This window comes from Chryseobacterium oryctis, from assembly GCF_025971925.1.
GTDB lineage: Bacteria > Bacteroidota > Bacteroidia > Flavobacteriales > Weeksellaceae > Chryseobacterium > Chryseobacterium oryctis.
Genome location: NZ_JAPDHV010000002.1, coordinates 182003 through 239673, shown reverse-complemented (window position 1 = coordinate 239673; position 57671 = coordinate 182003). Strand labels below are relative to the sequence as shown.

The window sequence follows — 57671 nt, the reverse complement described above, 5'->3', positions numbered from 1 at the left end:
AAAAACTTTCTCCACATCCGCATGTTCTCGATGCGTTAGGATTGTTGAAAACAAATCCCTTTCCGTTTATACCTCCTGAATATTCAAGAGTTGTTCCTGCTAAATAGAGGATTGATTTTTTATCTACAACAATTTTTATACTATTGTCTTCAAAAATTTGGTCAGCATCAGTTTTTTCGTTGTCAAACTTCAAAACATACTCTAAACCAGAGCAACCTCCACTTTTTACCCCTACTCGAATATAATCTTCAGCGGGGTTGAAACCATCCTCTGTCATCAATTGGATGGCTTTTTCCTTTGCTTGGTCTGATACTTTTATCATTGTATTTATTTAGAATGATTTAATGGAGCAAAAATACAAACTAATTTCCGCAATCTCAAATTGATGATGTCTATTTTAATGATTTTACATATTGTTAACGAATGAAAGCTTTAGAAATATTATAAATTTTCGTCTATAAGAGGGAATTTTTGTGTCTTGCAATTTAACTTTTTATATAATTTTTCATCTATAAAAACAAAAATACAAACTATTTAATTTGATATTAAATTAAGAAATCAATGAAAATAGAGAAGAGTATTAAATAAAATTCAATAGAATAAAGATAAAATCAAAAAATGAAAAAAATAGGTATTATTATTTTAGCCTTGTTTATGCAACAGGTTTCTGCACAAGCCAACAGGTTTGTGTATCAGGTTACAATGAAGCCAGATGCCACAAATAAAAATGAGATTAAAACAGAAAATGCATATCTGGATATATCAGCGGAAAAATCACTTTTTTATTCTGAAAATAGATATAAAAGAGATTCTATTATGCAGAAAAACTTTCAAAGTAGTGGAGCACGAGGTTTTAACAGAGATCAAATGGAAAGCTTAAGATCGATAATTAATTATTCGGTTGAAAAGGATAAAATGAACCAAAAAACCTTATTCAAAGATAGGTTAGGAAGAGATATTTATTCTTATGAAGAAGATAGACCATTGAACTGGAAAATTTCTTCTGAAACTATGAAAATTGGTGATTACAAAGTTCAGAAAGCAGAAACAGATTTTGCAGGAAGACTTTGGACAGCCTGGTTTACTACAGATTTACCTTATCAGGACGGTCCGTATAAATTCGGAGGACTTCCGGGGCTTGTTATAAAAGTGGAAGATGATAAAGGTGACTATTCTTTCGATTTAATGAAAAATTATAAAATTGATGAAGTTGCCTCTTTGAGTCAGTTTGGAAATGTAATCAAAGTGAAAAGACCTGATTTTTTGAAACAACAAGAAAAGTATAAGTCTGATCCTATTGCATTTATGAGTCAAGGAGGAGGTTTTGGAGGTTCAGGAAGAGGAGGTAGAGCCGGAGGAGGAATAGCTCCACCAAGAGGAGCGGGAAATCAGTCTCCTGTAGATATGAGAAAGAGAATGGAGGAAAGAATAAAAGAAGAAACAAAAAACAATAGCAACCCTATTGAATTGAAATAAAAATAAAGCCCCTGAAAATTTTTCAGGGGCTTTATTTTTTATGACTTCAGATTATTTTAAAAGTTGATTAAACGTATCACCTTGTCTTATATCTCCGCTATTATAGCCTTTCATAAACCATTCTTTACGCTGTGCTGATGAGCCATGGGTGAAACTTTCCTGATTCACATATCCCTGAGATCTTTTCTGGATATTATCATCTCCAACAGCTTCAGCGGCTTCAATTGCAGACTGAATGTCTCCAGGTTCTAGAATGTGTTCTCTGTTATCTGTCTGTTTAGCCCAAACTCCTGCATAAAAATCTGCTTGTAATTCAGTTGCTACAGAAACTCTGTTCATATCTGCTTCAGAATATCTTCCGCTTCTTCTTAATGCATCTACCTTTTGGGTTGTTCCTAAAAGAGTTTGAACGTGATGACCAATTTCGTGAGCCATTACGTAAGCAATTGTAAATTCTGTAACCTGTGCACCGAATCTTGATTGAAGCTCATTGAAGAATCTCATATCCATGTACACACTTTGGTCTGCTGGACAATAAAAAGGTCCCATTGCAGATTCCGCAGTTCCGCAGCCAGATTGTGTTCTATTTTCAAATAAAATTACTCTTGCAGGACGATATTGCATTCCGTTGTCTGCGAAAATTTTGGTCCATGTTTGTTCATTCTCAGCAGTAACCATCTGCACAAATTCACGAACTTTGAGTTCGTTAGAATTTAATTGTCTTTGTTCTGTGGGGGCAGAGCTACCACCTCCTGACGAAAGAATCGCTGACGGATCTCCTCCTAAAAAAAATATAATTGCAGCAATAATAATAGTTCCTAAACCACCACCCACAATAGCTCCTCCAGAGCCACCGGAACCACGTCTGTCTTCAACATTACCGCTTCTGTCTTCAGTCCATTTCATAGAAATAATTTTTTGTTGTAAATTTAAAATTAATATTGAACCTAATTAATTATTTTTTGAAAAAAATTAAAATTAATTAAACGATTTATTATCGATTAAGTTTGTTTTTTTCTATCCAATATGATGTTGATTGATATACAGATATTGTTTGTTCTACAAGGTTCTGTTGTGGTGTTTTTACAGGATTTTCATTATAATAAATATTAAAATTTGGAGCTAAACTGCTTTCTTTTTGTTGTAAAGAATATTGTTTTACCTTTCTCAAAGGAGAAATTATGGTAAGATGATTATCTTTCACAAAACCTAAATCCTGATAGGTTGCAATATAAGCTTTTGGCTGGAAATAATCCTTGAATACATCCTGACCTAAAAATTTAGATTGGTAATTAAAGTTTAGCAATCCGAAAAGGGTAGGCATCACATCTATCTGCGACATTAGTTTGTCAAATTTTTGTGGTTGAATAAAACCTTCAGAGAAAATCATGGCCGGAATTCTATATTTATCCATTGGTAATTCTGTACTTCCTGCACTTGATGCACAATGGTCTGCTACAATTACGAAAACAGTATTTTTATACCAATCTTGTTTTTTTGCCAATTCAAAAAACTTCTTGATAGAATAGTCGGTATATTTTACACCTCCTTCACGCGATTTTGAGTCTCCAGGAATATCAATTCTTCCATCAGGATAAGTGAAAGGTCTATGATTTGAAACCGTCATCCAATGATTAAAAAATGGCTTTCCTGATTTTGCTTCCTGATTCATTACCTGAATTGCTTTTTTTGCCATATCTTCATCGGCAACGCCCCAAACATTTGCGAAAGAAATTTCATTGGGTTGAAAATTATTTCTGTCAATAATATCATAGCCATTTCCTCCAAAAAAATCCTGCATATTGTCAAAATAACTGTAACCTCCATACAGAAACTTCACATCATAACCTTTGGATTTAAAAACACTTCCCGTTGTGAATTTATTTTTATTATTTTCCCTTTTAACGATACTTTCTCCCGCAGTTGGAGGAATACAAAGAGTTAAAGCTTCCAAACCACGAACGGTTCTGTTTCCTGTAGCATAAACATTAGTGAACATTAAAGATTTAGTTGCTAAACTATCTAAAAAAGGAGTGATTTTTTGAGTATTTCCGTAATGTTCCAAAAATTCTGCGGATAAACTTTCGATAGAGATTAAAACAACGTTTTTTCTTTGTTCAGGTTGTTCAGAAACAATGTTTCTTACCAGAGAATGTTCCGGATATTGATTTAAAAAGTTTTTTTCAGCCTGATTTTGGTCGATTTTAGAATAAAACTGAAAATAATCAAGCTCACTATGAGTAAATGCCCAGTAGAATTTTGGAATTCCGTTGGCTTCAATTTCATCAGCAAAAACATTTGAAGATTTTCTTTCCATCATTGCCGGAATTATCCATAAACTTATTCCAACTAATACAATGAATGTTCCCAATAAAATCAACTTCTGTTTAAAATTAGGTAATGTTAAAAGTTCTTCTTTTGTCTTTTTAAATATAAACCATGTAATGCTAAAGGTTATAATGAAAATAGCGAGAAATAGAGGAATTACAGGATAGCTTTCCATGATATTCCCAATAACTTCGTTGGTGTAAATAAGGTAATCTACGGCAATAAAATTATATCTAAGTCCAAATTCATTATAAAAGAAATACTCACTTACAGCATTGAAAACGATTAGTAAGACATACAAAAACAATGTAATAAAGTAAAGTATGTTTCTGATTTTGATTCTTTTTGAAGGTAAGAAAAGCAATAATCCGAAAAGGAGGGTTTTTAAACCAACAAAAATTAAAGCAATTTTAGTTACAGAACCTCCGTATTGTTTGAAAATGTTGTTTGGGATTACTAAAATATATAAGAAAAATAATAACAGAGCCCCAAAAATGATATACCCGTAAGGCTTTTTGTATTTTGAATTAGACAAAAATAAAAAATAAAGAGCCAAGAATGAACTTGCTAAAATGAAAACAAAAATATCATTGACAAGCCCTATTGATAAAACCTTTATTATTTCCAAAAAACCAAAACTGTCATTGGTAATAGGATGAAAAAAGAAAACTACTCTTAATAATAATGAAATTATAAGGTAAAAAACTCCTAAATATAGAAAAGGCTTAATTTTTTGCGTAAACATTGACTAATTATATGTTGATTTTTGCAAAGATAACTTTTATTTAATATCAGTCTTAAATGTTAATCAACAAAAAAAGGACTATCTGAAAATAGTCCTTTATGCTGTTTTTATGGAGTAACAATTATTACTTTCCAAAACCGATATTTCCTTTTTTACCAGATAAATTCTTTTTAAAATCTATCATTCTCAAAGCTGTTACAGCTGCTTCTACACCTTTATTTCCTAAATCACCACCGCTTCTTGCAATAGATTGTTCTTTGTTGTCATCTGTTAAAACACAGAAAATAGTTGGTGTATCAGTAAGAATATTGCAATCTTTGATACCTTGTGCTACAGCTGAGCAAACATAATCAAAATGAGGTGTTTCTCCACGAATTACACATCCTATTGCAATTACCGCATCATATTTTCTTTCTTTGCAAAGTTGCATACTTGCATAGCTTAGCTCAAATGCTCCAGGAACAGGAAATAGTTTAATATTTTCAGCTTTTACACCTTCTTTTTCAAGAATTTCCAAGGCTGCATCACGAAGGTTGTATGTTACAAAATCATTCCACTCAGAAAAAACAATGCCGATAGAAAAATCTTCGGCATTAGTTATATTCAGTGGCTTGTAATCTGATAGATTAACTGTTGCCATTTTTTAATAATATTTAGTCATTTCAATATAAGAATCAGACATTCCGTTGTCGTAATCTTGATATTTCTCATTAATAGTTGAGAAGTATTTTTTAGCATCTGCATTTTTCTTCAGTCCTAAAGCCAAAATACCTGCTTTTCTTGTAAAATAATAAGAAGTATATGGATCGTCTGAAGCAGAAGCTGCTTTATCTAATAATTGTAAAGCTTCATCATTTTTGTTAAGACCAGATTTAGCATCTGCCATCGCTCCGTATTTCATAGCCATTACAGTCTTATTATCAGAAGAAACTTTGTCTAAAAGGTCGTATGCTTCCTGGAATTTTCCTTCCTTGAATTTTAATAAACCTGCATTATAAGCAGAAAGTTTACCTACAGATGTTGAAGAATATTCGTTTGCTGTACCAATGAATCCTGGGTTTGCAGCAGAGTTTCCTCCTAAAGCTTCTTTATCTTTTCCATTGGTAAGATTTTTTTGTGCAGCAAGGAAGCTTTTCATGGCTTCAGCATTTTGAGGAGCGACAATGAATTGCTTGTAAGCAAAAAAGCCTAAAACTCCCAATACTAAAACACCAAAAACAATTCCTAGTTGTTTTGAATATTTTTCAAGGAATCTTTCTGTGTTTAAAGCTTCTCTGTCAAGGTCTTTAAAAAATTCCACTGTTTCTTTACCTTCTTGCTCATTGTGAGCATTCTTTGTAAGTTTTGCCATAAATTCTTAAAAATTGAATTGCAAATTTAATTGTTTCTGAATGATTTACAAAATACTTTGTTGTTATTATTGATAAAAGTGAATCAAAGATTAGAAAATAGTTTGTATTTTTTGTTGCAAACAAAAAAAATGCTTCGTTTTATCGAAGCATTTTGATATTTTATATTAAAAATTAAAATTCTAGAATGTGATAAATTTCTGCATTGAACTTTTTAAGTTTTTCATCTCCATTTAGTCCTTTTAAAGCTGTAAGAAAACTAAATTGTGCAACTTTTGCGCCTTGTTTTTCTACCAATTTTGCAGCGGCTTCTGTTGTTCCACCTGTTGCTAATAAATCGTCATGAATAAGAACTCTTTGTCCGGGTTTTATTTGTCCTTCGCGAGTTTCGATGATTGCGCTTCCGTATTCCAGGTCATATTTTTCGGAAATAACAGGAGGAGGAAGTTTACCTGATTTTCTTATTAAGATAAATGGAACTTCCAAAGCGACAGCAATTGCAATTCCGAAAAGATATCCTCTACTTTCTATTCCGCAAACTACATCTACTTTTTCTTTACTGAAAGCTGTTAAATCTTCAATAACCTCTTCATACAGTTTTGGATTAAGAAAAATTGGTGAGATGTCTTTGAACTGAATTCCCGGAATTGGAAAGTCAGGAATGTTCTCAATTGTTTCTTGTAGTTTTTTTATAAGTTCTTGTGATGCCATTAAGGATTTATTTTATAGCTAGAAATTTTCCAATCACCATTTACATTTTTAAGTCCGAAAGTTACTTTTAATGAAGTTGTTTTTCCGTTTTTATCTGTAACATCGTAAGTAGCATTTACACTTGAGCTATTGGTGTTTGTTGCATTTGTTGTAATGTTTTTTACACTTACATTTTTCACAGAACCAAATCCTGAAGTTGGGTTTGAGAAAGATTCATAACTTCCCCAACTAGGGTTGTTTGATGCATCAAATGCAGCTTTTAAGTTTTGTGAACTTACATTATTTAAAAATTTTGTAACGGTAGCTTTTGGGTCTGCCGCAGGTTGTTTTGGTGTTGTTGGAGTTGTAGTGTTAGGATCTGTAGATGGATTTGTCTGATTAACCGGACTATTCGGGTCTACTGCAGTTGGTTCTTGTGGAGCTGTTGTAGAATCAACTTTTGGCGGAGCAGGAACTTTTAATGCTGAAGGATTTACATCTAATCCTATTTTAGACATTTTGAAAGTTTTTGTTGTTGTTTTTACCGAAACAGTAATGTCAATTTTATTATCAACAACTTTTCCAGCAGGGATTGAAGAAAATTTTAAATTAAATCCTTTAAAATTATTATCAATCATCAGGTTTTTAGCAGTTGAAAGTTTTACTCCATTACTGAAAACTTCTAATATTGTTTCTAAACCAGCTCCTGTAAATGAAACAGGATTACCTGCATTGTCGACAAGTTTAGGAACAATCTGAATTGCCGTAGCTCCGTTTCCATTGTCTCCGGTTGGAGTTGTGATTATTGATAATGAACTTGCCTTTACATCATTCGGGTCGCTTTCTTGTGCTTTTTCATCCCCGAAGATATTCATTTCTCCTAATGATGGAGGTGCGGTACTTGCCCATTCTATGCCATTTTTCTGTGCGACCTGATCGGCCATTGCTAATATCTCAGGAACTTTTTTTCCATTGATAAGATGCCCAAGTGCTTTTAATTCGGCTACGTCTCCGTCTGCTTCTACTCCAAAAGTTTTTAGGATATAAAGAGCTTCATTAAATTTAATTTGTTTAATGGTTGAAAGACTAGAGGTCATATCGTTGATACTTGACTGTAGAGTTTGTGTACTTGTTGCATCTACAGAATCTTTTTTACAAGCTGTAAAAAGCAACAAGCTGAAAACTAGAAGAAAAGATAACTTTTTCATTTTTTTTGGTTTGCTACAAATTTAGTAAAACCTTTATTAAAAGATGTTTTTATTTTTTATTTTGTTGTTCCTTTAAGTCTTTTTTGAAAAATGAACTAAAAATTGTCTGCATGTTCGGAAAAGAAGAATTTTCCCAATATTTTGTTTGGTATTGGCTATAGTCTGTCTTGAATTTTACTTTTTCAATCTCGTCATTGTCTTTAAAATCTAATTCTGTAGGATAGAAATTATTGTAAAGGATAATTTGATTGAATTCTGATTCAGATTTGTGTTTAAGTTTAAGGAAATTAACTTGATTGAACTCTAAAAGATCTCGTAATGTTTTTTTTGAATCTTTTTCATAAGTAACATTTAGAATACTTTTATGATCAAAGAAACGATATCCAAATAAAGAAAATTCCTTTTTTTGTAGTGCTTCACCTGTTATTTCAATTTGGTCTTTTTGAACGCCTTTCAATTCTTTTATTACTGATTTTTTTGATTTGTATTCTAAAATATTTCCAACATTTTTTAGGTTTGGAAGTTCTAATGTAGAATCATAATCCCAAGTTGAAGTCTGTTTTTTTTCAAGCTTCGGATCTTCTAGTCTATAAACTCTATATTGTTCAACGTTTGTGCTTTTCAGTTTTTTAGTTTGGTTGTCAAAAATGTATGTTATGATTCCGTCTGTATAGCAATTGAGTTTACCATTTACCGTTACATATGAATTAAAGTTTCCTTTTACGAAAATATATTTTGCTGGTTTATTATTTTTTATAATTACGGGCTCAATATCTTTTACTCGATCATTGATTTTAATAATGTCTTTTTCAAAGTCTGAATATGAAAGAGTTGCAACCTGAAAATTATCGTAGATCACTTGGAATTTTTCCTGTTCAGGTTTTAATGACTGTTTTTCAATTTTACCATCAATATCTGAATAAGCTAAAATATTTCCATCCTTTCCAAATACGGAAACTTGTGGTAATGGTTTATTAGTTTTTTCAGAAACGAATGTTATGGTTTGAGCATTATTACAAGTAATAATTAGTAGAAACAGGAATGATAGGATGGTTTTTATTTTCATGGTTAAAAATTTATAGTTCTAATAAACGGCCTTGATGTATTTGTATGGTACAAAAAAAGACCGATCATATGATCAGTCTTTTTTTGTTTTATTTTGTTACAAGTCCTTAGAAAGGATACTCATAAATTTCAGATTCGTGTAAGTATGGGTTACCTGTAGGAATAAGTTTAAGTTTAGATAATGCAGAAAGCACAGTAAACATAAATAATCCAGCTACGAATAGTATAGCTCCTACTACTAATAAGAATACTTCAGGTGTTTTCCAATATGGACCTACTGTTCCAGGCATTACCATATTGAAGTAATCTAAGATGTGTCCCAAAAGAACGACTACAGCCATTGTTGTAACAACTTTGTAGTTTCTCTTAATGCTACTACTTACTAAAACTAATAATGGTAACAAGAAGTTTACGATTAGCATTGGTAAGAATGTAGGAGAGTAGTGCTGGAATCTACCAAAGAAGTAGTTAACCTCTTCCGGAACGTTTGCATACCAATAAAGCATGAACTGAGCGAACCATGTATATGTCCAAAGCATACTTGTAGCGAAAAGGAAAACTCCTAAATCATGTAAGTGATTGTCGTTGAACTGAGGTAAGAATCCGTTTTTCTTTAAGTAAACACTTAAAAGGATGATTACTGCAATACCACTTGAAAGGCAGCTAACCATTGAATACCAGATATACATTGTAGAATACCAGTGAGGGTCAATAGACATCAACCAGTCCCAAGCCCAAGCAGCAGAAGCAAATCCGAAGAATGCAATATATCCTACTGCCCATCTGTAAAGCATTTGATAATCTACTTTAGATTTAGTTTCATCTACTTTTTTAGATTGAGCTTTCAATTTCCATGCGAAGAAAGAAGCACCTAATACATAGATGAAAGTTCTAATAGCATAGAAAGGTATGTTTAAGAAAATTCTTTTTTCAAATAAGATAACATCAAAGTGAGCAGATTCAGGGTCTGTTAACTCAGGATCCATCCAATGGAATAAATGACCATAATGGAAGATGTTTAATAGCATGATGATAATCAAAATAGCCCCTCCCCAAGGTATATAAGAAGCTATAGCTTCCATCACTCTCGTGATTATAATAGGCCATCCTGCATGTGCAGCGTGCTGAATAGAATAGAAAAATAATACACAGCAGCTAACTCCAAAGAAAAATACAGCTACAAAATGTATTGACGCTAAAGGCTGATTGTGAACCTGCATTTCCGCATGCTCTAAATGAGCAGCATGATCTTGAGGCCCAACCATTTCACTTGAATGCGTAGGTGCATTATGACCAGAAGCATGAACAGCCTCCATCATATGTTCTATTTTTTCAGTAGAAATTCCTTTGTTCATAAAGAAACCAATACCAAATAGAACTAAACCTACAACAAGAAGTATTATAGAAGTTGATTTTAATTTTGGTGAAAAACTATACATTTCTTTTCTTATTTTTTAGTTTCGGTAGTAGTTTCAGTTGTTGCTTCAGCTGTAGCTGCCGGTGCTGCTGCTTTTTTGAAAGCACTCATCACATACATTGCTACTCTCCATCTATCTCCTGGGTTCAATTGTCCAGCATAAGATCCCATTGAGTTTCTACCGTTTGTTAATACATAATGAACAGATCCTACAGTAATTTCTCTGTCAGCATAATTAGGAACCCCAGAATATGCTCCACTTTGTACGATAGATCCTTGTCCATCACCTCCTGTTCCGTGACATGCTGCACAAGTACGATCAAACAGCATTTTTCCTCTTTCAATGTCTTTAGCTGTGTTAGCTGGATTTAAAGGAGATACCGTTACTGTTTTTGAAGCATCGTATCCTGCATTGTACTCATCTACATTTTTAGGAAGTAAACTTTCTTCAAAAACACCATCTTTATTCTGTGAAACAGTACCTTCTACAGGAGAAAGACCTGTCGCTCCGTTATTTTTTACAAAAGCAGGGATTTCATTTTCATGATCTGAATATGCATCTTCAGCTTTCATCAAAGGATCGTAAGCTACAGGAAAGTACATATCAGGAAAATATACTAATGGTGTATTCTCTTTTGGTCCGCAAGAATTAAGTAAAACTGTTGTTAAACCTAAAATTGCTGTAATTTTTAATACATTCTTCTTCATTTTAAGCGTCTTTAACAGTTATTTCTTCAACTCCAGTTTCAATTAGCAACTGTTTTACAGATTCAACATCTTCAGTTACAAATTCCATCATGAATTTATCATCTGTAGTTCTTGGATCTGGGTTTTGCGCTGGAGCTCCGGGATACATCTTATTTCTTACCAAGAAAGTCAATGACATCATGTGAGCAGCACAGAATACCATTAATTCAAACATTGGAACTACGAATGCGGGCATGTTGTGTGCCCAATCAAAAGCTGGTTTACCACCAATATTTTGAGGCCAGTCATGATTCATCACATACCAAGTTAAAGTTGCTCCGATAGTAACACCATAACAAGCATAGATGAAAGCAGCATCAGAAATTCTAGTTTTCTTTAAACCTAAAGCTTTATCTAGTCCGTGAACCGGAAACGGAGTATAGACTTCGTTTATTTTGATTCCTTTATCGTTGAATGCCTTAACGCCGTTCATTAAATCGTCGTCATCAGCATAAAGTCCGTATACAATTTTAGTGGTGCTCATCTCCTTCTTTTGCTTTATAAGTTTCACCTGAGATTTTCAAAATCGATTTTAATTCAGCCTGTGCAATTACAGGGAATGTTCTTGCATATAATAAGAATAATACAGAGAAAAATCCGATAGTTCCTAAATATACACCCACATCAATAATGGTTGGTTTGAACATTGTCCAAGATCCTGGTAAGTAGTCTCTAGAAAGGTTGATAACGATGATATCAAAACGCTCAAACCACATACCAATGTTGATAATTAATGCAACGATGAATGTCCAGATAATGTTCGTTCTAAGTTTTTTGAACCAGAAAGAAGCAGGAACAACAAGGTTACAGATAATTAGTGACCAGAAAGCCCACCAGTAAGGTCCAACAGCAGCACCTGGAGAAAGATATGTGAAATCTTCGAATCTAGATCCTGAGTACCATCCGATGAAATATTCAGTTGCGTAAGCTACAGTTACCATACCACCAGTAAGGATGATTACGATGTTCATAATTTCGATATGATACATGGTAATGTAATCCTCAAGGTGACAAACTTTTCTTGCTACTAACAATAGTGTTTGTACCATTGCAAATCCTGAGAAGATCGCACCGGCAACAAAGTAAGGAGGGTAGATTGTAGAGTGCCATCCTTTAATAACCGAAGTTGCGAAGTCAAAAGATACGGTAGTGTGTACTGAGAATACAAGTGGAGTTGCCAAACCTGCAAGAACCAAAGAAAGTTCTTCGAATCTTTGCCAATGTTTTGCTTTACCACCCCAACCGAATGCTAGGAATGTATAAATTTTCTTAGTCCAAGGTGTTTTTGCTCTATCTCTGATCATTGCAAAGTCAGGAATCAATCCCATGAACCAGAATACTGTTGATACTGAGAAATACGTTGAGATTGCGAATACGTCCCAAAGTAGAGGAGAGTTGAAGTTGCCCCAAAGAGAACCGAATTGGTTTGGTAAAGGGAATACCCAATATCCTACCCAAACTCTACCCATGTGAATTACAGGGAAGATTGCTGCCTGTACAACGGCGAAGATTGTCATTGCTTCCGCAGAACGGTTTACAGACATTCTCCATCTTTGTCTAAATAATAATAATACTGCTGAGATTAGTGTTCCGGCGTGACCGATACCTACCCACCATACGAAGTTGGTAATATCCCAACCCCAGTTAATAGTTCTGTTAAGTCCCCATGCTCCAATACCTGTTCCGATAGTATAAGCAATACAGCCGAATCCGTAGATGAATAGAACTAGGGCAGCATATAATGAGATCCACCATAATTTACCTGCTCTTTCTTCGATAGGTCGTGCAATATCTTCTGTGATATCGTGATAAGTTTTGTGACCAATAATTAGAGGTTCCCTTATCGGAGCTTCGTAATGTCCTGACATTTTTTACCTATTTATTATTTAAACTTTATTTTTCTACTCTGTTTCTTACTTTAGCGTGATAGAACACATTTGGTTTGGTTCCGATCTCTTCAAGTAAATAATATCTTCTGTTGCTAGAGAATAACTCTCTTACTTCAGATTCTTTGTCATTCATGTCTCCAAACGTCATTGCTCCTGTAGAACAAGCAGCAGCACAAGCAGCAGATTTTTTGAATTCATCATCTGTTACTTTTCTGTTCTCTCTTTTAGCAGCTAAGATTGTAGCTTGAGTTTCTTGGATACACATTGAACATTTTTCCATAACCCCTCTAGTTCTTACAACTACATCTGGGTTTAGTACCATTCTTCCTAAATCATTGTTCATGTTGAAGTCGAACTTGTCATTTAGGTTATATGTAAACCAGTTGAAACGTCTTACTTTATAAGGACAGTTGTTTGCACAATATCTTGTACCAATACATCTGTTATAAGCCATGTGGTTTTGACCTTGCTTACCGTGTGATGTAGCCGCTACCGGACAAACAGTTTCACAAGGAGCGTGGTTACAATGTTGACACATTACCGGTTGGAAGATTACATCCGGGTTATCTGCAGGGTGATTTAATGCTCCTCCTTCTTCATTGAAGGCAGTACCATATAATTCAGGAACAGCCATTCCTTCTTTTAACCCTTCGTATACAGTCAGTTTTTGTCTGGCAGAATAGTAACGGTCAATTCTTAACCAATACATATCTCTTGACATTCTGATTTCTTCCTTACCTACTACAGGAACATTGTTTTCAGCCTGACAAGCAATGATACATGCTCCACAACCTGTACAAGAGTTCAAGTCAACAGATAGGTTGAAGTGAGGTCCATCAGTGTCATCAAATGCATCCCATAGGTCAATTTTTCTTGCAGGAAGAGCTCCACTGATTGTATGGTATTCTAAAGGCTTATTCCACCCTTTGTGTTCGTCATCGAATGCTACATTTAAGAAATCCGCTAAAGGTACTTCTTTTGCGATTTCGTAACGACCCATTAGAGTATTTTGAAGCTGGATACCAGCAAACTGATGATCTTCTCCTGTTTTTTCGATTTTAACACCAGAAATAACTAGGTTAGAACCGTCAAATAATGGATAAGCATTTACTCCTGTATCAGCTGTAGCTCCAGAGTTTTTCTTACCATAACCAAGCGCAAGACCTACTGATCCTTCTGCTTGTCCTGGTTGAATGAATACAGGAACATCTTTTATTGTTACTCCGTTTACAGTAAGGTTAACGATAGAACCATCTAATTGCATTCTTGCATTAAGATCGTTTTCAATACCGAATTTTTCTGCATCTTTTGGAGAAATTGTCAAATAGTTATCCCAAGACATTCTTGTAATTGGGTCTGGCAACTCTTGTAACCATGGATTATTTGCTTGAGTTCCATCTCCAATTGATGTTTTAGTATAAAGAACTAATTCTAAATCAGAAGCCTTGAAGTTTCCTAATTCAGCAACAGCTTGTGCTGCATTTCCACCTACATAAGATAATGTAGTCCCGTTAGATGTAGTAACGATACCATTATACAAAGCTTTGTTGAAAGAAGTTCCTCCTAAGATAGAAGTTGCATTAGCTTTTAAATAGTCGTAGTAATTATTTGCAGCGTTATTTTTTCCGTTTTTCCAAACCAATAAAGACTCTTCAATCTGTCTTGATTTGTAAATTTTCTGGATAGTAGGCTGCATTAATGAATATACTCCTGTTTGAGGCTCAATATCTCCCCAAGATTCTAGCCAGTTAGCTACAGGAATTACAGCTTTCGCTGCTTTATACATTTCATTTTTCTTATCAGCAACAGCAATTACATAAGGAACTTTTGCGATAGACTTTTTGAAGTCTTCTCCTTTAGGATTAGAATAAATTGGGTCTACATTGTTTGTAATTAGTACTCCAACTTGCCCTGCGTTTAACCATCCTAAGAATTCATTATATCTTGCTTTGTCAAATTCTTTTAAGAAGTTAGCTTTACCAGTGAAAGCAACAGAGCCTAATTTTTGGTTGATTAAGTGTGCTAAAACCTGAGCGCCTTTAGAACCATCAGCAAATACAACAGCTTTGCTTCCTTTTGCCTGAATTTCTTTTACGATTTCAGTAGCAGATTTATCTGAAGGAGTAGCACCTGTTACAATAGCATTATAAACTTCAACTAATGTTTTATTTACTTGGCTTGGTTTTAATCTATATCTTGAATCTGCATTAGCACCAGTAAGAGACATATTTGATTCAACTTGAATATGTCTTAACATATTTTCTCCTGGTTTTCTAGCAGCTGCGTAAGATGATTCTAAGCTAGAAGCGTTATAATCTCCTAAGAAATCAGCTTGGAAAGAAACTACTAGTTCAGTCCCTTTAAGGTCGTAAACAGGTAATGTTCTTTGACCGAATACTTCCTGTGCAGCATCTAGAGAAGCTGTATATGGGAAAGCATCATATGTTACTAATTCTGCTGTAGGATATTTTGCTTTAAATTCAGAAAATAATTTTTTGAAAGTTGGTGATGCAAAAGAATGTGATAATAATACGATTCTTTTGTTTGCAGCTTTAGCTTCATCTAACCCTTTAATAACAAAACTATCTACTTTATCGAAAGTTTCGTCTTTACCGTCTAGCTTAGGTTGTTTTACTTTATCATTGTCATAAAGAGAAAGTACACTTGCCTGAGCTCTGGCATTAGTTTTACCTAAATCACCAGCAGACGGGTTCGGGTCTATTTTAATTGGTCTACCTTCTCTTGTTTTTACTAAAACACTAGCAAAGTCAAACCCATCAAAATATGTGGAAGCGTAATAATTAGGAACGCCCGGAATAATATCATGTGGTTTTACCACATAAGGAATTGTTTTAATTACCGGAGCTTCACAAGCAGCTAAAGTAACTGCCGCAGTAGAGAATCCTAATAATTTTAAGAAATCTCTTCTTGAAGTACTAGAACCATTCTGCTCAGCATCTCCAAGGAAATCTTCTACCGGAATTTCTTCCTGAAACTCTTTTTGAGCCAGCTTGTTATTTAAAGCTGGGTCTTTAAGTTCATGAATACTTCTAAATTGTATTTTGTTTGAAGCCATTTATACTTCTAATTTTTTAGTTATTAATAATGACATTTACCACACTCAAGACCTCCAATTGCATCTACAGTAATCTTACCACCATCTTTAGGGTATTGTTTTTTCAACTTGTCATGTAGATTCTTGAAGTACTCTTTATTATAACCGTTGTTCATATCAACCTCAGTAGTTCTGTGGCACTCAATACACCATCCCATTGTGAAATCATTCGCCATCTGAACAACATTCATTGTGTCAATTTTTCCGTGACAAGCTTTACAAACAACATCAATTTTGTTGTTAGGATTCTTTTTGTTGAAAGAATTAATAATTGCTTGCTCACCTGCAACAACGTGCTGAGAGTGATTGAAATACACGAAGTCTGGCATATTGTGAATTCTAGTCCATTCTACTGGTTGTGTTTTTCCTGTGTATTGTTGTTTAGCAGGATCCCAACCTGTAGCGGCATATATTTTCTGAATTTCAGCATCATAAAATGCTTTGTCTTTTCCTGGTTCCATGTAGTGATCTGCATTGTATTCAGAAATACTTCTGTGACAGTTCATACATACATTCATAGATGGAATTTCAGATACTTTTCCATATTTAGCACTAGAGTGACAAAGTTGACAGTCAATTTTTTGTTCTCCAGCGTGAATTTTGTGTGAGAAATAGATAGGTTGTTCCGGCTTATATCCTTTGTAAACCCCGATCCACATGATCCAGTTCCAAATTCCATATGTTGCTAAAAGCGCAAGAATTGCAATTAATCCTTTTCCTACATAATGGTATTTCTGATAGATTTCACTGAAAGAACGAACCCTAGTTTCATTAAGACCAGCTAAATCTTCAGATTGCCCCAATTTTACTAATTGTCTTAGTTTGATTAGAATCCATACTAATAGAGCTGCAATTGCCAAAAGCGAAATAATTACAACATTTGAAGTAGTTTTATCCGCTGCTGGTGCAGTAGAAGCTGTTCCTTCTTCAGTAGTTGTTTCTTTTTTAGGTTCCGGAGCCGGCGGATTAGTTGTGAATTCTAAGATGTCATCAATATCCTTATCCGAAAGGTTCGGAAACTGTTGCATCTCTGTTTTATTGAATTTTTCGAAAATTTCGTTGGCGTATTTGTCCCCAGAAGCTCTTAGAGCTTTATTGTCTTTAATCCACTTATGAAGCCAATCTTTGTCGACGCCACCTTCAGTCTTAACTCGCTCTACAACCCCCTTCAAAGGTGGTCCTACAAGTTGTTTGTCTAAATCGTGACATGCCGTACAATTTGCCTTGAAAAGTTTCTCTCCGTTCTTAGGATCGCCGTCTTGCCCGTAAATTGAAGCACTGGTTGATAGCAATAAGCCTATTGTGATCAACGTTTGTCTATAATGCTTTCTCCAACTAATCATTTAAATTATCTTATGTTAGTAAAATATTGAACCAATCAATTCCGCAAAAATAATATTTTTAACAGGAATTTAACGGTATATAGAAAAGGGAAAATGTCATTTGTGTTTAATTTGTATTGATTCTAAATAACCTTGTTTGGTATAATTTTTATTTTTATATAAATTTGCTGAAACAAGTTTAAATGAGAAATTTAATTAAAATATTTTCTGTTTTATCTTTATTGGGATTTTATAATATTGATGCACAGCAGGTTGTAAAGAAGGATACTTTAGGAGGAACAGAGCTTATCATGTCTATGGATCCTAAAATTGATGCAGCTTTGGGTAGTTTAGAAGACAAATGTTCAAGAGTTGCGAGTAACAATAATACTAAAGATAATGATGAGGATACTTATACTAAACCGACAAAAATATATGTTCCGAATAGGGAATTGACGAACGCTGAAATATGTAGAAAAAATCCTAGAATTTTAGGATATAAAATACAGATTACAACAGTGAAAAGTAATGAAGAGGCTAATGAAGTGAAGGCTTATTTCAGAAGAAGATTTCCTAATCTTAAGGTTGAGACAGATGCTTCTTTAAGACCTAATTATAAAATTTTGGCAGGAAGTTACTTTACTAAACAAAGTGCTGCAGGAGATTTGTCTAAAATTAGAGAATATTTTAAATCTGCCATCGCTGTTCAGTACAGAGTTTTTTGTGCAGAGGCTAAATAAGAGAGGATTGTAAAAAAAATAAATTGAAAGCTGAGAAATTTCTCAGCTTTTTTATTGATAATATTGGTTTAAAAACCAAAAAAAATCGTTCATTCTTGTGTAGTTATTTGTGGCAAGATAAGTGAATAATATACTAAATGTTGCTATTAAAAAAGACTGTGCTTTTGGTGAAAATCTATATACATGAAATAGCCATCCTATTAATAGTGGATATACAAAAACAAAGTGTCCGCCGTAAATAAAAGAGGTGTGAAGTCCAAATTTCATTACGCAATGTATGATGATGTCTAAGAAGAACGAAATCATGACTATTTGAACTAATTTGTTTTTAAAATTCTTAAAATAACTCCAACAAATAAGTGTTATTAAGATTGTAATAAAAAAATAAGGAATCCATGAAGAGTAAACATCCATAAGTAAAGCCTTAAAATGGAAGCCTTTCATGTTGTGTTTGTTTCTGATAATGAAATCTGAAAAAAGAATGTTCCCTCCAAAAAAATATGAAAAAATCATATCCCAAGTAGAAGTGTTTTTTACATTTGAGAACTTTTCGTACTGTTCATTGGTTTTGTTGAGTATATTTTCATATTTAAAATTAATCCTGTTTAAGTATAATAAAATAAAGCAGACGCAAGTTAAAGTAACTCTTAGGACTGCATTTCCGATTTTTTTCCAATTTTTAAACAGGTCTTTTTCAAAAGCAACAGGAATAAATACTTTTGCAATATTTGTAATGGTAAGTCCTCCAATTGTAATGCCTGCCAAAGCAAGAGATATCGTAGGGATTTTCTTGTTATTCTTTATTTTTATGGCGGCATAATGATTAAATAATGTCAGTAAAAATAAAGTATAAGTAAAATTTTCAGGGGTGAAAGAAAGTAAAATGTTTGTTGAAAATACTCCGAAAAATAAAATTATAAGTACACTGATGTAATTTGGAAGTTTAATAATATTCTTTAAATATTTGAAAACCTGAAGTATACTTAGGCTTACAGCTAAGTTACTAAACCAAGCTAGCGTTAATCTAAAAACGGCATTCATTTTTCCATCCGAAATATACAGTGCGATTTCTCTTATCCAATTGAAAAAGTAGTAGGATAGTGGATGTCTTTCAAAACTCCCTCCAGTCATTACGATAGCCTTGTTATCAAAGCTAAAATATGCATCCCAAGGAATTCTACTATCAAAAATAATTCGGTAGTCAAGAGCAATATACCAGCCTAAAATACCGTAAGAAAGGATGAAAAAAGTAAATACACCTAACTCTGAATAGGAAGAGGGGAGAATTAATTTGAAAAAATTATAAAGCTTTGATTTAATAGTAGAAAACACTTTTAAAAGTTTTTACAAAAGTAAAATAAAAAAGCTCACCAAATTTGGTGAGCTTGAAAGTTTATAATAAATATAATTATTGTTTAATTACTTTTTCTGAGACTTTACTTCCGTCGGTGAATTCAATATCCATAATATAAATTCCAGTCGGAAGAATTGATAAATCTGCACTTGTTGATTCTGCTTTTAATGCCAATTTGCCATTTGCGTCAATAAGTGTATATGATTTTATTTTTTTATCAGTTTTAATATTTATTTCTGATTTTGTAGGGTTAGGGTAAATAGAAACTGGAGATTTTACCTTCGAAGTTTCATTTGTTGAAAGGGTCGTGGCTGTTATCTTTACATCATCTACCATAAACATGTAGTTGTCATTTGAAAGGCAATTTATACCTACTCTAATAGTCTGTCCTGCATAAGTGTCAAGGTTATACGACTTCTGCTCCCAGTTTGGATATGGAGCTAATAATGATGAAGCCCCAGAGATAATAGTGAAATTAGCTGATGAAGTCGGAGTTCCTGAACCAATATATATTCCTATTTTATATTTTTCTAATCCATAGGAGTTTGATAAAGACTTTACCCATAAAGTTAGTGTATTATTACTTGTGCCAAGTGTAACAGGAGGGCTTACGAGCCAATCATTATTACCTACACCACCTGAAGGAACAGAATTCCACGCAGCAGCATATTTTTGTCCTCCATGAGGGTCAAAGTTCCTTACTTCGTCGTCGTCTATGGTAGGAGTCGCTTGGTTTGTTACTCCTGCCGTAGTCGGGTTGAAAATCATAAACGCTTGTGGGTCGTTAGCGTTATCCCAAGAGCCCCCACCTCCTGTGTATGTAGGGAGTTGGTCTAAATCAAGTGTCAGCCAATTTCCAAAACCGGAAATTGAGAAATCTGTATAAGACTCAAAGCCTTCATCTAGTAAAGTAGTTTGGGATTGTACAAAATTCCCTGTAAGTAATAAACTCAAAGACAGTAAAAATTTCTTCATGATATAATTTTTATTGTAAATATAATAAAAATCATTAAAATATGTAAAAAAAAACAAATTAAATTAAAATATAATGATTATTTCGCAAGTTATGAACTGCAAGAAAGGGTTGAACATCCTATAATATTATCATATTTTGCAGGACGTTTTTTAGAAAATTCAGGGAAGGTTTCCTGATATGGATTTTTTAATGCTAAAATTAATTTATCAAGTAAATCGGTTTTGCCAATATTAATTTCTTCAATACATTCAAATAGTAGATAGTTTCTCAAAATGAACTTTGGATTTGCTTTTTGCATTAGCTCAATTGAATCTTTTTTCGAAATAGAATTTTCTTCTAATCGTTTTGAATAATTTTTAATGAAGAGTTCAAGTTTTAAAATTCTTTCATTATCTAGAATGGTATATGAAACCTCATCAAAAAGAGCTTTTAAATCAGTTTTTTCGTTAATTTTTTCAAGTTGATTAAAAAATAAAGTATAATCTAGCTGAAGTTCCTGCATCAAGCCTTGCCAATTGGTGAAAAACTCTTCATCATTTTTTAAAAGCTTATCAAAACCAAATTTTTGACAAAGCATATTGTCGTGAGCATTCCAAAAATAGTCTCCAAATTCGTTCAATGTTTTTTCTAAAAATTTTTCATCCTGAATAATTGGGTGTAAAGCATTTGCCAATTGCCAAAGATTCCATTGAGCAATTTGCCCTTGTTTTCCGAAAGCATATCTTCTTCCAGGTAAATCTGTGGTGTTTGGTGTAAAGTTTAAATCATATTCATCCATCATTGAAAAGGGACCGTAATCAATGGTTAACCCTAAAATTGACATGTTGTCTGTATTCATAACTCCATGTACAAAACCAACTCTAAACCATTCAACGATTAAATCTGCTGTTTTTTTACAGATGATTTCAAAAAAATCTTTGTACTTATGATTTCCATCTGTTGTTATCTCTAGGTAGTAATTTTTAATGGTAAAATCAGCTAATTCTTGTAACGTTTTATATTCTCTTTGGGCTGACATTAGTTCAAAATGACCAAAACGGAGGAAACTTTCTGCTGTTCGAATGACCACAGCTCCTTTTTCTTCTTTGGGGTTGCCATTGTACATAATATCTCTTACAACGTCTTCTCCTGTTAAGGCTAAACTTAGTGCTCGGGTTGTAGGAATTCCTAAATGAAACATGGCTTCACTCATTAAATATTCCCTTACAGAAGATCTTAATACGGCTCTTCCGTCTGCATGTCTTGAATATGGAGTTGCTCCGGCTCCTTTCCATTGGATTTCTGTCTTTTTTCCGAATTGATTGGTTATTTCACCTGCGAAAATTGCTCTTCCGTCTCCAAGTTGTCCTGCCCAGTTTCCGAATTGATGTCCTGCATAAGCTGTGGAATAAGGCTGAATATTTTTAGGAAGATTATTCCCACCTAAAAAATCGAGGTCTTGTTCTTTAAATTTACCTAAGCCGATTTCCTCGGATAGTTCATTGTTAAAAGCGATAAGTTTCGGATTGGGAAATCCAACTGGAGAAACTGTAGAAAATAAAACTTTTGGAGTATTTCTTTGCATTGGGTTGCTTGAAAGGTCTCCAGGAAATATTTTTATAAATGGTTGTTCTATGTTTTCAATATTCATAATATCAAATATACTATAATAAAAAAAGACCTTCCAAATTGTTTGAAAGGTCTGATGTATTTATAAAAGAGAATTTATTTATTGAAATCTATATTTTCGGAAGTATTAAGATTTTCATTTACATTCTCCTCTTTTTTACCTGTATTTTTAGGTGTGGTTGGTTCTACAGGTTTCGGATTTTTGATTTCGTCGATTGTCTGAAGACCTCCATCATCTCCGTAGCCTCCACCCAAACCTTTTAGATCTGAACATCCATCTTTCCATTCTGATGGTTTTACGAATTTGTCATCAGGAGAAATGCCCAAGCTTTTGTCTGCCCAAACTTTTTTCATGAAGATAGCCCAAATTGGGAGTGCCATTTTGGCTCCTTGTCCTTCACCTGTTCCATAGAAGTGGGTTGCTCTATCTTCCCATCCAACCCAAGCTCCTGTTGCAAGTTTCGGCGTAATTCCCATAAACCAACCATCTGAGTTGTTTTGGGTTGTACCTGTTTTACCTGCAATTTCCACAGCTTTAGAAATACCTTTTCTACCAAGTTCTCCGGAAGCGGTACCAAATTGTGCAACACCTTTCATTAGCTCGATCATTGTGTATGCATAAAGAGGATTCATTACTTCTTTTGGCTCTACGTTTACTTCTTTGATTACTCTACCATTGGCGTCTTCAATTCTCCAAATCATCTCTGGTTTATTGTAATTTCCGTAGTTGGCAAATGTACTATATGCTCCAAGCATTTCGTAAATTGTAATGTCAGAAGAACCCAATGCAATCGTATTGTTTCTCGGAATATCTTCAGTTACTCCCAAATCTCTTGTGGTCTGAATTACGGCATCAACACCTGTCATTTCGATAAGTCTTGCTGCAACGGGGTTTTGAGAATGTGCTAACGCGTCTTTTAAAGTCAACATTCCGCCTCTTCCCGGAACGTGCCAACCTTTGTGGTCGTATGTACCGTTCGATACAGTTGAGCAAGGTGTCATTCCTAATTTCATGATTGCTGTTGCATATACAAAAGGTTTGAATGTTGATCCTACCTGTCTTTTACCTTGTTTGATATGGTCATATTGGAAGTGTTGCCAATCAATACCTCCAACCCAAGCTTTGATTTCTCCTGTTCCAGGAACCATAGACATTAAACCTGCCTGAGCGATTTGTTTGTGATATCTGATAGAATCCCATGGAGACATTTCTACCTCTTCTTCACCGTTCCACGTAAAACGAGAAGTCTTGATTGGTTTATGGAATTCTAATAATATTGAATCTTCTGAAACTCCAGCAGCTTTTAATTGTTTATAACGTCCTGTTCTTTTCATTGCCTGAACCATAACACTATTGATTTGTTTGTCGTTCAGATAATAGAAAGGTCTTTGTTTTCTACCTCTTTGTTCCGCATCAAATCTTCTTTGAAGATCTGTTAAATGCTCTTTGATTGCTTCTTCAGCATATTTTTGCATTTTAGAGTCAAGAGTTACATATATTTTTAAACCATCTTTGTAAAGGTTTAATTTTTTACCGTTTTGCTTTTCATAATCCTTAAGGTAGGAATCAATTTCTTTCTTTAAATAAAACTTATAATAAGCAGAATAATCATCATTAATATTTTTAATTGGATGATAATCTAATGTAATAGGAGTTGAAATTCCTTTGTCAAAAGTCGCCTGGTCGATATAACCTGTCTTTAACATTTGTTCCAAAACAACGTCTCTTCTTGATTTTGCCCTTTCCGGGTTTCTCATAGGGTTGTTTTTTACCGGGTTTTCGAGCATGGCAACAAACATTGCTGCTTCAGGTAATGTGAGTTCTGAAGTCTTCTTGTTGAAGTATATTTTTGAAGCCATTTCAATTCCGTTTGCATTGTATAAAAAGTCAAACTTGTTGAAATATAAGGTTACAATTTCTTCTTTAGTATATCTTTTTTCAAGACTTACGGCAACTACCCATTCTTTTAGCTTTTGGAAAGCTCTTTGTACTTTGTTTTGAGAGGCTCCTCCTGTAAAAAGTAATTTTGCTAACTGTTGAGTGATTGTAGAACCTCCTCCTCGTCCCCCACCATAAACCACTGCTCTTACCACAGATTGTAAGTCAATTCCTGAGTGTTCTTTGAAACGTTCGTCTTCTTTAGCTTGTAAGGCATATACTAAAAATGGAGGAAGTTCTTTATAGGTAATTGGTTGAGTTTTTTCTTTTTCAAACTTACCTAATAAAACCCCGTCGGAAGAATAAATTTCAGATGCTACATAGATGTCTGGGTTTTCAAGTTCTTTCACATCAGGCATTTCCCCAAGAAATCCTTGAGAAACAGCAAAGAAAAGTCCTGAAATACCTAAAACTACTGCAATAAGCCCAATCCAGATAAATTTAACCCATCTTTTCCAGGCATTATTCTTTTTTTTGGGAGGAAGGGGGAATGTTCTTCCCTTGTTTCCTGTTTTTTGCTTGTTTTCTTCCATTTATGATTACGGTTTAGCCGTTTCTATTTTTACTCCAATATCTTCAATCCCGGGAAGGTTGTCGTTTCTCATTGCTTGTATTAAGCCGATCTCATATTTTCCTTTCGCCGGAAATTTGTAATTCAGTTTGTACTGAAATAAAGTTTCTTTTGTGTCACCAAATCCTGTACCAAGCCATTCCCCGTTGGGTTTGGCAAGGATATAATTCATTGTATCTGTCTCTTTTTTCTTACTTTGAAGATTAGTGAAATTCACAATGAATCTAATGTTACTATATGGATAATCATTGTTATTTCTTACAACAAATATAATATTTTTAGGATTCTGCGGATCTGAAATTTCAAGATTAAATTTTTGTTCACTTTTCTTATTCCATTTGTTATCAACGGAATTCATTATAACTTCTCCTTCTGAGGAAGAGTTGCAACTAAAGAAAAGGATAAGACTAAATAATCCTAAAATTTTACGCATTGTTGTCTTTTTTTGGAGGAAATTTCTTTTTAAATTTTTTCTTGTTCGGGTTTGGTTTTTTCTCAGCATCAGAACTTTGTATATTTTCTACTTTTTCCAAATGAACTTTCGGCTGTTGAGGCTTTTGCTGTTTTGGTTGGTTATTAGAATTTACATTGTTATTTTGCTGCTGTCTTTCCTGTTTTTGAGGCTTTTCAGGTCTTTCGCTTCTCTCGGGACGATCTTGCTTTTCAGGTCTGTTGTTTCTTTTCTGACCTTGTTGATTATTGCTATTAGATCTGTTTTGATTCCTGTTTTTGTTATTGCTTCTGTTTTTCTTTTCAAACCTATCGACATTATTTTCCTGAATAAGATCGATTGTTTGTAAAGGTGTATCAGGTTGTTTTAAATCTTCAAGAGGGATGGTCTTTTCACCTCTTTTGTTTTTTGATATTAATTTTTTTACTAAATCAATATCAAGATCATACCATGCAATCGAGTTTTCAACATAAGCAAACCACATCTTCTTTTTGAAAACGTCAATTTTAATACAAAATGCTTTTCCTTTTTCTGTTTCTAGAACAGTTGAAGATGAAGGGAAATCACTTAATGCATCAAGATAGCTGTCTAATTCATAATTAAGACAACATTTAAGTTTCCCGCATTGTCCAGCAAGTTTTTGAGGATTTATGCTTAATTGCTGATATCTTGCAACATTTGTGTTGACAGATCTGAAATCGGTAAGCCAAGTAGAACAACAAAGTTCTCTTCCGCAAGACCCAATACCGCCTACTTTTGCGGCTTCCTGTCTGAAACCGATTTGTTTCATGTCGATTTTAGTACGGAAAGTACTTGCGTATTCTTTAATTAACTGTCTGAAGTCAACACGGTTGTCTGCAGTATAATAAAATGTAACTTTTGAAGCGTCACCCTGATATTCCACATCTGTAATCTTCATTTCAAGATTCAGTTTGTGGGCAATTTTTCGCGCTTCTATTTTTACATTATCTTCTTTTTTTCTCGCTTCCTGCCAAACTTCAAGGTCTTTCTGATTGGCCAGCCTGTATATTTTAAGTGCAGTTTCTTCTGAAGACTTTTTCTTCTTCATCTGAATTTTCACTAATTCACCGGTGAGACTTACCACACCTACATCATGTCCGGGACTTGATTCTACTGTTACTACACTACCTATGTGTAAAGGAATATTGTTTACGTTTTTATAAAACGATTTTCTGTCATTTTTAAATCTAACTTCCACAAAATCACACCTGTTTGGTGTTGGGTTGTTGATGTTAGAAAGCCAGTCAAAAACACTTAATTTATAACTATTACCACAGGTATTTACACTTTCACAGCCATTCGCGGTTTTCTTTGTTCCGCAAGAATGGGCAGAATCGCCGGATGTTTTGCATCCACAACTCATATATTATATATTATATTTAATTTGCAAATTTAGATATTTTTATCTTTATGTAATTCTAAAATAGACAAATATTCGGAAACAAGATTGTTTAATATTAAACAAAATTTAATAATGTTGAATAAAGTGTTATTAATTGATTAGTAATGATGTGTTTATGATTTATTATGCTTGAATTATTATTTTAAACATAGTTTTCTTTTGTTATATTGTTTAAAATTTTAAGATTTAATTAACAGGGTAACCAAAATAATTTTATATTTGGATTATATAATAATAGTTTATGAAAAAAATCTTATTATCAACTGCATTGTTGGCGGGTGTTTTATCTTATGCGGGGGGCTTTAGAGTTTCATTGCAAGGGGTAAGACAATTAGCAATGGCACATACTAGTGCTCATACTGAAGATGCTAGTGTAACATTCTTTAACCCTGCGGGTATGTCATTCATTCCTTCTAAGTTAAGTATTGTAGCTGGAGGGTTTGGAGCAAGTAATAAAGTAACTTTCCAGAATTTGAATACCTTGCAAAGTACAGAAACAGATAATCCTATTGGAACACCTATTTATGCTGCTGTGGCATATAAACCTATAGATAAGTTGTCTTTAGGATTTAGTTTTTCTACACCTTTTGGTAGTACAATTCAATGGCCTGAAAGTTGGGAAGGAAGAGAATTAGTTCAAAAAATGGAACTAAAAAGTTTCTATTTTCAACCAATGGTTTCTGTGAAACTGGCAGATTGGATGTCTTTTGGAGCAAGTTATATTTATGCTAAAGGAAAGGTGGACTGGGATAAAGCCGTTACACAATTTAACGGAGAGCTTAATATCAATGATGAAAAAGCAAGTGGTCATGGATATGGCTTTGGCTTCTATTTTAGACCGGATGACAAACTTGATGTGAGTGTTGCTTATCGTTCGGCTATAGATATGAAGGCAAAAAACGGAAAGGCAACATTTAAATTCCCTTCTACAAGTCCATATGCTTTATTGGGACTAGATGCTAATGGACAAGATAGCTTTAAGGCAACATTACCTTTAGTAGAAGAATATACAATTGGTTTGACTTATAAAATCACTCCAAAATGGTTGGTTTCTGCTGATTTTAACTATCACGGATGGGAAAGATATAGTAAATTGACTTTAGATTTTGCTAATGCTCCTATTGGAAACCAAGCTGATCCTACAGTCTTAGTGAATCCTAAAAATTTTAAAAATACCAAGACTTTCAGACTGGGAACTCAATACGCATTTAGTAATATGATTTTCGGAAGATTAGGTGCTTATTATGATGAAGCTCCTTATACCGATGAAAACTTTATCCCTGAAACTCCATCGTTTAATACTTATGTTATAACGGGAGGTGTAGGATTTAAATTGAAACAATTCGGAGTTGATATTGCGGGAGCTTATGCAATGCCTCAGTCAAGAGATGTGAAAAATGCAAATCTTGGTTTCTATGGACAAGCAAAAGCGACAGCATTTTATTTAGGTCTAGGTTTATCTTACAATCCTTTTTAATAGAAAATTATGAAAAAAATTATAATATCGACTCTTGGTGTTACAGCTTTACTATTTACACAGAGTTGCAAAACAGATTTTGATACAGATGTAACGGAGGTTAAAGTAACTAACGGAGAGGCTAATTTTTCCAAATATGTTGCGCTGGGTAACTCGTTAACTTCTGGATATAGAGATAATGCATTATATATTGATGGGCAAAATGAATCTTATCCATTAATGTTGGCTACACAAATGAAATTAGCAGGAGGAGGAGATTTTAAACAACCATTAATGGCGGATAATAATGGTGGGCTTCTTTTAGGAGGAATGAAAATAGCAGATACAAAGCAGTATATTAATGCTTTTGTAAATGGATCTCCTGATATTAAAAATGCAAATAATAATACTCCTACAACTGATGTTTCAAATAAACTTACAGGTCCTTTCAATAATATGGGAGTTCCTGGAGCTAAAGTTGCTCATTTGCTAGCTCCTGGTTATGGAAATATTTCTGGAATTGGAACAACGGCAAATCCGTATTTTGTTAGATTTGCATCAAGCCCAAGCACATCTGTAATTGCTGATTTTGTTAGTCAAAGTCCAACATTTTTCTCTTTATGGATTGGGAATAATGACGCTCTACTTTATGCATTAGCTGGAGCAGATGGAACGGTAGAAACTTTAACGCCGGCTGATCAGTTTAAAACATATTATAACCTATTGGTTTCACAAATCAAAACGACGAATGCTAAAGGTGTAATCGCAAATATTCCGGATGTAACTACAATTCCGAATCTTACAACAGTTCCTTATAATCCTCTTACATCTTCTGTTTTAGGTGGTGGAAATGTTGCTGTTGGTGAAGCTACTATTGATAACCTGAATGCAAATGTTTACGGGCCTCTAAGTCAGATTTTAACAGCTTTAAATGCTGGAGATAGAATTAAACCGTTAAGCAAAACAGCTGCAAATCCGCTTCTTATTAAAGACGAAAGCCTTCCGAATTTAGGGGCTCAGATTACTTATGCAGCAGCTAATTCCGGAAATGCTACTTTGGTAGCTCTTTCTGCTTATCTAGGTGCTACGTATGGACAGGCTAGACAAGCGAAAGAAGGAGATCTTGTTCCTTTAAGTGCAAAAGCAGCAATCGGAACAGTTGAAACTTTACCTGCTGGAGTTCCTGCTAGTTTGGGAGCTAGAGGTATTGCGTATCCTTTCGCGGACAAATATGTACTGACTTCAACTGAGGTAGCTGAAGTAAATACGGCAATTACTAGCTATAATGCAACTATTAAGGCAGCGGCAGACGCTAATGGATATGCTTTTGTAGATGCTAATGCAAAAATGAAAGAATTGAGCGGGAAGTCTGGAATTTCTTGGGATGGTGTAAAGTATTCTGCTAAATATGTCACAGGAGGAGCGTTTTCTCTAGATGGTGTACATTTAACAGGTAGAGGGTATGCTATTATTGCAAATGAGTTTATTAAAGCAATCAATGCTAAATATAAATCAACATTACCACAAGTAGATCCTAATAAATACTCAGGAGTAAAATTCCCTTAGTATATTAAAAGATAAAAACTTAAAGACCACAGGAGAGATTCTTGTGGTTTTTTTTTAAATTTGCAAAATCTTTTAAAAAGTAAAAATGGCAGATCAGTTAAGTTATCTATTTTCTACAAGAACGAGCAAGGACTTGGCAGAAAAAATAGCCCAATATTATGGGAAAGAATTGGGGAAAATCAACTTTCAGGAATTTAGTGATGGAGAATTTGAGCCGGTTTTAGACGAATCGGTAAGAGGAGGCAGAGTTTTCTTGATTGGTTCTACATTTCCTCCAGCAGACAATCTTTTAGAGCTTCTTTTAATGATTGATGCGGCTAAAAGAGCTTCTGCTAAAAGTATTACGGTTGTACTCCCTTATTTCGGGCTTGCAAGACAGGATAGAAAAGATAAGCCAAGAGCTCCGATAGGTGCGAAGTTGGTTGCTAATCTTTTAACAGCAGCGGGAGCAACAAGAATCATGACAATGGATTTACATGCTGATCAAATTCAAGGTTTCTTTGAAATTCCGGTAGATCATTTATATGCATCTACAATTTTTGTAGACTATATCAGAGATCTTAATTTAGAAAATCTTACTATTGCTTCTCCGGATATGGGGGGGGCAAAAAGAGCAAAGAACTATGCCGGACATCTTGGTGCAGACGTAGTTATAGCTTATAAGGAAAGAAAAAAAGCTAACGTTGTAGAAGAAATGTTCCTTATTGGGGATGTTGAAGGTAAAAATGTTATCCTTATTGATGATATGATTGATACTGCTGGTACACTTTGTAAAGCGGCTGATATCTTAATCGAAAAAGGAGCGAAATCTGTAAGGGCAATGGCTACTCATGGAGTTCTTTCCGGGAAGGCTTATGAGAATATTGAGAATTCTAAAATTCTTGAAGTTATTGTAACTGACTCAATTCCTGTTAAAAATAATTTGTCATCTAAAATAAAAGTGCTATCTTGCGCCCCATTATTTGCAGACGTTATGAAGATGGTTCACGAGCACCAATCAATTAGTAGTAAATTTATTATTTAATTGAAATTCAATAGTTTGCAAAATAAAATTAAAACAAATTTTTAAATTTTTTATAAATGAAATCTATTACAATTCAAGGTACAAAAAGAGAAAGCGTGGGCAAAAAGTCTACAAAAGCTTTACGTGATGCTGAATTAGTTCCTTGTGTTGTTTATGGAGGTGAAGCGCCTTTAAACTTCTCTGCTGAAGAGAGAGCTTTCAAAGGTTTAGTATACACTCCTGAAGCACACACGGTATCTATTGAGGTTGATGGGAAGGTAATTCCAGCTGTTCTTCAGGATATTCAGTTTCACCCAATCACAGACAAAATTCTTCACGCAGACTTCTATCAATTATCTGATGATAAGCCAGTTATTATGGAAGTTCCTGTAAGAATTACAGGTCGTTCTAAAGGTGTTGTAGCTGGTGGTGTTTTACGTCAGTCTTTCAGAAAATTGAAAGTAAAAGCTATTCCTGCAAACTTACCAGACGAAATCGTTGTAGATGTTACTCCATTGAGAATTGGTAACAAACTTTATGTAGGAGGAATCAAAACTGAAGGATATTCTTTCATGCACCCTGACAATGCAGTTGTAGTAGCTGTTAAGATGTCTAGAAATGCGATGAAGGGAGGTGCAGCAGCAATGGATGATGACGATGAGGAAGAGGCAGCGGGAGAAGCTCCGGCAGCTGAAGAAACTGCAGCAGAATAAGAATTACTTATTTCAACAAGCATATAAAACCTGTCAATTTTGGCAGGTTTTTATTTTTAGATTACATCTATAATCATATTAATTGAGCAAGGCTTTCAGAAAAAAGCCGTAAATTTGAAATGTTCTAAATAAGGACGTTTTAATTTAAAACTTATTAAATGTTTGACATTCAGGAAATCAGAAGTCAGTTTTCGATATTGAATCAAAAAGTGAATGGTAAGCCTTTGGTTTACTTAGATAATGCAGCAACGTCACAAAAACCAAACTCCGTTTTAGAAGTTTGTCACAAATATTATACAGAACTTAACGCCAATGTTCACAGAGGAATTCATACTTTAAGTCAGTTAGCAACAGAAGAAATGGAACTTTCGAGGAGAAAAATCCAAAAGTTTATTAATGCTAAAAATGATTTTGAAATAATTTTTACCAAAGGAACAACAGAAGGGTTAAACCTCATCTCTTATATCTTAACTCAAAAGTTAAAGAAAGATGATGAGATTATCATTTCTTATTTGGAACACCATTCGAATATAGTTCCTTGGCAAATGCTTTGTGAGAGAACGGGAGCAAAATTAAAAGTGATTCCTATTGATGAAAACGGAATTCTTCAACTGGATTATCTGGATAAATATTTAAGTGAAAAAACCAAAGTAGTTTCTGTAAATCAGGTTTCAAATGCTTTGGGGATTATTAATCCTATTGAAGAAATCATTGCTAAAACAAGAAAAAATTCGGACGCTTACATTATAATTGATGGTGCTCAATCTGCTCCTCATTTCACAATTGATGTTCAAAAACTAGATTGTGATTTCTTTGTTTTTTCCGGGCATAAAATGTATGCTCCAATGGGTACAGGAATTTTGTATGGGAAACAAGAAATTTTGGAAGATTTACCGCCATTTCACGGAGGTGGAGAAATGATTGCAACATGTTCTTTCGAGGGAACTACTTATGCAGGACTTCCTTTTAAATATGAAGCGGGAACTCCAAATGTTGGAGGAAACATAGCTTTGGGTGCTGCTATTGATTTCATTCAAAAAATAGGGCAGGAAAATATTCAGATTCATGAAAATGCATTACTTGAATATGCTCAAAAGCATCTTTTGGAGTTAGATAATATTAAAATTTATGGTGAGAAAGCCAATAGAACAGGGGTAGTGTCTTTTAATCTTGAAGGAATGGGGATTTCTTCGGATGTGGGAATGATTCTCGATAAAATGGGCATTGCTGTAAGAACAGGACATCATTGTACACAGCCAATTATGGATTTCTTTAATATTGCAGGAACAGTGAGAGCAAGTTTTGCTGTTTACAATACTTTTGAAGAAATTGATGCTTTAATTGAAGGAGTAAAGAAAGCACAACGAATGCTGTCTTAAACTTAAGAATCATACAAAATAATGAATAATAAAATCCCTTTCAACAATTATTGAAAGGGATTTATATTTTTCACAAATGGAAATCTGTATTGTCTCCAAAACCGATGAGAATTTAAATATTAGGTTTCCAATCTACAACAGCTCTAATGAATGCTTCTGCATTTTCCAAAGGAATATTTGGTAAAATTCCATGACCTAGATTGGCGATATATCTGTCTTTTCCAAAGCGGTTAATCATTTCATTAACCATTTTTTTGATAGTTTCAGGTGTTGAATGCAGTCTTGCCGGGTCGAAATTTCCTTGCAAGGTCATCGTATGATTGGTTAGAGTTCTTGCAAATTCAGGAGTAATAGTCCAGTCTACACCCAGAGCTGAAGCTTTAGACATCGTCATCTCTTCCAAAGCAAACCAGCATCCTTTTCCGAAAACAACAACATGTGTAAGCGGACTTAAAGCTTCTACAATTTGGTTGATATATTGCCAAGAAAATTCCTGATAATCAGTTGGAGAAAGCATTCCTCCCCAAGAATCAAAAACCTGAACGGTGGAAACTCCTTTTTCTACTTTTCTCTTCAAATAAGCAATTGTTGTATCTGTTATTTTTTGAAGAAGCAAATGTGCGGCTTCCGGTTGTTGGAAACAGAAAGATTTTGCAATATCAAAAGCCTTGCTTCCTTTTCCTTCTACGCAATAGCAAAGAATTGTCCAAGGAGAACCTGCAAAGCCAATCAAAGGAATTTCATTATCTAATTTTTGAAGTGTCAACTCAATAGCATCAAAAACATAACCTAAAGTATCATTTACGTCAGGTACTTCAATATTGTTTACCTGTTCTGTTGTTCTGATTGGATTGTCTAACCAAGGTCCTACAGATTCTTTCATTTTAAAGTCAATTCCCATTGCTTGAGGAACTACCAAAATATCAGAAAATAAAATAGCAGCATCCAAAGGAAGTCTACGGATAGGCTGTACTGTAATTTCAGCAGCTAATTCAGGAGTCTGACAACGAGTGAAAAAATCGTACTTGTCACGAAGAGCAATAAATTCAGGTAAATATCTTCCTGCTTGTCTCATCATCCAAACCGGAGGTCTTTCCACAGTTTCTCCTCGAAGTGCCTTTAAGTATAAGTCGTTTTTAATCATAATTATCTGATAGTTTTACCTTTATATACAAAAAAATGTATTGTAGGGTTTTCAAATCTTACTTTTTATTAATTTTAAGATGGAAGCTAAAGTGTTTCCTTCTGAAGTATAAATTTTTTCTTTAGTATATTTTCTCAATTCATTAGAAGTTGTTTCTCCTATCGAAAAAACTTTCATATTCGTTAATGAATTGTTTTTTAAGAAACTACGCACTCCACTTGGACTAAAAAATACAGCAGCGTCATATTTTTTGCTAATAACAGGATTGAGTTCCTCTGTGTTGTAAATAACTATTTTTTTATATCTGATATTTTGCAGAGGAAGTTCATTGTCTAAAATAGATAGTGCTAAATTTCCACAAAAATGAAGAAATTTTTCATACTGGCAACTACATGTAATAAACCTTGAAAGAGTTTCTGCATTTTTAAGTACTTTAAAAGTACCAAAGCCATATTTTCTTAATTCTTTCTTGGTTTTTTCACCTACACAATAGATTTTATTGTAGTTTTTGGCAGTGAAATCTTCGTTGGGTTTAAAATGATTTTGAAAAAAAGCATTCACGCCATTCACGCTTGTGAAAATCAGGGAGCTGTTTTTCAAATCAAAAGGAGCGATTTTTATGGGAGTGGTTTTAATTACCTCAACAGAATCAGCCCAAATATTCTCTCCTAAATCTTTGGATAAAACATCTGGTTCTATATTTTTGGTAAATAAGATATTCATATTACTGAAACCTAATTAAGGTAGTAGTGATTTCTATAAATTATTTTTGATTTCAACCATCATTTCTTTTCCTCCGTTTTCAAGAACGATGTTCGCATATTTTTCCCCAAAATTTTCTGTTTCATTATAAACGAAGCTTTCATCAATTGAAATGCAGTTTTTGCCATCTAATGAGCAAAGAGCAGCCTTAAACCTTATTTGGTCATCGAAAATTTGAGCAAAAGCACCAATAGGAGCTGTACAGCCACCTTCTAAAGTGCTTAGAAAGTTTCTTTCAATTTCAACACAGGTTTGTGTCGCTTTATGGTTGATTTTTCTTACAATATCATTAATTTCCTTTTTGTCGGAATGCCCGGCAACGGTTACAACGCCTTGTGATGGAGCCGAAATCATTAAAGGAAGCATTTCGTAATCAAGATTCATTTTCATTCTCTTAATTCCTGCTAAAGATAAAATTGTAGCGTCAAAATCCTGTTCTTCTAATTTTTGAAGACGGGTTTGTATATTTCCACGAATATCTGAGAACTCAGCATTAGGATAGTTTCTTAGCCAAAAAGCTCTCCTTCTCAAACTGCTTGTAGCCAGTTTTAATTCATGAAATTCTTTATTTCTTGATGCTTCTTTTCTAATTAAAACATCTTGAGGAAAATCTCTTTCAAGGTATGCGATAAGCTCTATGTTTTCAGGTAATTGAGTAGGTACGTCTTTTAAAGAATGTACAGCAATGTCAATTTCATCATTCAATAATGCAACATCAAGGTCTCTTGTGAAAACACCGGTTATCCCAAGAGAATAAAGAGGCTGATTAAGGTTTTTATCACCCGAAGAAACAATTGGGGTAATCTCAGTTTTATAGTTGTTGTTTTGCAAATGTCTTGCAACTTCTCTGGCTTGCCATAGTGCAAGTGCAGAATTTCTGGTTCCGATTCTAATGCTTTTCATTGAATTCGTTGTTTGGTTGTTCAACTAATATTTCGTGCATTAATTTACTAATTTCTTCGGCTTTTAGAGGATTATCTATAATGTATTTTGCGAATCGATTGGTAATTTTCTGAATCATTTTATCAGAAAGTGCCATATCTTCTATGTTTATATATTTATTCTTTTTGTAAAAATTATGCATTTCATTGCGTTCCATGTTTTTTAAAACAGCTTTGAAATGATGGATATTTGGCACTAACTTTCTCTTTTTTTCCCACTCAAGGAACTCTTTTGTCATTTCCTTGATAATTTTTTCTGCTTTCGGAACTTCCTTTTCTCGCTGTTGAATCGTTTCCTGAATTTGTTTTGAAAGATCATCAACATCTACTAATGTCACATTTTCATTATCAGTAACATCTTTTTCTACGTTATGCGGAATGGAAAGGTCAATCACTAAAGTTTCTTTTCCGTTCGGAAAATGAGATTGGTTTACAATAGGGTGCTTTGCTCCTGTTGCAACAATCAGAATGTCGGTATTTTTTAGCTCTTTATCAAAATTATTATAATCAACACTAGGAATGTTATACTTGCTGGAAATTTTTTCCGCTTTTTCCTGAGTTCTGTTGGCTACTTTTATTTTGGGTTGATAAACATGTTTTACAAGGTTTTCAACGGTGTTTTGCCCTATTTCTCCGACTCCTAAAAGAAGGATGTTTTTTTCGTTAATTCTTTTTTGAGTGTTTAAAATATAATGAACCGCAGCATAAGAAACCGATGCGGCTCCGTTTGATATTCCTGTTTCGTTTTTTATTCTTTTTGAAATCTGAATAGCAGAATTAATTGCTCTTTCCAAATAAGGATTAGAGTTTTGTCTTTCTTTTTTAAAACGAGTATAGGCTTTTTTAATTTGTCCAATAATCTCAAAATCACCAATTATTTGACTTTCCAAACCTGCTGCAACTCTGAATAAATGGGTTAAGGCTTCTTCTTTGGTGTGAATATTAGCAAACTGAAGAAAATCGGTAATGCTTACCCCGATAGTTTTACAGTATTCTTCTGCTACCAGAAGATAATTGGGTGAAGTGGTATAGATTTCGGTTCTGTTACAGGTAGAAACAACAAAAGCATCTCCCAAATCCTCATTATGAATTCTGGAAACAAAATTTTTGATGTTTTCATCAAAAAATGCAAATTTCCCGCGAGTTTCTCCATCTGCTTTTTCGTAGCTTATGGAAAGTACTGCAAAATTCGACGTTTTATGTATGTTGGAATGCTGTAACATAAGTGGTGCAAATTTACGCTTTTTTTACTTAATGATTTTCTGATAATATATATGATAATTATCGTGAAAAACTATTTGGGTTTGTTCTAAATAGATGGGATTTGATATTAAGAGTTTTTAATTTTTTTTTTCAATTCAATTATTATAAATGATTTTTGAGAAATACTATAGAATTTGCAATCTAATATTCTCGCTATTGTGTGTCATTACTACAATGTTTAAAATAGCTTAAGTTGAAGTCTGTAAATATCTAAAGTGAAAGTTAATAAACTCTTAGAAATTTTAATAAAATTTTAACCAAATTAAATGCTCATGGAATTTCTTTGGTTGTCTTAAATTTATATCTTTGTAAATCTTTAAAAAATCAGAAGAAAAATATGGGTTTATTTGATATGTTTACGCAAGAAATTGCGATAGACCTTGGTACTGCCAACACTCTTATCATTCATAATAATAAAATTGTTATAGATCAGCCTTCAATTGTTGCAATTGAACGATCTACGGGTAGGCCAATTGCTGTTGGGGAACAGGCGAAACATATGCAAGGTAAAACTCACGAGGATATCAAAACAATTCGTCCTTTGAAAGATGGGGTTATTGCAGATTTCCATGCTTCTGAGCATATGATTAAAGAATTTATCAAAAAAATTCCTGGAATTAAAGGTAAATTTATTCAACCGGCATTGAGAATTGTTATTTGTATCCCTTCTGGAATTACTGAAGTTGAAAAAAGAGCGGTAAGAGACTCGGCACAGAAAGTAAACGCAAAAGAAGTACGATTGATTTATGAACCGATGGCTGCAGCTATAGGGGTTGGAATCGACGTTCAAAAACCTGAAGGTAATATGATTATCGATATAGGCGGTGGTACAACAGAGATTGCTGTTGTTGCTTTAGGAGGTATTGTATGTGATAAGTCAGTGAAAATTGCAGGAGATGTATTTACAAATGATATTGCTTATTACTTAAGAACTCACCACAATCTTTATATTGGGGAAAGAACTGCTGAAAGAATTAAAATTGAAGTAGGTTCTGCTGTTGAAGACTTAGATGTTGATATTGAAGATATTCCGGTACAGGGTAGAGACCTTATTACGGGTAAGCCAAAAGAAATCATGGTTGGTTACAAAGAGATTGCAAGAGCGTTGGATAAATCTATTATCAGAATCGAAGATGCTGTAATGGAAACGCTTTCTCTTACTCCTCCGGAATTGGCTGCGGATATTTATAAAACAGGTATTTATCTTGCGGGAGGTGGTGCTTTGTTGAGAGGTCTTGCAGATAGATTACACAAGAAAACCGGATTGCCTGTTTTTGTTGCGGAAGATCCGTTGAGAGCTGTTGTTCGAGGAACGGGGATTGCGCTTAAGAATATGGATAAATTCAATTTCTTAATTAAATAATTTTAACTTTTACGACACTATATCTGAATGGGATTTTTGCTGAGATTATTTTCGAAGAACGCATTTTTTGTCTTCTTTATATTCCTGCAAATTATTGCTCTGGTTTTGATATTCTCTAAAAATTCTATGCAGAAATCATGGATTGCGGGTCAAACGGCGGCTTTGAATTCGTGGGTTTCGGGAGGTATTGATGAAGGGATTTCTTATCTTAAACTCAAGCAGATAAACGAAGACCTTGTTGCGCAAAATAAAGCTTTAATGACAGAGCTATATGGTAAACAAGGTGCGCAAAATCCTCAGTTCAGGAAAGTTCATGATACTATAGGAGGAGGACAGATTTACACATTTGTAGACGGAGAAATTGTTTTTAATAGTATCAATAGAAAAAACAACTATTTTACAATTAATAGAGGAAGACGTGATGGAGTTTTTCCGCAAATGGGAGTAATGGCTCCTAAAGGCATTGCGGGAATTGTTATTAATTCTACAGATAGTTACGCATTGGTTCAATCGGTTTTAAGTGTTAATAAAATCAGAATTAATGCAGCTTTAAAAAATTCAGGATATTTCGGGACTTTAACTTGGAATGGAGATAATTCCAGAGTAATGCATTTGGCAGATATTCCTAAATATGTTGCTTTACGAGTGGGAGATACAATTGTAACCGATGGTAAATCGGCTATTTTCCCTAAAGGAGTAATGATAGGAACAATTGCAGGATATTCGGTTGATAATAAAACAGGATTCTGGGATATTTCGGTAGAATTAAGTGAAAAAATGGGTGCTTTAAATAAGGTTTTTGTAGTTAAGAATCTGAAAAAAGCAGAAGTTCAGAAGATTCAAGATACAATGCAAGCTGTAATAAAAAAGGAAAATGATTAGCAGGACTTTATTTACGGATATTTTAATCATGATTTTTCTTGTTGCGTTACAGATTTTTGTACTCAACAGGATTACAGTTTTTGGTAAGTATACCCCGGTATTATATCCTGTTTTTGTAATGTTTTATCCTTTTTTTCGAAATAAATTTCAATTCTTAGCACTAAGCTTCTTGATTGGTTTGTCAATTGATGCTTTTCTATATTCTTGGGGAATTAATGCATTTGCGACAACTTTGGTTGCTTATTTCAGAACATTGATTTTCAGAACTTCTACAGATACTTCAACAGACTTCTTTTCTTTTCAGTCTTTACAATGGACGCAGTTTTTATTGTTCTTGTTTTCAAGTATCTTCTTACATCAATTATTCGTTCAGTATATTGAATTTTTTAAGTTTAGCCGTTTCTTCGAAATATTACTTAATGTGTTGGTAACAAGTATAATTTCTTTTATATTTATAGTTATTTATGCATTAATATTTAAAATCAAACAAAAAGTTTGAACACACGTTATTTAAAAATCTTCTCTGTTCTCGTTGTAATCGCACTTATTTTTGTGGCGAGACTTGCCTATTTGCAGTTGTTTACAGACAGGTATGCCCTTAATGCTGCCAATACTTCTATTAAAACCGAATACATTATTCCTCAACGAGGGGTAATTTTTGATAGAAATGGGAAAATCATGGTAGGGAATCAACCTGCTTATGAAATTTCTTTCGTTCAGGCTCTGATGAAACCTGATTTTGATACTATTGGTTTTTGTAATTTAATGAAAATCAGCAAGTCGGATTTTATTAATAGGATTAATACCATTAAAAAGGAAAAATATTACTCAAAGCTGACTCCGATGACTTTCATCAAAGATCTCAGCAGAGAAGATATTGCGAGAGTTCAGGAAATTATTTTTAAATACCCTGCTTTTAGTATTGTTTCGCGACCTCAGCGACAATATGAAGTTTCAACCTCGGGTAACCTTTTAGGATATACAAGTGAAGTAAACGAAAGAGAGATTAAGAAAGATTCTGCATATTATTTACCAGGAGATTTTATTGGAAAAACAGGAGTTGAAAAATCCTATGAAAAGGAATTGAGGGGTATTAAAGGAGTTAAATATATTCAGAAAGATATCAAACTTAGAAGTATAGGTTCTTATAAAAACGGAACTTTAGATAAAGATGTGGTTACAGGAAAAGATATCACTCTTACTATTGATTATGATCTTCAGAGAATGGCTGAAGAAATGTTGGTAAATAAACATGGAGCTATTGTAGCTTTAGATCCCAATAATGGGGAAGTATTAGTTTCAGCAACCGGACCGGATATTGATCCTAATCTTTTCACCGGACCTAATAAATCCAAAAATTTGTACGCTTTATCAAAAGATACGATATATGAGAATAAGCCTACTTTTGATCGTTCTTTACAAGCGGCTTATCCTCCAGGTTCTACCTTTAAATTGTTAACGGCTTTAGCGGCAATGCAAATGGGAGTTATGGATGAGAAAACAATTTTCCCATGCGGTGGTGGTTTTTTTTATAAAGGTAAAAGAATTAAAGGTCACGGAGGAGCCGATCCGCTAATTCCTTCAATTCAGGTTTCCAGTAATTGTTTTTTCACGTATGCATTTATTGCAATTATCAAAAAATATCCAGGAAATCCGTCGAAAGGTGTTGATGAGTGGAAAAAAATAATGAGCAGTTTTGGAGTAGGAGAATTCTTAAATAATGATTTTGCTGTAGGTGCGAAGGGGAGAATTCCTTCTGGAGATTTTTATGAAAAAAGGTTCAAGGCCATCATGAAAGCGAGTGGCTCCCAAAGGACGGATTTTAAAAATTGGGATGAGATGTCAACAGGGGCTATTTATAATGGAATGGGTCAAGGAGATGTTCTTCTTACACCATTACAGATGGCGAATTTTGTTGCTGCAATTGCAAATAGAGGTTGGTATTATACTCCGCATATTGTTAAATCAATTGACGGAAAACCTAATCCGGATCCAAGATTTAAAAAGAAGCATAAAACACTTGTTGATCCTAAGCATTTTGAACCCGTGCTTAAAGGAATGGAAGCTGTGGTTTTACGTGGTACAGCAAGAGGTTTGAAATCTAATGATTTTACACAATTGGCTAAAACGGGAACAGCACAAGTTCCGCAAGGGAAAGATAATTCAATCTTTGTATTGATAGCTCCTGCGGATAAACCAAAAATTGTGGTTGCTGCAGTAATGGAACATGCCGGTTTTGGAGCAACTTGGGCAGGTCCTGCTTGTACGTTAATTGCAGAAAAATATATTACAGGAGATTTGAAAAGAGAACATCTTTACAAAAAAATGATAAGCTCAAGTTTCATGCCTGAATATAAAAGACAATGGATTGCTGATTTAAAACGAAAAGGTTTGTATGTAGACCCTAAGCCGGACTCTATTAAACTAAAAAGAATTCAGGATAGTTTAAATTTTATCAAGCAGCAAAAAGCTAAATTGCAAAAAAAGATTAACGACGAAACAAAAAATAATAAAAACACAAAACCGGTCAAGCAATGAAATGGACAGAAGGAATAGATAAATTGGGTCTAGGCTTGTATTTCTTGCTTTGCATTTTTGCGATTGCAAATATCTATAGTGTTGACCAAAAATTAGGAGAAAAGCAATTGCTTTTTTTCTGTATATCATTGGTAGTTGGGCTTGTGATTTTTGTTGGAAGAAGTAAGTTTTTTGAAAATATGTCCGGGATAATTTACATCGGGGGTGTTTTACTTCTAGTTGGTTTATTTCCTTTTGGTAAAGAAATACTTGGCCAGAAAAACTGGTATAAATTCGGGAGCTTTACCATGCAACCTGTAGAATTTGCAAAAATTGGCACTGCTTTAATGCTTTCGAACTATGTTTCTGGTCCGGATTTTAATTTAAGTAACAGAAAATCCCTTTTAACAGCTCTCGGGATTATAGGTATTCCTGCTGTTGTTGTATTGGCTATTCCCGATGTAGGCTCAATGCTGGTATTTATTGCTTTTTTTATTGCGTTATATAGAGAAGGCTTAAGTGGATGGCTATTTGGAATAGGATTTGTCTTTGCAGGAGTTTTTCTTGTCTCTTTGGCTATTCCGCCATTGTATGTTGTTCTTACAATATTGGTAATTGCGGGAGGCTGGATTGCCATGAACTATTATAGAATGTCTTGGAATATTATATCTATTTCAAGTATAGCAGGTTCGATTTTAATATTATGTGGTTTGGCTTTTGGTTCTCCTTTTGTTTTGGAAAAATTGCCAAAGCATCAGAGAGAAAGAATAGAAGTTCTCTATAAGGGAGAAAAAGCATTTAGAGATACTTCTGGTTATAATCTATTGTACTCAAAGACAGCGATTGGTTCAGGAGGGCTTTTAGGAAAAGGTTATCGTGAAGGCTCAGTTACACAAGGAAAATTCGTTCCTGAGCAGGAAACTGACTATATTTTCTGTACAGTAGGTGAAGAATGGGGATTTGTAGGAAGCGCGGTACTTATATTGTGCTATATGATTTATATTGGAAGGATTTATTATCTCGCAGAAAAGCAGAAATCTACATTTAATCGTGTTTTTGGGTATTGCTTTGCTTCCATACTGTTGATGCACTTTTCGATTAATTTAGGAATGGTTATGGGGCTTTTTCCAACGGTAGGTATTCCTTTGCCTTATTTTAGTTATGGAGGAAGTTCTTTGCTTGCCTTTTCTATTATGACTTTTATTTTCTTTAAACTTAATTATTCAGATAAAAATAGTTTGGTTTAAGTAGTATGAAACGCGTATATATTCTGGAACAGAATTTTGAAAACATTGATTTTTCGAAGGGCGTCTTAGAAAAAGGTGAATACGAAAACTGCATTTTTCGAAACTGTAATTTTGAATACAAAGATTTATCTGGCTTTAATTTTAACGATTGTGAATTTATAGGGTGTAATTTAAGTATGGCTCAACTTGTTGGTACAGCTTTTCATGATGTTAATTTCAAAGAATGTAAAATGCTCGGGCTTCAGTTTAATGATTGTAATGAGTTCGGATTGTCATTTAAGTTTGACGGATGTGCTTTAAATAACTCTAGTTTTTACCAGACATCAATCAAGAAAACCATATTTAAAAACTCAAAACTGATTGAAGTTGATTTTGCTGAATGCGATTTATCTAATGCCATATTTAGTGGTTGTGATTTGTCAGGAGCTGTTTTCGACGGTACAAATCTTGAAAAAGCAGATTTTAGAACTTCCGTAAACTATTCAATAGATTCTTCTTCAAATAAGCTTAAAAAGGCTAAATTTTCACTTTCTGAAATCTATGGACTCTTATATAAACTAGATATTGAAATAGATAAAAATAGCTAAATGTTACTATTAAAAATAAAAATGCCATCAAATTATTTGATGGCTTCTTTATTTAAATCAATTATTTAAAATTAAAAACTTGTTCCGTTTGATGATGGAGTTGTAGATGCTAAATTGTTGTAAGCTTCTCCGTTTTCGTTAATAATTCTTTTCCCGAATCTGTATTTAGGTCCCCAATAAGAATCGTTTAGTGAAGAAACCATTACACCTTTAGAAGTGGCAGCGTGGATAAATTTAACTTCACCTTCTTCAGTTACGCTTTCTACGATACCAACGTGAGAAATTCTTCTGCCTTGAGAAAAGAATACTAAATCTCCTTTCTGTAAATCTCCTTTTTCAATTCTTTCTCCTTCCTGAGATTGAGCGGCTGCTACTCTTGGTAAACTAAGACCAGCTGCTGCACCGAAAACTGAAAGTACAAATGCTGAGCAGTCAATACCGTTTCTTGTTGTTCCTCCGTATCTATAAGGAGTTCCAAGATAAGTTTCTGCTTCAGTTAAAATATTATCGATTGTTTTATTATATCTGATTGACTTTGCAATCTCTGATTTTTTAATAGCGTTTTTTGCATTTGCAATAGAAGCCGCTTTTTCAGCAAGGAAAGAATCAATTAGTTTTTGTCTATCAAGCTCTGCTTTCTTTGTGTCAAGAGAAGCTAGTTTGGCATCTGTTTTGTATTCTTTTGTGTAAGTTGCTGGTTTTGAAACTACATAATTAGTAGCACACGATTGCATTGAAACTGTAGTAACTAAAGCAACTAAATAAAACAAAACTCTTTTCTTCATATATATTTGATTTATCCGTGTTAAAAAGGAATATTTATTTTCAAAAGCATTACAAAAATATGTATTCCAAGTAAAAGACCTAGGCTATATATAATTGCTGAACTCTTTATTTAACACATTTTAACATATTATTTAAGTATGTTAAAAAAAAACAAACCGCAACCGCCTATTTTTGGTGAGCTTGCGGTTTTTTTTATTAAGATTTTTTAACAAAATAATCCAGATTCCCTTTATTGATGAGCTTTTGTCTTTTAAAACTCTAATTTTCACGGTCATTAATTAAAAGCAAAAACTCCCTGGAAAAAACCGGGGAGCTTAACTAATATAGATTGTACAGGAATTATTTTGTAAATAACATTTCTCTGTATTTTGTCATTGGCCAAAGTTCATCATCAACCATCATTTCAAGTGCATCAGATGCTTCTCTGATGACATCAAATAAAGGTTTTACTTTGTTACAGTATTCTTCTGCTTGTTTTTGGCTGTCAGCTATAGATTTTGCTTTTTCTCTTGCGCTGATAAGGTCTTCAACTCCTAATTTAATTTTAGAAACGTTTTCAGAGATGCTTGCAATTAAGCTCATTTGTTCTTTTGCTAAAGATTTGAATTCTTTGTCTCCGAAAATTTCTTTAAGACCTTTTACGTTTTCAATTAATCTGTTTTGGTAATTTAAAGCAGATGGAATAATATGATTTCTAGCGATATCTCCTAAAACTCTTGCTTCAATATCAATTACAGTAGAGTATTTCTCTAATTTGATTTCGTTTCTGGCCTCAACCTCTCTGTGAGTGAAAATTCCTACTTCTTCATAAAGGTCTACGAATTTTTTGTTCATTTCCTGTTTAAGGGCTTCTGGAGTAGTTTTTAGGTTGTTTAGTCCTCTCTTTTTGGCTTCTTTAGCCCAATCGTCCGAATATCCGTCACCTTCAAACATGATATTTTTACATTGTTTGATGTACTCTCTTAAAACATTGAAGATTGCTTCGTCTTTTTTAAGACCAGTTTCAATTAAAGCGTCAACTTCTTTTTTGAAATCATTCAACTGTTTTGCCGCAATTGTATTCATTACAGTCATAGATTCTGCGCAGTTTGCAGAAGAACCTACCGCTCTGATTTCGAATTTATTTCCTGTAAATGCAAATGGAGAAGTTCTGTTTCTGTCAGTATTATCCAACAAGATTTCAGGGATTTTTCCAACAACATTTAGTTTAAGATCTGTTTTTTCGTCTGGTGAAAGTTTTCCTTCAGTCACTTTTTCTAGTTCTTCTAAAACTCTGAACAATTGACTTCCGATAAATACAGAAATAATTGCAGGTGGAGCTTCATTGGCGCCCAATCTATGGTCATTGCTTGCTGAAGCAATACTTGCTCTTAATAAATCTGCATATTCATGTACCGCTTTAATTGTGTTAACAAAGAAAGTTAGGAATTGTAAGTTTTTCTTAGGGTTTTTTCCTGGGCTTAATAGGTTTTCTCCTGTGTCAGTTGCTAAAGACCAGTTGTTGTGCTTTCCGCTTCCGTTTACTCCTGCGAAAGGTTTTTCGTGAAATAAAATGTGGAAGTGATGTCTGTGAGCAATTCTTGCCATTACATCCATCAATAAAGAGTTGTGGTCTACGGCAACGTTTACTTCCTCAAACATTGGAGCAAGCTCAAATTGGTTTGGAGCCACCTCATTATGTCTTGTTGTTACAGGAATACCCAGTTTCATACATTCAATTTCCAACTCTTTCATGAAGTTCATTACTCTTGTAGGAATTGAACCAAAATAATGGTCATCCAATTGCTGTCCTTTTGCTGGAGAGTGCCCAAGTAAAGTTTTACCTGTTAAAACTAAGTCAGGACGAGATTGATATAATGCAGAGTCAACTAAAAAATATTCTTGTTCCCAACCTAAAGTAGGAGTTACTTTTGTAACGTTTTTGTCAAAATATTGCATTACGCTTGTTGCAGCTTCATCTACAGCGTTCAATGCTCTTAAAAGCGGTGCTTTATAATCTAAGGTTTCCCCTGTGTAAGAGATGAAAATAGAAGGAATACACAATGTAGTTCCCATGATGAAAGCGGGAGAAGTAGGATCCCAAGCCGTATAACCTCTTGCCTCAAAAGTGTTTCTGATTCCTCCATTCGGGAAAGAAGAAGCGTCTGGTTCTTGTTGAATCAATAAGTTTCCACTGAATCTTTCAATTGCTCTACCACCTTCAATTGGTGTAAAGAAAGAATCGTGCTTTTCGGCAGTCGTACCTGTCAATGGCTGAAACCAGTGAGTGTAGTGAGTTACACCCTTGCTCATTGCCCAGTCTTTCATAGCTACGGCTACTTGGTCAGCAATATGTCTTTGGATTTTAGTTCCTTTTCTTACGGCATCCATAATAGATTGGAATGCTTCTTTTGTTAAATATTCTCTCATTGTTTCTTCTGAGAAAACATTTTGACAGAATAATTCTGATAATTTTACAGGAACTTCTACAGAGTTATCTCTTCTAAAGTCCTTAAAAGGTAAAGTTTCTAACGCTTTGAATCTTAAAGTTGACATAATAAGGTCGATTTTTATGAGGCAAATTTACAAAAAAAACAAAAATAAAATATTTTTACCCTAAAATTTTCAGGGGTGTTTGGTTTTTATTTTTAAATTTAGCTGTCTACTGTGTTTTGGGAAGGGGTGTTTTGGGATTTTATCTGTAAAATGTGATGTTGAAGTTTTTTGATGAGAAAATATTTGTACATAATGTATATTGTATATTGTATATAAAGTAGGTCTTAAACAACTTATTAAAAGATAGTTAAAATAAGTTGAGTGGAGATTTTGTATATTTGTGTGAAATTTATTTTATGACAAATTCTAGAACTAGAGCAAGAGAAACGACGGAAGCAATTGAAAGATTGTATATTTCTATGAGACACCTCTTTTACAGAGGTTTTTTTAAACCTGCTGGTGTTTCGGGGGAGAGTATCAGAAGTTTGTTAAAGACTATCAATCCGGAGATTTACGGAAGTATGAATATTCCAAATAAATTGGAATTAGACGGTTTAATGTATGTTTTAGACAGACTTCCGGAAGGGATTGAAGAATGTGCTTTTATTCATCTTACATCTGATGAGGGTTTTGATAAAGGAAGTTTCGAACCAATTGTTCCTAAAAAGAGAAGAAGAAACTGCTATAGAATCGATGAACACCAAATGAATATTGAAGTTCTTTTGGGTAGATCTGAGATTTACGATATTCTTACACACCTTACTTTCTTATTTATAGAAGCTGACAAAATCAGAAATCTGGCCTTCATTCAGGATGAAGGCTGGAAACCGACTCGAGCTTTTAAAATTATTGAGGAAGTAGTAAAAGGTGAAAAGAAATTTAGTAGAAAAGAAAAAGAGGTTGCTCTTATTCATTTATCATCTTTAATAGGAAGAACTTTTGATGAAACATTAACGGCTTACAATACTTTTGGAGATGATAACAACCCTGATCGTTTATTTAAAATCATCTATAACTTAGGAAAAGTAAGTTTGGAAGATGCAAAACAAACAAGGGAAAGAGAAATTCATTTCAGTGCAATATTAAAAGAAAGGGTAGGGCATCACTATTTTGGTGAAAAATGGGCGAATAAGGTAAAAGAAGTTTTATTTGAAAATGATCTTCATACACGTCCGTTACACATTATTTCTGCAAATATGCATTCGGTGAAAAATATGCTGTATGCTAATGCTGCTCTTAATAAAAAGCAAACTAAAGACGTAGATTATAAATTATATGAAGATATTTCGAACAAGAAAGAGCTTCGTGATAAGGTTTTGAAATATGCTTTGGAAGACGGAATGCTTTATATTGATGACAAGAGCGGAAGTAATATTGATGTACAAATCATTGATTTAAGCAAAACAGATTTGAAAAATACGCCATTTCAGGATATCAAGTTTGGTGGAGATGATGTTATTATGGTCTTTGATTATGCTTTCGGTGAACAGGCCTATGAAGTAATGGATGAGCTTTTAAGACCATTCGAACATAAAGGAGAGGTCTATAATATGAAGGTTAAATCTGTTTCTGTAATGGGTAAAGCCGGAATTTTAGCTGGAGGAAAAGGAGATATTATGATTCCTACGTCTCATATTTTTGAAGGAACAGCGGATAATTATCCTTTTGAAAATGCGTTGAAATTGGATGATTTTAAAGATAATGAATTAAAGGCTTTTGAAGGCGCGATGATTACGGTTCTTGGAACTTCACTTCAAAACAGAGATATTTTATCTTATTTCATGAATACTTCTTGGAAGGCTATCGGTCTGGAAATGGAAGGAGCGCATTATCAGAAAGCAATTCAGGTAGCTTCTAAAATCAGAAACCATATTGCTCCGGATTTATTTGTAATGTATGCTTATTACGCATCAGATAATCCTTTAGAAACGGGAAGTACGCTTTCTTCAGGAGGTTTGGGTCTTACAGGAGTGAAACCGACCTATCTTATTACTTTGAGAATTTTAGAAAAGATTCTACAGAGTGGAAAGAAAGAGATTTCTGCTAAAAAATAATTTGATTATTTCAATTAATATTTTAATCCTTCAAGGTTTTCAAAATCTTGAAGGATTTTTTATCTCCCGCAGATGACAGAGGTTTTCACGGATATATATTAAATGTTAAAATTAGGGGAATCGTCTGCGTAAATCTGTGTCATCCGCGGGGAAATAAATCTATCTAATCCGTAGAATTAGGAAGAACAAAAAATAATTATCTTTAGAAAAATTATAAACAATGAGTTCAACTTTACAATTATCCAAAAGATTCAGAGAAGTTATGCTTGATGGATTATGGATTGCCAATACCAATTTTAAAGCTCAGTTATCAGATGTTACCTGGGAACAGGCAACAAAAAAAGTAGGTTCTTTGAATACTATTGCCATGCTTACTTTTCATATCGATTATTATATTGCGGGATTGGTAAATGTTTTTGAAGGAGGAAATTTGGAAATCAGAGATAAATATAGTTTTGACCTTCCTCCAATTGAGTCTCAGGAACAATGGGAAGAACTTTTAAATAAACTATGGAGTGATTCTGAAAAATTTGCAGCTTTATTGGAACAAATGCCTGATTCTAAAATGAATGAAGTTTTTGTTGATGAAAAATACGGAACATATCTAAGAAATATTGATGGAATGATTGAACATGCTTATTATCATTTAGGACAGATTACTTTGATTAAAAAGTTATTGACTGATTAACTATATCTTTATATTCTCACAGATTTCACAGGACATTATTTTGAAATAATCTGCGGGATTTGTGAAATCTGTGGGAAATATTTTAACAATTAGGATAAATTTAATCTAACACTATATAAACAGAATAAAACCTCAACAAGATATCCTTATTTGAGACTTTTGTTTAAATTACATACCTTTATAAAAAAAATATTTTTTTAAATGAAAAAATCGTTTGCAATTCTATTTGCGTTTATCATTTCTCAATTTCAGGCTCAGCAAGGAGCTTATTATCAGCAGGCTGCAAAATATAAAATGGATATTGATGTTAATGCTGAAAAATTTACTTATCAGGGAAATCAGACTTTAGAATACACCAATAATTCTCCGGATGAATTAAACGTGGTTTATTTCCATTTATATTGGAATGCTTTCAAGCCTAATTCTATGATGGATCAAAGAGTGGCAAGTCAGGGTAAAAATGGAGATGGAAGATTGCAAAAAGATGGAATTTCAAGATTGGCTTCTATTCCGAAGAATGAGGAAGGAGCTCAAAATATTCACTGGCTTAAGCAAAACGGAAAAGACGTAAAGTTTGAGATTCAGGAAACAATTATGAAGGTGTATTTGGCAGAACCTATCAAACCCAATTCAACTACCACTTTCACTATGGAATGGGATGCTGTAATACCTCAGCAAATCAGAAGAAGTGGGAGAAATAACAAGGAAGGAGTTGATATGACGATGACGCAATGGTATCCGAAAATTGCGGAGTATGATTATGATGGCTGGGCAACTTTCGATTATGTTGGAAGAGAGTTTCATGCACCGTTTTCAGATTTTGATGTTACCATTAAAATCAACAAAGATTATGTAATCGGAGCAGGAGGAGTTCTTGAAAATCCGGCTGAAGTGAAAGGATATGATGCTAATGCAAAAATAAAAGCAGATAAAAACAAAAAATCAACATGGAGATGGACTGCAAAAAATATCTTAGATTTTGCCTGGAGTGCAGATCGAGATTATACTGTAAAAAGTTTTGATGTTCCGGAAGGACCGAAAGTTTTCTTTGTATATCAACCCAATGCTAAAACTAAGGTTTGGGAAGAAGCTCAACCGTATGTCACGAAATATTTCCAGTTGATGAATTCTAATTTCGGAAAATATGTTTATCCGACATACGCTTTCATTCAGGGAGGAGATGGAGGAATGGAATACGGAATGTGTACTATGATTTTAGGTGAAGCAAAAGATATTAAAGGTCTAATGGGATTAATGGTTCATGAAGGAGCGCACTCTTGGTATCAGCAAATATTGGCATCAAATGAATCTATGTATCCTTGGATTGATGAAGGTTTTACAAGCTATGCAGAAGGATTTGTAATGTACCATTTATTTCCTGAAGAACTTCCGAATCCGTTTGCCAATACTGTAAATGCATATAGAAATTTCGTTAAAAAAGGTATCGAAGAACCCGCAGTTTGGTTAGGTGATCACCACGATAACGGAACTTCTTATACTTATTCTACTTATGTAAAAGGAGAATTGTATTTGGTGCAGTTGGGATATATCATGGGAGAGCAGAATCTTAAAGAAACACTGAAACAATTTTACGATCAATGGAAAATGAAGCATCCTTCAGGAAGAGATTTTCTTCACATTGCTCAAAAAGTTTCGGGAATGGATTTGAAATGGTTCCACAATTATTGGATTAATACCACAAAAACCATCGATTATGGAATTAAAGATGTGAAATATGATGCAACATCCACAACAATTACTTTGATAAATAACGGGCAAGTTCCTATGCCAATTGATTTTGGAGTAATGACTACGGATAAAAAAATCATCACTTACCAAATTCCGTTGAATATGACACATACCTGGAAAGAAAAAGATATTTACGGGGAGTTGAAAACGATGCCTTATTGGCCTTGGACTCAAAAAGAATATACGTTAACAATTCCTTATACAAAATCTCAGTTATCTGTTTTAGGGATTGACTTCAGCTACAGATTAGCTGATGTGAATTTGGAGGATAATTTTGTGGAGGTGAAGTAATTTCTCAGCAAGAAAAAATATTGGGGTGCAGAAATTTATTTTTTGCCCCTTTTTTTGTAAGATATTGAAAGGCTGTTTTTATGAAAAGTGTTAATTTTAGAGTCTGAAAAATTAATCTGGGGTTTCAATGATGTTTATTGGAATCTTTTTTGAAAAGAAAATAAATGAATTCCATCGTCATAAACATAGGAAACAGTAATATCAGATTTGGGCTTTTTAATGGAGATAATTGTGATATTTCATGGGTAATCAATACAAAACCTTACAGAACGGCAGACGAATTGTATGTTCAAATGCTGATGCTGTATCAGACCTATAAAATTGAACCTTCACAAATTAGCAAAGTTATCATCGGTTCTGTTGTACCTCAGCTTACTAAAGTGATGAGCTCGGCCATCAAAAAAATTCACGATATTCATCCTGTTATTGTAGATAGAGCTACTCATTCCGGTGTTCTGGCAAAATCTAAACAGATGGGAACTGATATTTATGCCAACTTGGTTGCTGCTCATAATTTGTATCCGAACAGAAAAAAAATCATTCTGGATTTCGGAACAGCTCTTACAGCAAGTTGTGTTGCAGAAGATGGAGAAACTTTAGGAGTGATTATTGCGCCGGGAATCGTTACTGCCCTAAATTCGTTGATTAGTCATACAGCACAGCTTCCTGAAATTGAATTGAAAAAGCCAAAATCTGTTTTAGGATTGGATACTGTAACTTGTATGCAAAGTGGGATGGTGTACGGATTTTTAGGAATGGTTGAAGGTTTTATAGACAGAATTAATGATGAGGTAAATGATGATTGTTTTGTGGTTGCAACAGGAGGGGTTTCCCATATTTATAAACCATTAACAGAAAAAATTCATGTGATGGATAGGCTCCATACTTTGAAAGGATTGTATTTCCTTGGTAAAAATTTAGAATAAGAATTTTGATAAATAAAATAACAAAAAACCTCTCATTGTAACAATAAGAGGGTTTTATATTGAATTTATATAAAATAAATTTTAACGTTTTGATTTGAAAAACTCTTTCACAATAGCAGAACATTCGTTTTCCATAATTCCGATGACAATTTCCGTTTTTGGGTGAAGGCTAAGCTGCTTGTTAATAAAGCCTCTTTGTTCATCTCTTGCACCAATCACAACTTTTGTAATCTGAGACCAGGAAAGTGCTCCCGAACACATCACACAAGGTTCTAATGTGACGTACATGGTGCAGTTTTTTAAATATTTTCCACCTAAAAAATTAGCAGCAGACGTAATTGCCTGCATTTCTGCATGAGCTGTAACATCATTTAGAGCTTCTGTAAGATTGTGTGCTCTTGCAATTACCCTGTTGTTGGAGACAATAACGCATCCGATAGGAACCTCATCTTTTTCTAGGGCAATTTCGGCTTCCTGTAAAGCCATTTTCATGTAATATTCGTCAGTAAACATCAATCTAAATTCATTGTTAAAGGAAGTTGAAACCGAAATCTTGCAGGATCACCATTAATAATAGCGGGAGAAAACTTTTCCGGGATAGAATAGAGTGCAATTTCAGCTTGTCTATTGAAGGTGAAATTGTCTCCCTGAGCTTTCACGTTGCTGATACTTCCATCTTTTTCGACTATAAAAGCAACATTGGCTTTAATAGTTTTTGTTTCGGTATAAACGCCTTCTGTATAAAAAATATGGGCTATTTCTTGCCTTAGAGCATTAATTCCACCAGGGAAAACAGCTTCTTTATCAATAATAGGAGAGGGGCTGGCTGTCTTTTCTGGTTTTATACTATTATTTTGAAGTCTTCCTAAATCTTCAAGGTTTTTTACTTTTAATAATGCTCCTATTAATGCAACATTTTCAACGCTGTCCATTTTTTTCATAAATAGGTTGAAGTCTTGTTTTATTAGGGCTTTGTTGAATGTATTCGGCTCGGAGTCAAACTTTTTCTTAAATTCAATATTGAGCATACTTCTGTGTTGATTGTAAAAATTTTTTACCATCTTAAACTCCTCAACCTGCTGCGAAAAACAAAAAGAAGATACGAAGCTGAATACACATATAAATATAGACTTCACTTTTGATATATTTATGTAAATGTAATCAAAAAAACTGTAGTTGGTTTATTCTTCAATGTATCTGTCTAAAGATTCCTGTAAATGATTTCGGATTTCGTCAACTAAAGTTTTAGGTTCTAAAACCTGAACTTCTTTACCATAAGATAAAATTTCCTGCATAAAATCATAAGTTGGGTGTAAAAAGAACTCGAAGTAGGTGTTTTCCTGCGTTTCTTTGGTTACATTCTGAGATTGATGAAGAGGAAAGCTTTTAATATACTCACCCTGATGCTTACTGCATTTTAAAACAATTTTTTGAGGATTTTGCTCTGTTAAGTTCATTACCCCAAAAGCATTTTTGAAATGTTCTCTAAAGTTATAGTTATATTTTTCTCTAAATTTTTTATTGCTTACATCAAGATAATTTATTCTGTCTAATCCGAATGATTTTAAGACTTTATCTTTTGTATCGATAGCAATAAGATACCATCTGTCTTTAGATTCTTTCAAAGCTAAAGGATGCACTTTTCGTGAAGTCATCAGTTTGTTTTTGTAATTGTAATGCTCAAACGAAACGATTCTTTTATTACGAATTGCAAAAAATAGGTCATAAAAGTTTTCTACACCCGTTGGTTTTCTGCTTTCAAAAAAGATGAAATCAGCAAAATCCGGATGAGTATTCATGGCATTGCTTACCTGAAAAGATTCGAGAAGCTTTTGGTTGTATTCATCCACTTCCATGATTGGGCGACTTTCGATATAATAACGATTATCTCCTTTCTTTTTATTGTGAATGGAAAGGTTAAAAAGATCGGAAATTTCGCGAATATCTCTTTGCAAAGTACGGATAGAGTAGCTTTTGATATCTGCATCCTGAAATTCGAATGAGTTGAGAAGATAGTCCTCCAGCTGTGAATAAGTAGCCGGAGAACTTTCTAATCTTTTTATAATTAAGGCATATCTTGTCAGGTAAAAATCTTTTTTCATTCGGATAAATTTCTACAACAAATATATGGGCTTAATGCGACAAAAGGTGTCGTGTTTTATTTTTTGTGGAGATTATTCTTCCTTTTATTTCCGCATCGCAAAGTCTATGACTTTGAGTAAATGTAATTATTTACTGTCTTATTGTTAAATGTGAAAATTTTAAATGAAAATCCGCAAAGTATCCACTTTGCGGAGTGGGGTCATTATTTAATTTCATAAACGATCATCTTTCCATATTGCTGATCCTCTCTATCATTATATGATTCGTTGAATATAAAAAGTTCAGGTACTTTGTCATTATTAATATCCATACTATTAAAAGTAATCCAATCTGTAGATTCATAATGACGGATAGGCAATTTTATTTCACCATATCCTTGTTTAGATAAAAAATAATCTTTATCTTTTTTCATGATTTGATAATCTTTTGTATCCCAGTTGATTGTTTTGTTAGAATACTTTTTAAAGTCCAAATTCATTAATTCTGACTGAAACTTAAAGGTTTTAAACATTTTTTTTGATTCATTTCCTTTAATTAAAGGAGGTATAGCTTTGTTATTCTTGAGTAAAAGTCCATTTTTCCAAATTTTAAAATTATTATCATCGATATATATACAAAATAAACTGTCATTCGTATATACTCTTGCATTATCACCATAAGTTTGTTCTGTGAAAATTTCATTAATTTTCAGTTGGTTAGGTGTTTCTGAAACTTTTTCTTTCTGGCATGAAGAAAGTACAGAAAATAGAATAATAAATAAACTCCAATCTTTAGATTTTAGTGGGAAATACCTTTTTGATACCGCCGTATTCATTAAGCTCAACTTCATAGGTACGAGTTTTTTTCTTACCAGGATTATCAGGGTCTGGAAGTTCAACCTTGTGGCAAGGTGTGCCATCTGGAGGAGTGGGGATAGAGTAGCTTTTGATATCTGCATCCTACAACTTAAAAAAAATAAAAAATTAGAATAGAATGAAAAAATCAAGTGATTTTTATAAGCTCTCCTAATAATCAGATAAAATATTCTACATTTTGTGCATAAGCATATTCGATATCTTTTATTTCTTTTTCTGTAGGTTGGCTACTCTTGAATCGTACAATTTTTTCTTTCTTATTGTCATTTACCAAATATAATGTAGCATGTTCATGGTCTTTTTCTATCTCTAATCGAAGATTAACCTGCTTTAGGTTCTTTTGCTCAATATATTTTTTAAAATTTTTAGGCATGAGTATTTTGCAACAATAGTCATTGTTTTTATCATCAAGCCAGCACATTTCTATTTCAGAAGGTAATTTTTGATGACCTCTTTCAATAGTACGCTGATAAAAAGTTCCATCTAATGAAACATAGCCAAAACTCACTCTTCTATTATTGGGTTTTTTGAAATCAAAAACAAGATCATATTCTTTCTCATTTTCAGCCCATGCTTCATAAGGAATTCCAAAATGTTGCCAGTAAATATAATATTTCCCCCAATTTTCTAAATTTTTAATTTTATACCTATTATCCGTGCTATCATCATAATTTCCTCTTAACTTTACTTTTGTAATTTCTACGTTAACAATTTTATCCGTTTTTCTATCAATTGTATGAAACCAAACACGAATCCACCCACCAGGTGCCATTCCTACAATTAAGTCTGCAGAATTATTTTTTTCAATATCATATTGATTAAATAATCTAAGCACTTTTTCTTTTGGAATATTAACTGTTCCTTTATATACAAAATTTTCTACCGCACTATTATAGTGAATAAAAACTTCATTTGGAATATCTTTATATCTATTTCCTGAAACAACACTTCCATATGAGTTTCCCCAACCATTATCAAATGTAATTCTAGAACCATTTCTTCCATTTTTAAAATCTACAAACACATCAGCAATAGGATAATACTTAGGAGCAGAAATACCTGGCTGCCATGGATATTTTGTCTTTTGACACGAGAATAATAAAACACTAAGACTTATCATATAAAGCCAAATCCGGGCTGTATGAATCCCTTTTATACGGAGGGTCTTTAAATTCGTTTTCATCAGTAAATAAAGGAACATTGGCATAAACGGCATTGTAATTGTCTAAAGGTTCAATTAAAGGTGAATTAATTATCAAAATATTCTCTCCCTTTTCGATCTACCCACCCCTTTTTGCCGTTCGGAGTTTCAAACCTGGCGAAAGCTCCGGTATAGGGTTCTAATTTTTTATATTTTGGTTCAATGCCTATATTAGGATATAAGGTAGATAATCCATCTTTTTCTAGGTATAAATAATTTTGATAAGGAATAATCTTTTTATAATAAAATGGAATAATTTCTTTTTGTTCTTTAAAGTCCCAAACACCATATTTATTTTTTAGTTTTGAAATAATATATGATACCTTTAATGGAGAAAACAACCTCTCTTCACTATCTCCATACTCTATAATTTTTTCATTAGATGTACTTTTTCTTTTCAAAGTATATTCAATTTCCAAAATCTTTTTATTATTTAAGAACTTTGGATCTTTGCCATAAGCAGGATATTTAATATTTAAAAGTTCATCCTCTGGATCCACAAAAATATTAAATGATTTTTCCCAGATTTCATTTTTTTTAATTGTATAGATTTGATAACCATTGTTTTTGTCTTTCTTATATGGTTTATCTGATTCTTTTTGAGGGGATAATTGAGAAGTATTGCTTATTAATCCATCCTGTGTATAAGTAATCAAAGTTCCGTTCTTTAAAATAATTTGTAAAATATCTGGATTTTCGGAGTACATATAAGTTAAAATTTCTTGATCTTTATAGAGGATAGAAAGTTTCCGATCATAAATAGTTGTGTCATCAGCCTTGTGAGTTATAATCAAAATATTGATAGCTATCCGATCATAAATGGGGGGTAATAATATATTAGTTTGATCTTTCAGTCCAAATTTACCATTTTCTTCAAATTTTGTTGGAAATTTTTGTGCACCCAAGAAATTTATTAAAAATATAAATAAGAGAATAGTATGTTTCATTGTTTATAATTTTATTGGACTAATATAGTCATAATCAACAGGTTTTTCTACCATTTTTTGCCATTGATAAAGTAGTTTATAGTGAAAATCCCCGCTTCGCAAAGTCTATGACTTTGAGTAAATGTAATTATTTACTGTCTTATTGTTACATGTGAAAATCTTAAATGAAAATTCGTAAAGTGGATACTTTGCGGAGTGGAGGTAGAGTAGCTTTTAATATCTGTGTCCTGCGTCTTAAAGAAATTAGAATAGAATGAAAAAATCAAGTGATTTTTATAAGCTCTCCTAATAATCAGATAAAATATTCTACATTTTGTGCATAAGCATATTCGATATCTTTTATTTCTTTTTCTGTAGGTTG

The 57671-nt window shown here is 33.5% G+C and carries 50 protein-coding genes (1 of these 50 cut by a window edge); 17 read left to right on the top strand and 33 right to left on the bottom strand.

Translation table 11 applies throughout. The features are described from left to right. Positions 1–322, bottom strand: partial view of a HesB/IscA family protein gene (locus OH806_RS04785; RefSeq protein WP_264742531.1) — the 5' portion only. The gene continues 8 nt to the left of window position 1, outside the view; only the first 322 of its 330 coding nucleotides appear in the window; its start codon is at positions 320–322; the stop codon falls past the left edge of the window. Positions 323–618: 296 nt separating this feature from the next. Here OH806_RS04785 and OH806_RS04780 point away from each other — a divergent pair, with 296 nt between their 5' ends. After that, the gene (locus OH806_RS04780) at positions 619–1476 is read left to right on the top strand and encodes a GLPGLI family protein (RefSeq protein ID WP_264742530.1); all 858 of its coding nucleotides are present in this window, start codon (positions 619–621) and stop codon (positions 1474–1476) included. A gap of 51 nt (positions 1477–1527) precedes the next feature. Here the strand turns inward: OH806_RS04780 and ypfJ are convergent, their stop codons facing one another. From ypfJ to OH806_RS04715, 13 genes are all read right to left on the bottom strand, one after another. Further along, positions 1528–2382: a KPN_02809 family neutral zinc metallopeptidase gene (ypfJ, locus tag OH806_RS04775; protein WP_264742529.1), complete on the bottom strand. Its 855-nt coding sequence runs from the start codon at positions 2380–2382 to the stop codon at positions 1528–1530. A gap of 88 nt (positions 2383–2470) precedes the next feature. Further along, a complete protein-coding gene (locus OH806_RS04770) occupies positions 2471–4549 on the bottom strand; it encodes an LTA synthase family protein (protein WP_264742528.1) in 2079 nt (692 codons plus the stop codon). Between the two features lie 124 nt (positions 4550–4673). Next, positions 4674–5189 carry a 6,7-dimethyl-8-ribityllumazine synthase gene (ribH, locus tag OH806_RS04765; RefSeq protein ID WP_264742527.1) on the bottom strand — a complete coding sequence of 172 codons (516 nt, stop codon included), beginning with the start codon at positions 5187–5189 and terminating at the stop codon, positions 4674–4676. A gap of 3 nt (positions 5190–5192) precedes the next feature. After that, positions 5193–5900, bottom strand: a complete 708-nt coding sequence (locus tag OH806_RS04760) for a YfgM family protein (RefSeq protein WP_264742526.1) — start codon at positions 5898–5900, stop codon at positions 5193–5195. Between the two features lie 172 nt (positions 5901–6072). Next, positions 6073–6609 (bottom strand): adenine phosphoribosyltransferase, encoded by a 537-nt coding sequence (locus tag OH806_RS04755; RefSeq protein ID WP_264742525.1) that lies wholly within the window; start codon positions 6607–6609, stop codon positions 6073–6075. After that, entirely contained in the window at positions 6609–7796 is a 1188-nt protein-coding gene (locus OH806_RS04750; protein ID WP_264742524.1) for a hypothetical protein, read from the bottom strand. The genes OH806_RS04755 and OH806_RS04750 overlap by 1 nt, the downstream gene beginning before the upstream one ends. Before the next feature lie 49 nt (positions 7797–7845). After that, positions 7846–8862, bottom strand: a complete 1017-nt coding sequence (locus tag OH806_RS04745) for a hypothetical protein (RefSeq protein ID WP_264742523.1) — start codon at positions 8860–8862, stop codon at positions 7846–7848. A 106-nt stretch (positions 8863–8968) separates the two neighbouring features. Next, positions 8969–10300 carry a quinol:cytochrome C oxidoreductase gene (locus OH806_RS04740; protein WP_264742522.1) on the bottom strand — a complete coding sequence of 444 codons (1332 nt, stop codon included), beginning with the start codon at positions 10298–10300 and terminating at the stop codon, positions 8969–8971. A gap of 8 nt (positions 10301–10308) precedes the next feature. Continuing rightward, positions 10309–10986 carry a c-type cytochrome gene (locus tag OH806_RS04735; protein WP_264742521.1) on the bottom strand — a complete coding sequence of 226 codons (678 nt, stop codon included), beginning with the start codon at positions 10984–10986 and terminating at the stop codon, positions 10309–10311. Position 10987: 1 nt separating this feature from the next. Further along, positions 10988–11509 carry a DUF3341 domain-containing protein gene (locus OH806_RS04730; protein ID WP_108410844.1) on the bottom strand — a complete coding sequence of 174 codons (522 nt, stop codon included), beginning with the start codon at positions 11507–11509 and terminating at the stop codon, positions 10988–10990. Further along, positions 11496–12893 carry an NrfD/PsrC family molybdoenzyme membrane anchor subunit gene (gene nrfD, locus OH806_RS04725; protein WP_090000552.1) on the bottom strand — a complete coding sequence of 466 codons (1398 nt, stop codon included), beginning with the start codon at positions 12891–12893 and terminating at the stop codon, positions 11496–11498. The genes OH806_RS04730 and nrfD overlap by 14 nt, the downstream gene beginning before the upstream one ends. A gap of 25 nt (positions 12894–12918) precedes the next feature. Next, positions 12919–15990, bottom strand: coding sequence for a TAT-variant-translocated molybdopterin oxidoreductase (locus OH806_RS04720; protein ID WP_264742520.1), 3072 nt, complete (start codon positions 15988–15990; stop codon positions 12919–12921). 23 nt (positions 15991–16013) lie between these two features. Continuing rightward, positions 16014–17372 (bottom strand): c-type cytochrome, encoded by a 1359-nt coding sequence (locus OH806_RS04715; RefSeq protein WP_264742519.1) that lies wholly within the window; start codon positions 17370–17372, stop codon positions 16014–16016. Between the two features lie 182 nt (positions 17373–17554). Between OH806_RS04715 and OH806_RS04710 the strand changes: the two genes are divergently transcribed. After that, positions 17555–18091 (top strand): SPOR domain-containing protein, encoded by a 537-nt coding sequence (locus OH806_RS04710; RefSeq protein ID WP_264742518.1) that lies wholly within the window; start codon positions 17555–17557, stop codon positions 18089–18091. 51 nt (positions 18092–18142) lie between these two features. Here OH806_RS04710 and OH806_RS04705 read toward each other — a convergent pair whose 3' ends face one another. From OH806_RS04705 to OH806_RS04680, 6 genes are all read right to left on the bottom strand, one after another. After that, a complete protein-coding gene (locus tag OH806_RS04705; protein WP_264742517.1) occupies positions 18143–19423 on the bottom strand; it encodes a DUF6080 domain-containing protein in 1281 nt (426 codons plus the stop codon). Between the two features lie 76 nt (positions 19424–19499). Next, positions 19500–20420: a T9SS-dependent choice-of-anchor J family protein gene (locus tag OH806_RS04700; protein ID WP_264742516.1), complete on the bottom strand. Its 921-nt coding sequence runs from the start codon at positions 20418–20420 to the stop codon at positions 19500–19502. A gap of 89 nt (positions 20421–20509) precedes the next feature. Then, positions 20510–22051, bottom strand: coding sequence for a protein adenylyltransferase SelO (locus OH806_RS04695; protein ID WP_264742515.1), 1542 nt, complete (start codon positions 22049–22051; stop codon positions 20510–20512). Between the two features lie 74 nt (positions 22052–22125). Then, entirely contained in the window at positions 22126–24501 is a 2376-nt protein-coding gene (locus OH806_RS04690) for a transglycosylase domain-containing protein (protein WP_264742514.1), read from the bottom strand. Between the two features lie 6 nt (positions 24502–24507). Next, positions 24508–24972 (bottom strand): gliding motility lipoprotein GldH, encoded by a 465-nt coding sequence (locus OH806_RS04685; RefSeq protein WP_264742513.1) that lies wholly within the window; start codon positions 24970–24972, stop codon positions 24508–24510. Continuing rightward, a complete protein-coding gene (locus OH806_RS04680; RefSeq protein WP_264742512.1) occupies positions 24965–26374 on the bottom strand; it encodes a PSP1 domain-containing protein in 1410 nt (469 codons plus the stop codon). Before OH806_RS04680 ends, OH806_RS04685 begins: the two co-directional genes overlap by 8 nt. A gap of 280 nt (positions 26375–26654) precedes the next feature. Between OH806_RS04680 and OH806_RS04675 the strand changes: the two genes are divergently transcribed. From OH806_RS04675 to OH806_RS04655, 5 genes are all read left to right on the top strand, one after another. Next, positions 26655–27890, top strand: coding sequence for an OmpP1/FadL family transporter (locus OH806_RS04675; RefSeq protein WP_264742511.1), 1236 nt, complete (start codon positions 26655–26657; stop codon positions 27888–27890). 9 nt (positions 27891–27899) lie between these two features. Then, positions 27900–29435 (top strand): SGNH/GDSL hydrolase family protein, encoded by a 1536-nt coding sequence (locus tag OH806_RS04670; RefSeq protein ID WP_264742510.1) that lies wholly within the window; start codon positions 27900–27902, stop codon positions 29433–29435. A gap of 85 nt (positions 29436–29520) precedes the next feature. After that, positions 29521–30459: a ribose-phosphate pyrophosphokinase gene (locus tag OH806_RS04665; RefSeq protein WP_264742509.1), complete on the top strand. Its 939-nt coding sequence runs from the start codon at positions 29521–29523 to the stop codon at positions 30457–30459. A 56-nt stretch (positions 30460–30515) separates the two neighbouring features. Next, the gene (locus OH806_RS04660; protein WP_264742508.1) at positions 30516–31151 is read left to right on the top strand and encodes a 50S ribosomal protein L25/general stress protein Ctc; all 636 of its coding nucleotides are present in this window, start codon (positions 30516–30518) and stop codon (positions 31149–31151) included. Positions 31152–31309: 158 nt separating this feature from the next. Continuing rightward, on the top strand, positions 31310–32530 hold the full coding sequence (locus tag OH806_RS04655) for an aminotransferase class V-fold PLP-dependent enzyme (protein ID WP_264742507.1): 1221 nt from the start codon (positions 31310–31312) through the stop codon (positions 32528–32530). Positions 32531–32642: 112 nt separating this feature from the next. On the opposite strand, the gene hemE is transcribed toward OH806_RS04655, so the two are convergent. The 4 genes from hemE to hemA are packed head-to-tail and all read right to left on the bottom strand — an operon-like array spanning position 32643 to position 36600. Beyond that, complete coding sequence (gene hemE / locus OH806_RS04650; protein WP_264742506.1) at positions 32643–33674, bottom strand: uroporphyrinogen decarboxylase; 1032 nt, start codon at positions 33672–33674, stop codon at positions 32643–32645. Between the two features lie 51 nt (positions 33675–33725). After that, positions 33726–34397 (bottom strand): uroporphyrinogen-III synthase, encoded by a 672-nt coding sequence (locus tag OH806_RS04645; protein ID WP_264742505.1) that lies wholly within the window; start codon positions 34395–34397, stop codon positions 33726–33728. Positions 34398–34430: 33 nt separating this feature from the next. Next, positions 34431–35339, bottom strand: a complete 909-nt coding sequence (hemC, locus tag OH806_RS04640) for a hydroxymethylbilane synthase (protein ID WP_264742504.1) — start codon at positions 35337–35339, stop codon at positions 34431–34433. Continuing rightward, on the bottom strand, positions 35326–36600 hold the full coding sequence (hemA, locus tag OH806_RS04635; RefSeq protein ID WP_264742503.1) for a glutamyl-tRNA reductase: 1275 nt from the start codon (positions 36598–36600) through the stop codon (positions 35326–35328). The genes hemC and hemA overlap by 14 nt, the downstream gene beginning before the upstream one ends. 377 nt (positions 36601–36977) lie before the next feature. On the opposite strand from hemA, the gene OH806_RS04630 reads away from it, so the two are divergent. From OH806_RS04630 to OH806_RS04605, 6 genes are read left to right on the top strand one after another with little or no spacing between them, the layout of a single operon-like run. Then, positions 36978–38003, top strand: a complete 1026-nt coding sequence (locus OH806_RS04630) for a rod shape-determining protein (RefSeq protein ID WP_264742502.1) — start codon at positions 36978–36980, stop codon at positions 38001–38003. 27 nt (positions 38004–38030) lie between these two features. Beyond that, positions 38031–38885: a rod shape-determining protein MreC gene (gene mreC, locus OH806_RS04625; protein ID WP_264742501.1), complete on the top strand. Its 855-nt coding sequence runs from the start codon at positions 38031–38033 to the stop codon at positions 38883–38885. After that, entirely contained in the window at positions 38878–39384 is a 507-nt protein-coding gene (locus OH806_RS04620) for a rod shape-determining protein MreD (protein ID WP_264742500.1), read from the top strand. The genes mreC and OH806_RS04620 overlap by 8 nt, the downstream gene beginning before the upstream one ends. Further along, positions 39381–41423: a peptidoglycan D,D-transpeptidase FtsI family protein gene (locus OH806_RS04615; protein WP_264742499.1), complete on the top strand. Its 2043-nt coding sequence runs from the start codon at positions 39381–39383 to the stop codon at positions 41421–41423. Before OH806_RS04620 ends, OH806_RS04615 begins: the two co-directional genes overlap by 4 nt. Beyond that, the gene (gene rodA, locus OH806_RS04610) at positions 41420–42649 is read left to right on the top strand and encodes a rod shape-determining protein RodA (protein WP_264742498.1); all 1230 of its coding nucleotides are present in this window, start codon (positions 41420–41422) and stop codon (positions 42647–42649) included. The genes OH806_RS04615 and rodA overlap by 4 nt, the downstream gene beginning before the upstream one ends. A 5-nt stretch (positions 42650–42654) precedes the next feature. After that, on the top strand, positions 42655–43236 hold the full coding sequence (locus OH806_RS04605; RefSeq protein ID WP_264742497.1) for a pentapeptide repeat-containing protein: 582 nt from the start codon (positions 42655–42657) through the stop codon (positions 43234–43236). 71 nt (positions 43237–43307) lie between these two features. Here the strand turns inward: OH806_RS04605 and OH806_RS04600 are convergent, their stop codons facing one another. Together OH806_RS04600 and OH806_RS04595 are read right to left on the bottom strand one after the other, a co-directional pair. Then, positions 43308–44021 (bottom strand): C40 family peptidase, encoded by a 714-nt coding sequence (locus OH806_RS04600; RefSeq protein ID WP_264742496.1) that lies wholly within the window; start codon positions 44019–44021, stop codon positions 43308–43310. A gap of 340 nt (positions 44022–44361) precedes the next feature. Next, the gene (locus tag OH806_RS04595) at positions 44362–46557 is read right to left on the bottom strand and encodes a glutamine synthetase III family protein (RefSeq protein WP_264742495.1); all 2196 of its coding nucleotides are present in this window, start codon (positions 46555–46557) and stop codon (positions 44362–44364) included. A gap of 296 nt (positions 46558–46853) precedes the next feature. Between OH806_RS04595 and OH806_RS04590 the strand changes: the two genes are divergently transcribed. The 4 genes from OH806_RS04590 to OH806_RS04575 all read left to right on the top strand — a co-directional run bounded on the left by OH806_RS04590 (position 46854) and on the right by OH806_RS04575 (position 52205). After that, positions 46854–48551, top strand: a complete 1698-nt coding sequence (locus tag OH806_RS04590) for a DUF6909 family protein (protein ID WP_264742494.1) — start codon at positions 46854–46856, stop codon at positions 48549–48551. Positions 48552–48771: 220 nt separating this feature from the next. Beyond that, entirely contained in the window at positions 48772–49239 is a 468-nt protein-coding gene (locus OH806_RS04585; RefSeq protein ID WP_264742493.1) for a DinB family protein, read from the top strand. 201 nt (positions 49240–49440) lie between these two features. Then, a complete protein-coding gene (locus OH806_RS04580) occupies positions 49441–51279 on the top strand; it encodes a M1 family metallopeptidase (RefSeq protein ID WP_264742492.1) in 1839 nt (612 codons plus the stop codon). A 164-nt stretch (positions 51280–51443) separates the two neighbouring features. Then, the gene (locus OH806_RS04575) at positions 51444–52205 is read left to right on the top strand and encodes a type III pantothenate kinase (RefSeq protein WP_264742491.1); all 762 of its coding nucleotides are present in this window, start codon (positions 51444–51446) and stop codon (positions 52203–52205) included. Between the two features lie 81 nt (positions 52206–52286). Here OH806_RS04575 and OH806_RS04570 read toward each other — a convergent pair whose 3' ends face one another. From OH806_RS04570 to OH806_RS04540, 7 genes are all read right to left on the bottom strand, one after another. Next, on the bottom strand, positions 52287–52718 hold the full coding sequence (locus OH806_RS04570; RefSeq protein WP_264742490.1) for a nucleoside deaminase: 432 nt from the start codon (positions 52716–52718) through the stop codon (positions 52287–52289). After that, positions 52718–53137 (bottom strand): energy transducer TonB, encoded by a 420-nt coding sequence (locus OH806_RS04565; RefSeq protein ID WP_264742489.1) that lies wholly within the window; start codon positions 53135–53137, stop codon positions 52718–52720. Before OH806_RS04565 ends, OH806_RS04570 begins: the two co-directional genes overlap by 1 nt. A gap of 249 nt (positions 53138–53386) precedes the next feature. After that, positions 53387–54307: a helix-turn-helix transcriptional regulator gene (locus tag OH806_RS04560; protein WP_264742488.1), complete on the bottom strand. Its 921-nt coding sequence runs from the start codon at positions 54305–54307 to the stop codon at positions 53387–53389. A gap of 203 nt (positions 54308–54510) precedes the next feature. Further along, positions 54511–55245, bottom strand: coding sequence for a hypothetical protein (locus tag OH806_RS04555; protein ID WP_264742487.1), 735 nt, complete (start codon positions 55243–55245; stop codon positions 54511–54513). 74 nt (positions 55246–55319) lie between these two features. Beyond that, the gene (locus OH806_RS04550) at positions 55320–56282 is read right to left on the bottom strand and encodes a DUF2931 family protein (protein WP_264742486.1); all 963 of its coding nucleotides are present in this window, start codon (positions 56280–56282) and stop codon (positions 55320–55322) included. Continuing rightward, the gene (locus OH806_RS04545; RefSeq protein ID WP_264742485.1) at positions 56269–56421 is read right to left on the bottom strand and encodes a hypothetical protein; all 153 of its coding nucleotides are present in this window, start codon (positions 56419–56421) and stop codon (positions 56269–56271) included. Before OH806_RS04545 ends, OH806_RS04550 begins: the two co-directional genes overlap by 14 nt. Beyond that, positions 56411–57310 (bottom strand): hypothetical protein, encoded by a 900-nt coding sequence (locus tag OH806_RS04540; protein ID WP_264742484.1) that lies wholly within the window; start codon positions 57308–57310, stop codon positions 56411–56413. Before OH806_RS04540 ends, OH806_RS04545 begins: the two co-directional genes overlap by 11 nt. Between the last annotated feature and the right edge of the window lie 361 nt (positions 57311–57671).

Excerpts from the sequence above, each read along its gene's own strand:
- OH806_RS04780 (WP_264742530.1), top strand. The coding sequence starts at position 619 with ATGAAAAAAATAGGTATTATTATTTTAGCCTTGTTTATGCAACAGGTT.
- ypfJ (WP_264742529.1), bottom strand. The coding sequence starts at position 2,382 with ATGAAATGGACTGAAGACAGAAGCGGTAATGTTGAAGACAGACGTGGT.
- OH806_RS04770 (WP_264742528.1), bottom strand. The coding sequence starts at position 4,549 with ATGTTTACGCAAAAAATTAAGCCTTTTCTATATTTAGGAGTTTTTTAC.
- ribH (WP_264742527.1), bottom strand. The coding sequence starts at position 5,189 with ATGGCAACAGTTAATCTATCAGATTACAAGCCACTGAATATAACTAAT.
- OH806_RS04760 (WP_264742526.1), bottom strand. The coding sequence starts at position 5,900 with ATGGCAAAACTTACAAAGAATGCTCACAATGAGCAAGAAGGTAAAGAA.
- OH806_RS04755 (WP_264742525.1), bottom strand. The coding sequence starts at position 6,609 with ATGGCATCACAAGAACTTATAAAAAAACTACAAGAAACAATTGAGAAC.
- OH806_RS04750 (WP_264742524.1), bottom strand. The coding sequence starts at position 7,796 with ATGAAAAAGTTATCTTTTCTTCTAGTTTTCAGCTTGTTGCTTTTTACA.
- OH806_RS04745 (WP_264742523.1), bottom strand. The coding sequence starts at position 8,862 with ATGAAAATAAAAACCATCCTATCATTCCTGTTTCTACTAATTATTACT.
- OH806_RS04740 (WP_264742522.1), bottom strand. The coding sequence starts at position 10,300 with ATGTATAGTTTTTCACCAAAATTAAAATCAACTTCTATAATACTTCTT.
- OH806_RS04735 (WP_264742521.1), bottom strand. The coding sequence starts at position 10,986 with ATGAAGAAGAATGTATTAAAAATTACAGCAATTTTAGGTTTAACAACA.
- OH806_RS04730 (WP_108410844.1), bottom strand. The coding sequence starts at position 11,509 with ATGAGCACCACTAAAATTGTATACGGACTTTATGCTGATGACGACGAT.
- nrfD (WP_090000552.1), bottom strand. The coding sequence starts at position 12,893 with ATGTCAGGACATTACGAAGCTCCGATAAGGGAACCTCTAATTATTGGT.
- OH806_RS04720 (WP_264742520.1), bottom strand. The coding sequence starts at position 15,990 with ATGGCTTCAAACAAAATACAATTTAGAAGTATTCATGAACTTAAAGAC.
- OH806_RS04715 (WP_264742519.1), bottom strand. The coding sequence starts at position 17,372 with ATGATTAGTTGGAGAAAGCATTATAGACAAACGTTGATCACAATAGGC.
- OH806_RS04710 (WP_264742518.1), top strand. The coding sequence starts at position 17,555 with ATGAGAAATTTAATTAAAATATTTTCTGTTTTATCTTTATTGGGATTT.
- OH806_RS04700 (WP_264742516.1), bottom strand. The coding sequence starts at position 20,420 with ATGAAGAAATTTTTACTGTCTTTGAGTTTATTACTTACAGGGAATTTT.
- OH806_RS04695 (WP_264742515.1), bottom strand. The coding sequence starts at position 22,051 with ATGAATATTGAAAACATAGAACAACCATTTATAAAAATATTTCCTGGA.
- OH806_RS04690 (WP_264742514.1), bottom strand. The coding sequence starts at position 24,501 with ATGGAAGAAAACAAGCAAAAAACAGGAAACAAGGGAAGAACATTCCCC.
- OH806_RS04685 (WP_264742513.1), bottom strand. The coding sequence starts at position 24,972 with ATGCGTAAAATTTTAGGATTATTTAGTCTTATCCTTTTCTTTAGTTGC.
- OH806_RS04680 (WP_264742512.1), bottom strand. The coding sequence starts at position 26,374 with ATGAGTTGTGGATGCAAAACATCCGGCGATTCTGCCCATTCTTGCGGA.
- OH806_RS04675 (WP_264742511.1), top strand. The coding sequence starts at position 26,655 with ATGAAAAAAATCTTATTATCAACTGCATTGTTGGCGGGTGTTTTATCT.
- OH806_RS04670 (WP_264742510.1), top strand. The coding sequence starts at position 27,900 with ATGAAAAAAATTATAATATCGACTCTTGGTGTTACAGCTTTACTATTT.
- OH806_RS04665 (WP_264742509.1), top strand. The coding sequence starts at position 29,521 with ATGGCAGATCAGTTAAGTTATCTATTTTCTACAAGAACGAGCAAGGAC.
- OH806_RS04660 (WP_264742508.1), top strand. The coding sequence starts at position 30,516 with ATGAAATCTATTACAATTCAAGGTACAAAAAGAGAAAGCGTGGGCAAA.
- OH806_RS04655 (WP_264742507.1), top strand. The coding sequence starts at position 31,310 with ATGTTTGACATTCAGGAAATCAGAAGTCAGTTTTCGATATTGAATCAA.
- hemE (WP_264742506.1), bottom strand. The coding sequence starts at position 33,674 with ATGATTAAAAACGACTTATACTTAAAGGCACTTCGAGGAGAAACTGTG.
- OH806_RS04645 (WP_264742505.1), bottom strand. The coding sequence starts at position 34,397 with ATGAATATCTTATTTACCAAAAATATAGAACCAGATGTTTTATCCAAA.
- hemC (WP_264742504.1), bottom strand. The coding sequence starts at position 35,339 with ATGAAAAGCATTAGAATCGGAACCAGAAATTCTGCACTTGCACTATGG.
- hemA (WP_264742503.1), bottom strand. The coding sequence starts at position 36,600 with ATGTTACAGCATTCCAACATACATAAAACGTCGAATTTTGCAGTACTT.
- OH806_RS04630 (WP_264742502.1), top strand. The coding sequence starts at position 36,978 with ATGGGTTTATTTGATATGTTTACGCAAGAAATTGCGATAGACCTTGGT.
- mreC (WP_264742501.1), top strand. The coding sequence starts at position 38,031 with ATGGGATTTTTGCTGAGATTATTTTCGAAGAACGCATTTTTTGTCTTC.
- OH806_RS04620 (WP_264742500.1), top strand. The coding sequence starts at position 38,878 with ATGATTAGCAGGACTTTATTTACGGATATTTTAATCATGATTTTTCTT.
- rodA (WP_264742498.1), top strand. The coding sequence starts at position 41,420 with ATGAAATGGACAGAAGGAATAGATAAATTGGGTCTAGGCTTGTATTTC.
- OH806_RS04605 (WP_264742497.1), top strand. The coding sequence starts at position 42,655 with ATGAAACGCGTATATATTCTGGAACAGAATTTTGAAAACATTGATTTT.
- OH806_RS04600 (WP_264742496.1), bottom strand. The coding sequence starts at position 44,021 with ATGAAGAAAAGAGTTTTGTTTTATTTAGTTGCTTTAGTTACTACAGTT.
- OH806_RS04595 (WP_264742495.1), bottom strand. The coding sequence starts at position 46,557 with ATGTCAACTTTAAGATTCAAAGCGTTAGAAACTTTACCTTTTAAGGAC.
- OH806_RS04590 (WP_264742494.1), top strand. The coding sequence starts at position 46,854 with ATGACAAATTCTAGAACTAGAGCAAGAGAAACGACGGAAGCAATTGAA.
- OH806_RS04585 (WP_264742493.1), top strand. The coding sequence starts at position 48,772 with ATGAGTTCAACTTTACAATTATCCAAAAGATTCAGAGAAGTTATGCTT.
- OH806_RS04580 (WP_264742492.1), top strand. The coding sequence starts at position 49,441 with ATGAAAAAATCGTTTGCAATTCTATTTGCGTTTATCATTTCTCAATTT.
- OH806_RS04575 (WP_264742491.1), top strand. The coding sequence starts at position 51,444 with ATGAATTCCATCGTCATAAACATAGGAAACAGTAATATCAGATTTGGG.
- OH806_RS04570 (WP_264742490.1), bottom strand. The coding sequence starts at position 52,718 with ATGTTTACTGACGAATATTACATGAAAATGGCTTTACAGGAAGCCGAA.
- OH806_RS04565 (WP_264742489.1), bottom strand. The coding sequence starts at position 53,137 with ATGGACAGCGTTGAAAATGTTGCATTAATAGGAGCATTATTAAAAGTA.
- OH806_RS04560 (WP_264742488.1), bottom strand. The coding sequence starts at position 54,307 with ATGAAAAAAGATTTTTACCTGACAAGATATGCCTTAATTATAAAAAGA.
- OH806_RS04555 (WP_264742487.1), bottom strand. The coding sequence starts at position 55,245 with ATGCAGATATCAAAAGCTACTCTATCCCCACTCCTCCAGATGGCACAC.
- OH806_RS04550 (WP_264742486.1), bottom strand. The coding sequence starts at position 56,282 with ATGATAAGTCTTAGTGTTTTATTATTCTCGTGTCAAAAGACAAAATAT.
- OH806_RS04540 (WP_264742484.1), bottom strand. The coding sequence starts at position 57,310 with ATGAAACATACTATTCTCTTATTTATATTTTTAATAAATTTCTTGGGT.